The sequence below is a fragment of the Paraliobacillus sediminis genome (genome assembly GCF_003426055.1).
Genome location: NZ_QJSI01000003.1, coordinates 519,044 through 576,714, shown reverse-complemented (window position 1 = coordinate 576,714; position 57,671 = coordinate 519,044). Strand labels below are relative to the sequence as shown.

Sequence of the window (57,671 nt, the reverse complement as noted above, 5' to 3'; positions counted from 1 at the left end):
GTGCAATGAGGATATCTTTTATTTGAACTGCATTAACTTCTGTACTCATAATTAGTAGGATCCTTTCTGAAAAATAGTTAAGTTAATACGTCAAAGTAGAATGACATATAAACCAAATTCACTTTTTATTTGTTATGGATTAGAAAAGACAACTATTCCCTTTCTATAGCTGCCTTTTTCTAGTTATTATCCTAATGTTTCTGTTAATTGTGGCACTATTTGTTTCTTGCGAGATACGACACCTTTTAATAAGGCTTGGTTATTTTCTAATGTAACACCGAATGCCTTCTCGACGCTATTTACCATTTTACCTAATGATAGAATGACAGAATCATTATTAAGTATGTCCGTAATAACAAACACAAATAGGTCAAGATCTTTTTCACTTATTGTTTTATTAATAACCGCTTCCAGTTCTTGTTGTTTTACTAATACTTCTGTGATATCTACTGTATTAACTTGAGCTACTTCTACTTTATAAGAACCCATTTCAAATTCTTTTGCATCAAGTGTAATTAACTCTTTAATAGACTTTTGACTTAAATCTGCTCCAGCTTTAAGCATTTCTAATCCATATGTATCCAAATCTACATCTGCAATAGCAGCAAGTTCTTGTGCAGCTTCGATATCTTCACTTGTACATGTTGGTGATTTAAACAGTAAAGAGTCAGAAATAATTGCTGACACCATCAATCCGGCTATTTCTTTTGGAATTTCGACATGCTTTTCTTTATATATTTTATTTAAAATAGTAGCGGTACAGCCAACTGGCTCAGCACGATAATATACAGGATCGCTCGTTTGGAAATTTGCGATACGGTGATGATCAATTACTTCTTTTACTTGTACATCTTCAATATCATCTGCACTTTGTTGACGTTCATTGTGGTCAACTAGTATAACAGAATCAACTTCGTTAGCAACTGTAACGACCTGTCTTGGAGCTTCTACTTTAAAATGATCTAAAGCATATTGCGTTTCGTTATTAATTGTACCTAAACGTACAGCTTCTACATCTTCACCTAGTTGTTTTTTTAAATACGCATATGCAATTGCTGCTGTAATTGTGTCAGTATCTGGACTTTTATGTCCGAAAATTAAAGATTTGGTCATTTTATTACACTCCTTATCGTATTAAATCCTAATCGTTATATAAATTCATAATCTATTGTAACGCAAAATAAATAATCTTTCACGTATAATCATTAATCATTTAATTTGTCCATCACCGTATAAATTATATTTCGTTGATGTTAATGCTTTTAATCCCATTGGTCCGCGCGCATGTAGTTTTTGGGTGCTAATTCCTATCTCTGCACCAAAACCAAATTCAAAGCCATCGGTAAAACGTGTTGAAGCATTATGGTAAACACATGCTGCATCAATTTGATTCATAAATTTCACAACATGATTACTATTTTCTGTAATAATCGATTCTGAATGTTTCGTGCTGTAACGATTTATATGTTCGATCGCTTCATCTACACTTGTTACTGTCTTTATCGCAACAATTTTATCCGAAAATTCTGTTTCCCAATCTTCTTCAGTTGCTAACGGCAATTCAAGACGTGCTTCTATTATTTTAGCATCAACCCGCATCTCCACATCATGATCATAAAGTGCATTGATTAATAAATCGCCATGTTCTTTAAACCAATTCTCATGTACGAGTATCGTTTCAATAGCATTACAAACAGAAGGACGCTGTGTTTTTCCGTTAATTGCTATTTGCACACTCATTTTTGGATCAGCAGTCTCATCAATAAATAAATGACAATTACCGGCACCTGTTTCAAGTACAGGTACAGAAGATTTATTTATAACTGTATCAATTAATTTCTTACTACCCCTTGGAATTAAAACATCCAGATACTCATTTAAACGAAACATTTTTTCAGCTGTTTCACGACTTGTGTCTTCAATTAATTGTACTGCATGTATTGGTAAGTCTGATTTATTTAAAGCGGTTTGAATAACGGATACAAGTGCCTTATTAGAATGGATCGCAGAAGAACTACCCCTTAATAACACCGCATTACCTGTTTTGATACATAAACTTGCAGCATCAACAGTGACATTTGGTCTAGCTTCATAAATAATACCAATAACACCTATTGGAACTGAAACTTTTTTAATTTGGAGACCATTTGGACGTTCCCAATCCTCTAAAATAGTTCCGATTGGATCCTCTAATATAACTATTTGCTCTAGTGCGTGAGACATTTCCTCAATGCGGTCCTTGTCTAATCGCAAACGGTCTATAAGTGATTCTGTTACACCATTATTCACGGAAGCTTCAATATCTCGTTTGTTTTCAGTTATTATAAATTCCTGTTGTTCAATTAGTTCTTTCGCTATCAATTGTAATGCCGTGTTTTTTTCTTCTGTTGTTGCACTTGCTAATGTAAGACAAGTCTCTTTTGCTTGTTTTGCAACTTCAATTAAATCAAACATTTTTATACCCCCTGTAAAGTTAATACTAATTTATCGCGATGAATCACTTCTGGACGCTTTCTGTTCGTTATTTCCATTGCTTCTGTACTTCCCATTCCTTTTGCTTTAATAAGATCCTCTGAAGAATAACTGACTTGGCCCTTTGCAATCACGTTATTCTGATAAATTATTTCAACCACTTCTCCGGATTCGAAGCTATTGATCACTTTTTTTATTCCAACGGGTAATAGACTTTTCCCTTTTGATAAAATTGCTTGTTGTGCACCTTTATCGATTTCTATTTGTCCCGAAATATTGGAATGGAATGCAATCCATTGTTTTTGTTTGCGTATATGATGTGTTTGGTGATTTCCGATATATGTTCCATCACCATTTCCTGCTAAGATTTCCAAAAATTTTTCTTTTCCTTCTCCGAGACCAACAAATGCATCAACACCTAATGAAAGAGACGTTTGTGCTGCTAGTAGTTTTGATTTCATGCCTCCTGTACCTAGTTTAGAACTAGATGTTTGACTCGTCTGTTTGATCAAATCATCTGAAATGAAATCAAGGTAATGATATTTTTTGGCCGATAAATCTTGATTCGGGTTTGCATCATAAATGCCATTAATATCAGTAAGTAGAATTAAATAGTCTGCATTAACCAAACCGCTAACTAGCGCAGATAACATATCATTATCGCCAAAGGTCAATTCATCAATTGCAACGGAATCATTCTCATTAATTATTGGAATGACCGATCGTTTTAATAACTCTGTGATCGTTTGATATACATTGCTGAATTGTTCTTGATTTACAAATACATCTCTCGTTAATAATAACTGAGCACAAACCATGTCATACCTTTTAAAAGCGTCATTATACGCTTCAATTAACAATCCTTGACCCACTGCTGCCGCTGCTTGTTTCCCAGACACAGTAACCGGTTTACTTGAATAACCTAAATTCCCAAAACCAGCAGAAACTGCACCAGAAGAAATAAGTACAACTTCTATACCTGCTTGAATTAAGCGAGCAATAGCATCAGCATGACCATTTAGTTTCAAAAGGCTTAATCTACCGTCTTTTTCAGTTAACGAACTACTCCCTATTTTAACAACTACTCTTTTATTTGCCATTATTAGTCGCCTTCTCTGTATAAAATAAAAAACACTTTCCATCCATTACATTTTTATTGTAAAGGACGAAAAGAGTTTTCCGCGGTACCACCTTATATTGACAAGTTTTACACTTGCCCATCTCAGCCTATAACGCTAGGTGGCGGTTAAGTTATTTGCTTAACAACTCCAAGGTAGGTTCAATAGCATCAATTATGCAGGGATCTTTCAGCCGATGAATCCCATTCTCTTATCCTATGATAGCTATTTACTGATCCTCTTCTTCGTCTTCCGAATTATCTAATTACATCATATTATGCTTTAGTGAAATAAAAATGTCAACTAATTTTGTCAGAAAAATCAGTTGATTTTCAAAATGCCTGACTAATCAACTGAAATGACTTTAAACGTGTTGCATAACTAGTTGTATGTGTACTGATCATAATTTCATCAGCTTGATAATTTTTTCCAATCGTCTCTAATTGTATTTTTACTTGTTTTGGTGTACCGTAAATGACTTTTTCTTTTGCTTGGTGCACTAATTCTTGCTTTACTGAACTTAACTGTTGGAATCTTTCTTCAACGTTATCAAGTGACTTATTTTCGTTTTCTTTATATAATGTGCTCTCTATTTGTCTTACACAATGAGAAAATGCTTCTCGTGCTGCCTCTTCTTCACTTTCTAAACAAATAGCTTGGACAGTCACTAGCGTATAAGGATTTTTAGCTTGCTTCTTTTTAATGAAATTAGATTTATAGTTTTTTGTTATATCTGGACCCTTATTTTCACTCATAAATGCACCAAAAGCATACTTAACACCTAAATTAGCAGCTAATTTAGCACTCTTATCACTTGTACCCAACAACCAAATTTCAGGTGGGAGCTCTGGCAATGGCATTGGTATTATTGAATGAAACATGTGATCAACAGGAAAATCTTGTTGGAGAAAGTGGATTAATTCTTCTATATTATCAGGTGTCTGTTTCACATTTTCTAAATAATTCCCTGATAATGCTATAGATGCTTGAGCAGATCCACCTGGTGCCCGTCCAATTCCTAAATCAATTCGATCTGGAAATAAGGTTGCCAAAGTATTAAAAGTTTCTGCAACTTTTAATGGTTTGTAATGCGGGAGCAATATTGCTCCCGCACCTAAACGTATCTTCTCTGTTCTGCTACCAATATAACTTAATATAACCTCAGGGGTAGAACTAGCTAGGGTATCCATGCCATGATGTTCTGTTAGCCAAAAACGGTGGTAACCACACGATTCTGCAAGTTGAGCTAATTTTACTGATTCAATAATAGCTTGAGTAGATGTTACCTGTTCAAGAAGTGGTGATTGATCTAAAATACTTAATTTCATCTGATAGGCCTCCTTCTATCAAGAAAAAAACACCCGTGTGGGTGTTTTAATCGTTTAACGTGCTAATCCAATTAAACGGATCTTCTTCTCTTCCATATTGTATACCTGTTAATGTATCATATAAACGTTTAGAAACCTCGCCTGTTTTACCATTGTTTATCTTTAGACTCTCACCTTGCCAAGCTAATTCACCAACTGGTGAAATAACAGCTGCCGTACCGGCTCCAAAAGCTTCTTCTAATGTGCCAGCTTGATAAGCTTGATAGATTTGATCCATTGAAATTTTACGTTCAGATACGGGGATATTCCAATGTTTTAACAACTGCAGAACAGAATTTCTTGTTACACCTTCTAATATACTGCCATTTAATGCTGGTGTAACAACTTCACCGCCAATTTTAAAAAATACATTCATACTACCAACTTCTTCAATGTAATTTTTCTCTAGACCGTCTAACCAAAGCACTTGTGCATAGCCTTTACTCGCAACAATTTCTTGTGCTTTTAAGCTAGAAGCATAATTACCTGCTGTTTTCGCCTCACCTGTTCCACCTTTTACAGCACGAACAAACTCACTTTCTACTGCAATTTTAATTGGGTTAATACCTTCTTTATAATAAGCACCTACTGGTGATAAAATAATTATCAGTTTATATGTTTTTGATGGTGCAACTCCTAAATATGGTTCTGTTGAAATAACAAAAGGACGAATATACAACGATGTACCTGGTGCGTTTGGCACCCAATCTTTTTCAAAACTTACTAATTGTTTAATTGCATGTAGCATTAACTCTTTATCAATCGTTGGAATGCACATACGTTCATTCGATCTGTTTAATCGTTCCATGTTCTTCTCTGGTCTAAATAAGTTAACCTCACCTTGGTCTGTTAAATAGGCTTTAAGTCCTTCAAATACTGTTTGACCATAATGAAATACCATTGATGCTGGATCAAGTGAAATTGGTTGATAGGGTACAATTCTTGGATCGTACCACCCTTGTCCTTCTTTATAATCCACAATAAACATATGATCAGTAAATACATTGCCAAATTCTAATTGATCAGATACTGGTTTGTCTTTATGTGATGTAGTTTCAGTAATAGATATCGATTGTTGTGTCATATTTCTTGTCCCCCTGCAGTATATATTCTAGATCTAATAGTATAAACTCTATTTTATTACTAAATGATCAATTTAGACAACCTATTTGTATTAAAAATATTCAAACTATTTTCTAAACTAAAAAAATAAGCTCATTTGATAGGTAATATGATATGATCATATCACCATCCTTCTACCGATTAAATAAGTAAAGAGGTGAATATATGCGTGAAGTAATCACGTGGTTAGCCGAATTAGTGAATGCTGCCCACGATATTTTAATTGTTCTTTTTCAGGAACTAGGTTTTTCATTAACAGATAAGCAGTTACATTTTTGGATTATTGGCGTAATTGGAATTTTTGCTTACTTTTTTGTTTATTTCTTTTTTAAAATTTTAGCCGAATTCAAATGGAGTACATCCATTTTTGCCTTTGTTTATACATTTACGCTAATGATCGTGCTTGTTTTTGCAATAGAAATACAACAAGCTATCACAAATAGAGGGAATATGGAATTTGCTGATGCTGTTATAGGCCTATGGGGTTTCTTGGTATTCTTCTTTGTCTATGCATGCCTAGCTATCGTTGCGTATCTGATAACGAAATGGTATAAAAAAAGAAAAAGAGATTAATAGATAAACAGTGTTGCTTTTCAATAGTCAGACTTGAGAGAAATTCTGTCGTAAGTGGTTTACAACTCTAGACACGCTACGGTAGCAAATGGTCTCCTTTTCCGTGGGCACAACCTCAGCTATCTATAGAAGCGAAGAGCACTTCTATAGAGGATCTTCGGTTTGTGCTGTTCCCACTGGAGTGTCAACCATTTGCTACCTTCGCTGGATAGCGTATCTCTGTTTTAAACAGGTGACAATATCACTTTTTATTGAATCTAAAGCGTATTCTAGTTACGCTTTAATTACAAATAATAGTGCATTTTACACAATTTCTATTCACGGACTAAAACTAGCGGATCAAGCGAAATGGGCGACATCCTCGAAAATAATAATATTTTCTTCGTGCGATGTTTCGCTGTCGTAGCATTCCTTGTCCTGTAGGAACAGCACGTGCCTACGGAAAGGGAGACCATTTTGCTTGAGAAGCGAGTCGAAAGTTCTATTATATGCCCATTTATATAAAGATCGTTACGACAGAGTCTATGGTAATTTAACTTAATCAACAATCTTTTAATAAATCGCTATATGAAATGATTTACTGTTTGGTTTATTATTCTTTTAAGCATAACAGTCTCAAGAAATTAACAATAAAAAAGATCACTGTGGTACCTTTTATAAGGCATCACAGTGATCTTTTATTCTTATACTGCCAATACAGTTGGTAAGCTTGTCGCTCCCATTAAATAATTGTCTACTGCATAAGCAACTTCACGACCTTCATTGATTGCCCAAACAATTAAACTTGGTCCTCTTCTAGAATCTCCAGCAGCAAATATACCTGCTACATTTGTCTCAAATTCACCATAAGTAGCAGCGATTTTGTTTCTGCTAGTCTCAATGCCAAATTGCTTTAATAATGGCTGTTCTGGGCCTTCAAAACCAATTGCAATGACAACTAATTCCGCTGGCCAAACTTTTTCAGTACCTGGATTTTCTTGGTAAACAAACATCCCGTTTTCATCTCTTGTTTTAACCATTTCTACTGTATGCAATTCTTTTAATTGTCCATTTTCATCAGTAACAGCTTTCTTTGTTTGAATAGAGTATTCACGAATATCTTTACCAAATGCTTCTTTAGCCTCTTTGTGTGCATATTCTAAACTGAAAACCTGTGGATACTCTGGCCACATATTGTCTGATGTGCGTTTTAATGGTAAAGCTGGATTAATACCGAATTGTGCAATTGATTTCGCGCCTTGGCGCAATGCAGTTGCTACACAGTCAGCACCTGTATCACCGCCACCAATAACAATCACATCTTTACCATCTGCATTTAAAGTATCTGGAAGTATGGTTGTATCATCCAATACTTTTTTAGTAGCAGTAGTTAGATAATCCATTGCAACATGAATACCCTTGGATTCACGTCCTTCAACAACAAGATCACGAGGCTTTTGTGCACCCGTACAAACTATAACAGAATCAAATTGTTCTTTTAATTCATCGGCAGTTATATCTTTACCGACTTCTGTATTCAAAACAATTTCTACCCCTTCTTGTTCTAGTAATCTAATTCTTCTTGTTACAACGTCTTTTTCAAGCTTCATATTTGGAATACCGTACATTAGTAATCCACCAGCACGATCAGCGCGTTCATACATCGTAACAGAATGACCAGCTTGGTTTAATTGATCAGCTGCTGCCATTCCTGCCGGTCCTGAACCTATAATCGCAACTGTTTTACCTGTACGTTCTTCAGGAATACGTGGTTTAATCCAACCCTTTTCAAAACCTTTATCAATAATAGCCTGCTCGATATTTTTGATTGCAATTGCTGGTTCTGAAATAGCAACTGTACAAGAACCCTCACATGGGGCTGGGCAAACGCGCCCAGTAAATTCAGGGAAATTATTTGTTTTAAGTAAGCGGTCTAATGCATCTTTCCACTTTCCTTTATACACTAAATCATTCCACTCAGGTATTAAATTATAAACCGGACAACCGGATGTAGCATTACCAACTTCCATGCCGATATGACAGAAAGGTGTGCCACAATCCATACATCTTTCCCCTTGTCTTTCAGCGACCTCATCAGTGAAAGGAGCAGAATACTCTTTCCAATCCTTAACACGTTCTACAGGATCACGATCAACTGCTTCTTCCCGTTCTATTTCCATAAAACCTGTTGCTTTACCCATATTCATATCTCCTTTCTACTGTACGATCATTTTTTTGCGTTCGTCATTTAAAACAATACGATTTTCTTTTTTAGCCAGAAAAGCACTCATCTTAGCATCTTCAGCTGATTCGCCTGATTCTACATAAGATTGTATAGTTTGTAGCATTAACTTGTAATCTTTCGGAATTACTTTTATGAATTTCTTCACACTATTTTCCCAATCATCTAATACTTCTTTTGCTCGACTGCTGTTTGTGTAGACATATTGATCATTAATAATCGTTCTTAGGTTATTAATCTCTTCTTCTGATTTTAGTGTTTCAAATTCTATTAATTCCATATTACTTAATTGCTCGAATTTTTCTTTATCATCAGCTAGTACATAAGCAATACCACCAGACATACCTGCACCGAAGTTTTTACCTACTTCACCTAAGATAACAACTTTACCACCTGTCATATATTCACAACCGTGGTCACCAATACCTTCAACTACAATTGTTGCGCCACTGTTACGAACAGCAAAACGTTCACCAGCATAGCCATTTATATAAGCTTCACCACTTGTTGCACCATAAAAACAGACATTACCTGCAATTACATTTTGACTTGGTTCGATACTAGACTCTTTAGGTACACGCACCGTAATTTTCCCGCCGGATAATCCTTTACCAACATAGTCATTGGCATCACCAGTTAAGTGCAGTGTCATTCCTTTTGGTACAAATGCACCAAAGCTTTGACCAGCGGAACCTGTAAAGTTAAGCGTTATCGTGTCGTCAGGTAAACCTTCTTCCCCATACATTTTAGAAATCTCACTACCAACTATTGTTCCAGCTACTCGATTAATGTTTTTAATAGGGAACGAAACATTAACTTTCTCGCCTGTATCTATAGCTGATTGAACAGCTGGTAGAATATGCGTTATATCTAATGATTTATCAATCTTGTGGTCTTGTTGTGATTTATTATAACGAGCACTACCAGTATTTTTAGGTTGATAAAGCATTCTAGATAAGTCTAGGTATTTTGCTTTCCAATGCGTATTTGCTCGTTCACTTATCTCTAGGACGTCTGTACGACCAATCATTTCATTGATTGTTTTAAATCCAAGTGTTGCCATGATCTCGCGCACTTCTTCAGCGATGAATCGCATGAAATTTACCACATGATCAGGATCACCAGCAAATTTTTTCCGTAATTCTGGATTCTGTGTTGCAACACCAACTGGGCAAGTATCCATATGACAAACACGCATCATAACACAGCCTAATACGACTAAAGGTCCGGTAGCAAAGCCATATTCCTCTGCACCAAGTAACGCTGCCATTACGACATCTTTACCGGTTAATAATTTACCGTCGGTTTCTAGAATTATACGCTCGCGTAAACCATTTAACATCAACGTTTGATGCGCTTCTGCTAAACCAATCTCCCAAGGTAAACCAGCATGCTTGATACTCGTTTTCGGAGACGCACCAGTACCACCATCATAGCCAACTACTGATATAACATCGGCACTTCCTTTTGCTACACCAGCAGCGATTGTACCAACACCAGCACGAGATACAAGTTTCACACTAATACGCGCATCACGATTCCCATTTTTTAAATCATGAATTAATTGTGCTAAATCTTCAATAGAATAAATATCATGGTGTGGTGGAGGTGAGATTAAATCAACACCAGGTGTAGAACCACGTACATTCGCAACCCATGGGTAAACTTTCTTACCAGGTAATTGTCCACCTTCTCCAGGTTTTGCACCTTGTGCCATTTTAATTTGTAATTCATCTGCATTCACCATATAGTGACTTTTTGCGCCAAAACGACCTGAAGCGATTTGTTTTATTGCACTTCGACGGAAGTCTCCGTTTTCGTCAACAATATAACGATTAGCATCCTCGCCACCTTCTCCACTATTACTCTTACCGCCTAAGCGATTCATGGCAATAGCTAATGACTCATGTGCTTCTTGGCTAATAGAACCAAATGACATAGCACCCGTTTTAAAACGTTTTACAATCGTGTCCACGGACTCAACTTCATCTATCGATATAGAATTTTCAGTCTTAAAGGTAAGCAAATTACGTAAGAAACCTAAACGCTCTTCGTCTGCTGACTTAGAGAATTCCTTGAACAATTGATAATCTCCACGTCTTGTTGCCCATTGCAGTTTATGAATCGTTGTTGGATTATAAGCATGGTGTTCACCCGTTTGTCTCCACTGAAAATCACTTCCTGGCTCTAATGTATCATCTACTGACTTACTATAGCCGTCTTGATGACGCATCTTCGCTTCTTCAGCAATTATATCTAAACCGATTCCATCAATTTGCGATGCAGTTCCAGTGAAGTATCGATCAATTACCTTATTACTAATACCTAGTGCTTCAAAAATCTGTGCTCCCCGATAACTTTGAACAGTAGATATGCCCATTTTAGACATAACTTTAATAACGCCTTCAGTTACGTTATTAATATAACCACCGACTGCATCTTCGTACGTAACAGCTAGATTATCATTAGCAATTTCATTTCGGTATGTTTCATATGCTAAATAAGGCGTAATTGCGTCAACACCATATCCAATTAAGGCAGCAAAATGATGCACTTCTCTTGTTTCACCAGATTCAACTAGTAAACTCATTTTCGTTCTACTACCTTGTCTAACTAAATGTTGATGTAAGCCACTTGCCGCTAGTAAAATAGGAATCGCTATCTGTTTTTCATCCATATTTCGATCGGATAAAATCAATAGTTTTACGCCATTTTTAATAGCCAGATCTGCTTTAGCGAAAATAGCTTCTAATCCAGCTTGCAAATCATCCGTAAATAAGGAGTCAATAACCTGACTCTTAAAATCTGGATATACATTGTTTTTAAACTGTGTTAACTGGCTATTAGATAATATAGGTGTCTCCAATTGAATTCGATGACTATTTACTTCTGTTGGCTCTAGTATGTTTCCTTCAGGTCCTAATAAAGTCATCGTTGATGTTACAATTTGCTCACGATAAGCATCAATTGGTGGATTTGTAACCTGTGCAAATAACTGTTTAAAATAATTAAAAAGTGACTGTGCACGATTAGAAAGGACAGCAAGTGGTGTATCTGTACCCATTGCTCCAATTGGGTCTTTTCCTTCTGTGATAATTGGTAGTAAATACTTTTCAATATCTTCTGTTGTGTAACCAAAAGCTTTCTGTCGCGTAGTTAAAAGATCAATTGGTTTATCATCATTCTCAACCAATTCACCGCTTAATGTAACAAGATTATCATCTAACCATTTTTGATATGGCTGTTCTCTTACTATTTCATTTTTTATTTCTTCGTCTGCGATAATTCGTCCTTGTTCTAAATCAATTAGAAGCATTTTTCCAGGACTTAGTCTATCTTTATATAGAACGTTTTCTTCGGGGATATCAATTACGCCAACTTCTGATGAATAAACAATATAATCATCTTTCGTTACATAATAACGCGCCGGTCTTAAACCATTACGGTCTAAAATCGCACCAATTTGTTTCCCATTAGTAAATGTGACCGAAGTTGGGCCATCCCACTGTTCCATTAAACAACTATGATATTCATAGAAAGCACGCTTATCAGCAGGCATGTGCGGATTTTTCTTCCAAGGTTCTGGTATTAGCATCATTGCTGCATGTGCTGGTTTTCTTCCAGCGAGCGTGAAAAACTCTAATGCATTATCTAATACAGAAGAATCACTTCCTTCTGCATTTAATATCGGTAATAGTTTATCTAAATCATCACCGAATGCTTCAGAAACAAATTGTTGTTCACGTGCGCGCATCCAGTTCATATTGCCGCGCATTGTATTGATTTCACCATTGTGAATTAAATAGCGGTTTGGATGTGCGCGTTCCCAACTTGGAAATGTGTTTGTACTAAAACGGGAGTGTACAAGTGAAAATGCAGATACAAAATCTTCATCTTGTAACTCTAAATAAAATTGATCTACCTGACTAGGTGTAAGAAGACCTTTATAAACAATTGTTCTATTTGAAAGACTCGCAAAATAAAATTGGTATGCTTGTTCTGTTGCCCAATTTTCTGCTTGTTTACGAATAATAAATAATTTACGTTCAAAAGCTAAATCATCAGTAATTTCCTCATTTGCACCTATAAAAACTTGTCTTACAATAGGTGCTGTATCTTGTGCATTTATTCCAATTTTGCTAACATCTGTAGGGGCACTTCTCCACCCCAATAATCTTTGTCCTTCTTGTGCAATCAATTCATTGATTTTCATTTCAATTCGTTCTCTTTCTTGATCATCTTTAGAGAAGAATACCATCCCAACACCATAACGACCTTCTTCAGGTAATGTAAAGTCACAAACCTTTCGAAAATAATTATCTGGTATTTGAACCATTAATCCAGCGCCATCTCCTGTATCCGGATCACTACCTTGGCCACCTCGGTGGTCCAATTGGCATAACATTTGCAATCCTTTTTGGACAATCTCATGTGTACGCATTCCCTTAATATGCGCATACAACCCAATTCCACATGCGTCATGTTCAAACCCAGGACGATATAAACCTTGTGCTTCAGGTATTTTACTATAACTCATATCATTCGCCCCCATTTACGATTTCTTTTAAAGTGTCTATTTCTATTGTATGTTTATTTATTGATCTAAACAATATATAATATAGATGGGAACGATCTAATCTTGATATATATATATTAGGGGGATATCAATGGAACTACGTCAATTACGTTATTTTATGGAAGTTGCCGAAAGAGAGCACGTGTCTGATGCGGCACTCCACTTACACATTGCTCAATCTGCAATAAGTAGACAAATCGCTAATTTGGAAGCTGAATTGGGAGTGCAACTATTTGAAAGAACAGGTCGTAATGTCAAACTTACGCCTATTGGAAAAACATTTTTTTACCACACTAAAGTCGCGATGAAAGCAATTGATCACGCCAAGAAGCAGGTCGATGAATATATTGATCCTGAACGTGGATCCATTAAAATTGGATTTCCAACAAGTTTAGCCAGTAATTTATTACCAAATGTACTAGCGGTATTCAAGAAAAAATACCCGAATATATCTTTTCACCTTCGTCAAGGTTCTTATAGTTTTCTAATCGAATCAGTTAAAAGCAGAGAGATTGATGTAGCTTTCCTTGGACCAGTACCTATTGATGATCCTGATATTATAGGAGATATTTTATTTTCTGAGGATTTATATGCCTTAGTTCCGAATGATCATCCCATGGCTAATCGAAAAAGTATCTACTTAGCAGAATTAAAACAAGATCCATTTGTTTTATTTCCAAAAGGATATATCTTCGAGAAATTAGCAATGGACGGGTGTAAACAAGCTGGTTTTGAACCACATGTAACTTCAGAAGGAGAAGATCTTGATGCTATTAAAGGCCTTGTTGCTGCTGGTATGGGTATTACACTCCTACCGGAAAGTGCATTTAGTGAAGTGAACACAACATTTACATCTAAAATTGCAATAAGTAATCCGCAATTATGCAGAACAGTTGGAATTATAACACCAAAGCATCGTAATCTTGCTCCTTCTGAAACAGTATTTTATCAATTTGTTCTAAACCATTTTAGAAACTTAGATTAAAGATTGTATGGAGCCATTATCTTTTTGTATGAGAATGTTTCGCTTTTTGTTCCAATTGTGATTTTGGTTCTTGATCTGCTTTATCTTCTGAATAGCCTTGCGGATTTAAACCTGAATGCATCTCATTATTTCCTTTTTGCTTTGTTGGTCGTTTCAAATAATCACCTCCATACTATTATTTTGCTTATAAATGAAATTGTTATACTTTTTGATGGACATTCTCATTTAAATCAGCTAGATTTAAAGCACAGATGATTTTTTTGGGGGGGAATTAGAATGACAGATAGACGAGAAATTGCAACTTTTGCTGGAGGATGTTTCTGGTGTATGGTTAAGCCTTTTGATCAATGGGACGGTGTACATCAAGTCATTTCAGGCTATACTGGAGGATCACTAGTAAACCCTAGTTACGAGGATGTTAAAGGTGGAGAAACAGGTCACTATGAAGCGGTTCAAATAACCTATGATCCAACACTGGTTGATTACCAACAAATTGTTGATCTATATTGGCCACAAATTGATCCAACAGATCCAGACGGACAATTTCATGATCGCGGACCACAATATCGAACGGCAATATTTTATCATAATAGTGAACAAGAAAGAATTGCAGCAACTTCAAAACAAGCATTAGCTAATAGTGGTAAATTTAAAAAAGCAATTGCAACTGAAATTTTACCTGCTAAGCGCTTTTACGCTGCAGAAAATTATCATCAAGATTTTTATAAAGAGAATGAAAATGAATACCTTGAAGATCGTGCCAAATCTGGACGCGACAATTTTATCGAAGAAAACTGGAAATAATACAAATATTGAGGCTGCAACAAGTATTAGCTTGTTGCAGCCTCTTATTCATTTATATTCAAGAACATGTGTTAATCCTATATATTAATCTTCTCTTTTTGTATATCCTCTAGGATTTGTATGATCTTTTTGTTTTGTTTAGATTGTTCACTTTGGTTCCTAATAATTGTACCTAAACCTATGATGATAAATAATAATAGTATACTTATCATTAAATCACTCCTTATTAACTGTTGAAAAGTTGTTTAAATTGCTTGAATCATCTCTACTCGGTTACCAAATGGATCTCGAAATTCAAAACGGTCATAGCCAGGAAGTGGGATAGATTCAGAAATATTAATACTGTTTTCATTTAATACGTTTCTCCAATATGAAAGATCTTCTACTTGATATGCTAAATGGGCTTTTGTTGTTAATCGATCAAAACCATCTTCTGTTCCTACATGTACCTCAAGATTTCCAACTTGCAACCAAAATCCACCTCTACCTTTTAACGACTCTGGTTTTTTAATTTCTTTTAACCCTAATAAATCACAATAGAAATGCTTTCCTAACTCTTCAGCATTTTTTGGAATAGTAATTTGTACATGATTTAACCCAATAATCATTTCTTATTTCCCCCTTATTAGCATTAGGTTATTACTTATATTGTATTTAATGGTAGCGTATCATTTATATATTAAAAAAGCATCTATTGCTGTTTTAGAAAACTGTTACTGATGACATCAGCCCCACATATAAACTAAATATTGCAAGGCCACTCATTAACAAAGTGCTGATTACTTTCTCTTGGATCCAAAAGACGAAAAGCGTCGAAAAGAGAAAAACAACTGATAAAAAAATAAAGAAAATACTTATGAAATCAGGAGAAAATAGTACAGTATCCCCTATATTAACTGATGCAAATGTACGAAAAAGGATAGAACTATCACCACTGTTGACCATTTTCTCTATATCAAGTGGCGGCTCTTGTTCACTCATAAAACCAGTTACAGAGAATATAAGTAAAATGATCGCACTCTCAGCCCGCCACCAACGTTTAGGTGAGAAATTTGTTGATTTTTTTATCTTCTTATTTATCAGAACAGCATTAATAAAAACAAACAGCAATAAAGCTACATATAGTAAATGCTTGATTAGCAATGCTTGACCATAAGGAATACGCCATGATGATACCAACGTTCCTTCTGTTAATGAAAAGCTCATAAATAGCCCAGTAAACGTGACAAATACGAGACATATTAAAGCCATAATTGAAAACCAATTAACAAACGACTTCCAATGTGTATCGTCATTCGCAAACCAACTAACAACGAATAAGGTTCCTGCCCAAAAACAAACGGCGAGTAAATGAATGGTATGTGATAAAGCACCAGGATAGCTTGCCATACTAGCTGCATGACCAACAACACTTTGCGTTAAGACTATGCCTAACATTAGAAATAAACCAATAACTGGATAAATAACTATATGTTTTCTGATTGCCAAAATAAAAAGGTGGAAAATTGAAAGGAGCAACAAAATGAACCATGCTCTCCCTATCTCTATTTCTTTTATCACATAAATAAAACTAGTAAAGCCGTTATCTACTCTATATTTACTAATCGTGTTTACCAAATCAATAATAGGAATAACTGCAAGTATAGGTATTGCACTAGTTACACCTATCAATATACGTTTCTTAACTTTTATATACATTCTCATTTCTTCAGGTAATAAAGATAGGAGATGCGTGCCAATCAAAATGGAAAAGCAAACATATAAAAGTCCGTTTGTTATTGCATAAATCATTTTTTCTTCCTATTTACTAAGAATACGATTGCAGCAATCGCGATTAAAATGACAGCAATAACTGGCATAAGCCATCCGTTTTGCTCGTCCTGTTCACTAGCAGTTTCTGTTGCTTCTACTTTAGGAGCTTGCTCTGTTTCTTCTACTATTTCACTTTCTTCCGCTTCACCTTCTGTGTCTTCAGCGTTTTCTTTCTCAGAAGATTGTGTTTCATCCACTGAACTTGATTCCTTGTCTACTTGCTCATATGTAAATACGAGATTATTTTCTATTACATGCCCATCTTCTCCAATAATGCTGTAAAAAAATTCGATCTCTCCCTCTTCAAGATTTGCTGGTAATGTTACTTCTATTATATTTTCTGGAGAATGATTGATTTCTTCAATAGTTGTTACCACATCATTTTTATCTGTTACAGAAATTGTATTTATTTCTTGTATTGGTGAGTCAAATGTTAACGTAATTACTGGATTATCAGAAGAAACTACTTCTCCAGTTGCTGGTTCTGAACTGTCCAAATGCGTGTGAGCGCTTGCTTGGACAGGAAATAACAATAAAACAAGTATTAATAAACTTATGTAGTGTTTCATATTACACCCCTAATATATTTTATTCTATTTATTTACTTTATAAAAATTTAATGATACCTAAATATTATATCAGCCGCTATGATTCTTTTGTAGTGCTTCTTTCTCTTTGATAAATTAACGCTTTGCATAAAGAGTATTGAAAATGCTTCCCATAAAAACACCCAGCCGCCCACTGTTAGATTAAGTGAGACCAAATCTTGAAATAACTTATTTTCATCTGAGAACTGTAAATAACTCGAAACGATCGTAAACATAACAGAAACCATAATGTAAATCAATGATTTTTTCCTACTTTGTACTGTCTGCTTATTTATTAAAAAATACTTGTAATTAAAGTTATTTCGAATGCCTGAAATAATGTTTTTCTCCATTTCAACATCTTTTTTTTCATCTAACATATCAAACTTTAACTTAATATTTTTACGTGAGTCTATCTCAAACGAAAATTCTTCAAGAAAGGCTTTTAAACTTGCATCTAGATCTCTAATATTGTACACAGAGGAATCCCATGTATTAAAGACTTCATCATAGTCCTTTAGAGAAATTTCAATGATATAATCGCCCGAAATTGGGTCAACTGTATAAAACTGATCTAAGAAATTGTTTTTCATCAAACCCCTCGCTTTTAACTATTCTATTGACTATATTAGCCGACACATTTTAAGACCATTATCTCTATACTACCATTTCAGATTTATACATGATAGCAAAATGACTGATAACCAAAGCGCATTTTATAGTTTTCTCTAATTTTTAGTCATTTTTCATTTAATGCATTATTTGTGGTCTGATATTTTACACCTAAGTTATCTTCTACAATAACAAGCACCTCAATATCATTCACATCTTCTATAACTTCATCAAGTTCTACTATTTTATAATAATTAATATTCTCACTATTTTCATCAATATAGTTATTTTCCTCCTCTTCTAATAAGTTAATTTCTTTTTTAATCTCTCCATCTACATATATTAAAGCTTCAGCACTTTTAATTTTTAAGTCATCTTTATTCTGACCAAAGATAGAATCTTCATCTAAATGATTATATATAATGATATTAGGACTAATATTTTTATGATCGCTTTCTACATCTACAAACACATTAATAATAATACGGTTCTCTATCTCATCTTTAAAGTCCAAAATGAACAGTTCCTCACTTCGCTTTCCAGTAACTGAATCGCCAACTAATTGTACCTCATAATTTTCTCTTAAAGGGAAAGTATGCTCCACAGAATAGTTCAATCCATTTTCATTGTTAACTTCTAATTCATTCCATTCCGTAGTGTTTTCATTTCGATATAATAATGATAGAATTTCGTTTTGCAAGAGATCACGAGCATGCCATTCAAGCATTACATCAACCGTACTTTCCTCGGTATCTAGAGCGATAATTTGGTAATCTTTTTCTTGAATCCACAACTGTTCTTCTAGCATTTCATTCATAGTAGATTCCACTTGTGAATAATTGTTTTCAATTGAAAAGTTCGTATTTTGAAGCTTATTATCTAATTCAAATATATCTTCATCTAAACTGTTAAGTTTAAAAAAGGTACTAAGGTTAATAATGATTAGAATTACCACCGCTATACTAGCTATAATATATTTTTTTGACAAAAATCTTCACTCCTCTTTATTCATTTAAAAACTTTTGTTCAGTAATCGTTCCTTGATGAAAATATAGTTTCCGTATTTTGTAAATAAGCTTCCATATTGAGCTACGAAGTGTATTACGGCTTCTAGTTTTATCCTCGATAAAATAGGTAGCTAGGACAACATCTGGCGCTAAAATCTGAACTTCATAATTATGTAGTGACATGTCGAATAATTCGACACCACTGGTAAGACAATCTTCTTTATAAAACATAAAACCAGAACTTACGATTTCGATAAAATCAGTCTCTAATATTTCATCTAACTTCTTAACATCTTTACGAACATCTTGACTCAAATGACTTTTCTCTAATGCTTTCAACTGTGCTTTTAATTTATCAGTATTCCAGGTCCCTTCTATGTTTTCAAAACATTTACATATATATTTTAGCATAAATGAAGTTCTGCATTAACATAATTTAACAAAAGAATATGAATATTTTAAAGGAACTGACTTATACTAGAGATAGGATGTGATATTTATGCAAAATGAGATAGTTATTGAAGAATTAAACACAATATTAAGAGGTAGTTATATGGGTGTACGCTCTATTGAGCATTACATTCAGAAGATAAACGATGACAAATTAAAACAGGATTTTCAGTTTATACAACAAGAAGTTAAACAAGATGCCCAAAAATTAGCAGAGCGGATTCAAAATCTAGGTGGTGTCCCAGCTAATAGTGAAGGAATTACTGGATCCATGCATAGCTTTGTGCATAAAGCTATGTTAAGTGATGAACCCAACAAGATAATAGAAGATGCAATAAAAGGAATAGATAACTATGGCGTCGAGTACTCGGAAGAAATAGTTAAAGGTGATTTAGATCCGGAAAGCAAAAAAATTATTAATGAAGTAATTGATGGAAATAGAAAGCATGTGGAACATCTTAGGGGATTATTACATTAATCCCCTGTTGAATTGTTTAACGTTGTGTACTATTTAACAGTAGTCGTTTAATTGATCTTATTTGACCGCGGTGATTTATTTCGTCTTCCATAACGTGAAACCAAAGGTAGTAGTTATTATAAGCAACTCCATTCTCCCATTTATGTTCTTCAAATAACCAACTATCTTGCTTTAATTTCAATTGTGTTAACGAATTTTCTCTAACTTCTGCTAATTTATTAAGATAATAAGTAATAGGTTTATCTTTAATTTCAATTCTAGCTGTATCTCCAAGTTCTAAACCGTTCTTCCATCTTAAATACTCGCTTTCACTTAGATCTCTTTCTTCAAAGAATATTACTTGATGGGCAAATTCAATTGCTGCGATATGGTTTAAAAGAGCACCAATCGAATTCGAACTAGCATCTGGTAAATAGTCTAATTCTTTTTGAGTAAGATTCGAAATTTCATCAATTGTTACAGCACGCGTATGTTCAAGCATGGAAACTAGTGATCCGATTTTATCCGTATACATTTGTTTTTCAATTATTCTATAATCAATCATTTTTCTCCTCCAAGTTCTTAAGATGACCCTATTCCGACAGCAAGTAAGAGTAATATAGCGAACAGCAATACGCATCCATTTAAGAAAATTCCTGTAATTGTTACAATACGTTTCTTAGACATTAAAGCAAAAATAATACCTAGAACAGATACTGTAATAAATACACTTATAGCAAGAGTTATATTCGCATTCGGTCCTCTGGTGAAAATAAAGAAAATAAAATTGATAAGAACCATTAATAAAGATAACAGACCAAATTTATTAATATTAGCCATGTTACACCTCCTCATCTTTGATAAAGTATAGTAAGCTAATGCAAGGATTAACAAAATTCCACTAAATCAATTTAATTTTATCTATTACATTATTTTACAAAAAAATAATATCATTAATTAAATAATGTTTTTGCTAACAACTGATAAGAATTTACCTTTTCTTCAAATGAGTAAATATTTGTTATAATCATAAATTCATCGCAGTCATAGCTTACTTGTATCTCTTCTAATTGTTTCTTGACGCTTTCAGGAGTTCCAACAATGCATCTCTTTCTGTTTCTATCAATTATTACTTGTTCCTCTTTTGTATATGTTTTACTCTTTGCCTCTTCTACTGATGGTACACGCGTTCCAATCCCTTTTTCTACACGCAATAACCAAAGATCTTGTGATAAGGCAAGTTCTTCTGATTTTTCTTCTGTTTCGGCACAAATAACAAAGATGCAGACAGTCACTTGTGGCTCTTGAAAGTTTTTATTCGGTTTAAATTTATCTTTATATGCTGCAATCGATTCTTTCCCTTTAGTTGGATTAATAAAGTGACCATATGTAAATCCCGCACCAATGTTTGCTGCATTAGTTGCCCCGCGTTCTGATAAGCCTAGAACCCATATTGGGGGATTTGTCTTCGTTCTTGGGCTTGCCTTTACCGTGAAAAATGGGTGATCTTTAGGTAATTCATCATATAAAAAACCATATAACTCTTCTAATTGTCTCGGAAATAAACTCATACTTTTTTGTATATGATCGGTTAATGCTAAGCGTGTTTCATTTGATCCACCTGGTGAACGTCCTAAACCTAAGTCAATTCTATTTGGATACATAACTTCTAGCATTCGAAAATTTTCTGCCACTTTCAATGGTGCATACTGTGGTAGCAATACACCACCAGATCCAATTCGAATCGAAGCCGTCTCACTAGCAAGACGCGTCATTAATATTTCAGGTGAGGAACTTGCTAATCCGTTTGTATTATGATGTTCAGCTACCCAATATCTTGTAAAGCCTAAGTCTTCTGTTATTTTTGCTAACTTAATTGTATTATCTATTGCTTCTTCTGGTGAAGAATCTTGTGAAATTGGTACTTGATCTAACACACTTAATCGCATAGTTGTACTTCCTTTATGGTCAATTTCCTTTCAGTATACAGGAACATATTATAAAACCAAAATAGTTAACGCAATAAAAAATCCAGACTTAGAAAAGTATCTTAATTACTTTTCTAAGTCTGGACATTTCCATTCTTTTTATGACGGATTAAGTATTCGATTCAAAAATTGTTGTGTGCGTTTTTCTTTTGGTGCTTTTAACACTTCTTTTGGTGGACCTTGTTCAACAATATAGCCATCATCCATAAATATGACTTCATCGGATACTTGTTCAGCAAATTGTACTTCGTGCGTTACAATAGCCATAGTCCAATTATCATTTGCAAGATCCCTAATCACTGTTAACACTTCTCCAATTAATTCTGGATCTAGTGCAGATGTAGGTTCATCAAATAGCATTAATGCAGGTTCAATTGCTAATGCTCTAGCTATACCAACTCGTTGTTGTTGTCCACCAGAAAGTTGATGCGGGTATAGGTGCATCTTATCTTTAAGACCTACCTTCTCCAAAAGTCCTTCCGCCATTTGCTTAACTTCTTTCTTATTACGTTTTTGAACAGTGATCGGTCCCTCTGTCACATTTTCTAATGCTGTTTTATGTGGGAAAAGATTATACGATTGGAATACCATTCCGGACTTACGTCTTAATTTCAACGCGTCCTGTTTGCTGATCTTGTCCTTAAAATTAAGAGCGAGTCCATCATCAAAGGTGAAAATGCCGCTGTTTGGTTGTTCCAGTCCATTTAAACAGCGCAACATCGTTGTTTTACCAGATCCTGAAGGTCCCATTATCGATAACACTTTTCCTTTGTTAATCTCTAAATCAATATCCTTCAAAACTTCAAGATCATCAAAAGACTTAGCTAGACTTTTAATCGATAATAACATTACTACTCCCCCTTTTTATGTTGCTGTATATCGTTCTAGTCGTTTCTCAATTACTTGTTGAACAAGGGATAGTAGAAAACAGATGACCCAATAAAGAATAGCTGCTTCAATATAAATCAGCATAAAATCATACGTTACTGCGGCAATTTCTTGAGCTCTTCGAAACAGTTCTGTAACAAGTATCAACGAAGCAAGTGATGTATCTTTCACTAAACTAATAAATGTATTTGATAATGGCGGTACGGAAACCCTTGTTGCTTGCGGTAAAATAATCCGTTTTAATACCGTGTTTTGTGTCATACCTATTGTATAACCTGCTTCCCATTGCCCTTTAGAAATAGATAAAATAGAAGCACGTATAATCTCTGATGCATAAGCACCTACGTTCAAGCTAAATGCGATAACAGCACTTGGAAATGGATCAATTGTTACGTTAAGACTTGGTAGTCCATAAAAAATAATAAATAATTGCACAAGCAATGGGGTTCCTCGAATTGCAGAAACGTATACAGCTGCAGGTGCACGAACAATGAAAGATTTAGAAAGACGCATAATTGCTGTTAGTAATGCTAATATCAATCCTATTGAAAATGAGATAAGCGTAAGCGGTATGGTATATTTAATTGCACCTAAAATCATAGGGAGAAGGGAGTTTACAAATAACTCCCACCCTTCTAGATTCGATGTGATCGTAAACAATGTATTACTCAGAAGAAACATCTTCACCAAACCAGCTTTCCGAAATCTGCGCTAAAGTACCGTCTTCTCTCATCGCTTCTAATTGTTCGTTGATCGCTTCAACTAATTCTTCATTACCTTGATTTAATGCAAATGCTGTTTCAGATACATTACCTTCTTCTGCAACAATATGAACACTTTCATCGCCTTCTTGATTTAAATAATCTAGAACAGCAAGTTTATCATTTACTGTCACATCTGCACGTCCTTGCTTCAATAACTCAATTGATTGCGCGAGTCCTTCCACACTTACAATTTCAGCACCACTTTCTTCAGCTATAGCACCGAAATTACTAGTTAGAGACTGTGCTGAACTTTTTCCCTCTAAATCTGCAAAAGCATTTATATCATCCGAATCTGTAGGTGCAACGACAACTGCCGATGAATACGTATATGGATTTGAAAAATCATAACTCTCTAAGCGATCCTCATTAATACCAACTTGATTCGCAATTAAATCAAAACGTTCCGAATTCAAACCAGCAAACATGGAATCCCATTGTGTTTCCATAAATTCTGCTTCAACACCCATTCGTTCAGCTACTTCTCTAATAACTTCAACGTCGTATCCCGTTAATTCTCCATCATTATCATGAAAAGTGAATGGTGCGTACGTACCTTCAGTTCCTACTGTAAGAACACCTTTTTCTATTACTTCATCATATAGACTTGCAGACTTATCTGATGTAGAAGTATTATCTGTATCTGTGGTGTCTTCCTCATTTGTACCACATGCTGTTAATACTAGCATAAAACTAATTATAACTATTCCTGTTACTAATTTCCTCATGTTGTTAACCCCCAGTTATTTTGTCGTAATTATATTACTACGAAATAGTAAAAGATTTGCATCGATAATCTTTTATATCTTTACTTTAATTCAGTTTATTATGCACTTCCTATATTTTTCTTTTGTATACGAACCTCTATCCATCATGTTTTTTCTGAATAACTAGCTTAACAACCGCTGTGTCAGCAAATGGTTTAGCTGAATATAGTGACTATTTCTAAATGTTGAACAAAATTAAGAAGATAAATTATTAAAAGATACTAAAAAAAAGAAATTGAGAAGTGTTTACCACTTCTCAATTTCTGGACGATCGCCTTTACTATTCCCTTTTTTAGTAAAACGATTTTCTAACTCTGTTTTAACCTCATCTAATGAAACGTTTTGATTACTCATTAAGACAAAGGTGTGGAACAATAGATCACTAACTTCCAAAATAATTTCTTGTTTATCATTATTTTTTGCTGCAATTACCACTTCGCCGGCTTCTTCAATTACTTTTTTAGCTATTTTATCAATACCTTTATCAAATAAGTAGTTCGTATATGAATTAGCAACGCGTGTTTCTTTACGTTCTTCTACTTCGGCCATTACTTTATCAATAATAGATTCATTTACTAGCTTTTCATTTGTTTTTTCATTGTCTAAAATTGGATTAAAAAAACACGTTTGTTCTCCAGTATGACAAGCTGGACCTTTTGGAATAACGGTTATTAATAATGTGTCTTGATCACAATCAAGCTTAATAGAAACAACTGTTTGGATGTTTCCCGACGTAGCACCTTTATGCCATAACTCTTCTCTTGATCGAGAATAAAACCACGTTTCTTTCGTTTCCAATGTTTTTTTGTACGATTCTTCGTTCATATATGCAAGCATCAACACATCTTTTGTTTGATTATCTGTTATGATAGCTGGAACTAACCCTTTTGAAAAATCAGGCTTCACGTATACTCACTCCTTGTTCTTTACATCTTGCTTTCACTGCGTCTATTGAGAATGTATTTTCATGAAAAATGGATGCCGCTAAACCTGCCGATACATCTGTCTCTTTAAATACTTCTGGAAAGTGATCTGGGTTTCCGACACCGCCTGATGCAATAACTGGGATACGAACAACGTCAACAATTGCTTTTGTAAGCTTTAAATCAAATCCGTTCTTCACACCATCGGTATCAACACTTGTTAACAAAATTTCACCAGCACCACGTTTTTCTACTTCTTTTGCCCATTCAACTGCATCTAAACCACTATCTTTACTACCGCCGTGCGTCATTACATGCCAACCGTCATCAAATAACTTGGCATCAATTGCTACAACAATACACTGTGCGCCAAAACGGTCACCAGCAGTGGTTATCAAGTTTGGATCGTTAACAGCAGCTGAATTAATACCAACCTTATCAGCACCAGCTTTTAATAAACGGGTAACGTCGTCAATCGTCCTCACGCCACCGCCAACAGTAAATGGTACAAATACATTGCGCGCTGTTTCACGCACAATATCAACCATCGTATCGCGTCCTTCATTTGTTGCTGAGATATCAAGAAAAATAATTTCATCTGCGCCTGCTTTGGAATAACTAGCAGCCATTTCTACTGGATCACCCAATTCACGCAAAGATACAAAATTTGTGCCTTTAACAACTTTACCTTCTTTGACATCTAGACACGGTATAATGCGTTTAACAATCATACGGACGTTTCCCCTTTCAACGTAACCGCACCTTGATAAATCGCTTTACCAACAATTGCTTCTTCTATGCCTATTGCTGCTAAAGCTTCGATGTCTTGATTATTGCTAATGCCACCTGAAGCAACTATTTTACACGAAACATGTGCAAGTAATTTTTCATATGCTTCTACATTAGGCCCCATCATTGTGCCATCTTTTGAAATATCAGTAAAAACAATCGTTTGAACACCTAAATCCTCCATCTGTTTAGCAAAGGTCAGATAATCAAGCTCTGATACAGTTTCCCAACCATGGATTGCTACTTTATCGCCCTTCGCATCAATACCTACGACGATTTGTTCTGGATATTTAGCTAAGGCTGCTTTTAAAAAATCTTGATCTTCAATCGCTGCTGTACCAAGTACTAATCGATCTGCCCCTGCTGCAAGCAATTTTTCAATAGTTTCCATGCTTCTTATTCCGCCGCCTACTTGAATTGGTATAGATGATAATTTACATAGTTCACTTATTAATTGATATTGTCGCGCAGCTTCGCCTTCACGTGCACCATCTAAGTCAACAATGTGAACAATCTCTGCACCGTTAGCAATAAACGTTTTTAACTGCGTTATCGGATCAGATCCAACTTGTGTCGTTTGTTTAAAATCACCTTGATATAATCGAACACATTTGCCATCTATTAAATCAATCGCTGGTAGTATTTTCATGAGATACCTCCTGTAAAAATGCTTTTAAAATTGCCGCGCCTACTTCACCACTTTTTTCTGGATGAAATTGAATCCCATAAGTAAGACCGCTCTTAACAATTGCAGTTACATCTGATCCATATTCTGTTGTTGCAACGATATATTGTTTATCTGTTTTTGCCGCAAAAGAATGAACAAAGTAAACATGCTGATCTTGAAATAATTCAAAATTAGGTTGATTATCAGCTATATCTAATGCATTCCAGCCGATGTGCGGTAAAAGATAGTTCGTCTCTATTTTCTCTATTGTACCAGGAATTAGATCTAATCCCTTTGTATTTCCACCTTCAAGTCCTTCTGTAAATAGAAGTTGCATGCCTAAACAAATACCTAGAAATGGCTTGTTCTCAGCTAATGTTTGTAGTACTTCTTTGAGATTACGTTTCTCTATTTCTTCTACCGCAGCTTGAAAGGAACCGACGCCAGGTAGGATAATATGCGAGCTTTTAGCTAATTGTGCTGGATTATCTGTAACAATCACGTCATAGCCAAGATTATGAAGTGCTGTTTCAACACTTGCGATATTACCCATTCCATAATCTACTATTGCTATCATTCGATTAGTCCCTTTGTGGAATTAACGCCAACAATTTCTGGATTAATTCGAATTGCTTCTGCTAAAGCTCTACCAAGTGCTTTAAATAAGGCTTCAACCTTGTGATGCGTATTTATGCCATATAAAACACGTGCATGAAGCGTTATGCCTGCTTGAAATGCAAATGCTTGAAGAAATTCTCTCACTAATTCTGTATCAAAATTACCAAGTTTTTCATTTTCAAATGTTGCATCTAATACTAAAAATGGTCGGCCACTTATATCAAGTGAAACGAAACCGAGCGTTTCATCCATCGGAACATAGGCTGTACCATAGCGATTAATTTGTTTCTTATCGCCTAATGCTTCTTTAATCACTTGGCCTAGTACAATACCGACATCTTCAACAGTGTGATGACTATCAATATGTAAGTCACCGTTTGCTTTAACCGTTAGACCAATACGACCATGACGGGCAAATAATTCAAGCATATGATCAAAAAAACCAACACCAGTAGAAATTGTTACTTCTTGACTATTATCTAAATTACATGCTACCTCTATTACTGTTTCATTTGTTTTTCGCTGTTTACTAGCTGTGCGCATCTTGCACCCCCACTTTTAATTTTTCTTTAATCTTTTTTCAACTGCTCTCGCATGACCATCTAGATGCTCTTCTTTGGCGATTGTCATCACATCTTCTGATGCTTGTTTCAATGCATCTTCTGAATAATAAAGGAACGTTGTCTTCTTAATGAAATCATCGACAGATAAACCTGATGAAAATCTTGCAGTCCCTGAAGTTGGTAAGACATGATTGGGACCAGCATAATAATCTCCAAGTGATTCAGGTGTATAATGACCTAAAAACACAGAACCAGCATTTTTTATTTTCCCTAAATAATCAAGTGGATTATCCAATTGAATTTCTAAGTGTTCTGGTGCTAATTTGTTCGATAATAGAAATGCTTGGTCTAAATCATCTACTAACACTAATCCACTTTTTTCGCTTAAAGAAGCAGATGCAATATCTTTTCTAGGTAATACGGCACATTGTTTTTCCACTTCTATATTTGTCGCTTCTAATAACCTTTTAGACGTTGTAAATAAAAATGAACGCGCATTTGTGTCATGTTCCGATTGTGCGATAAGATCAGCTGCGATATAAACCGGATTTGCTGTATCATCAGCAATAATGGCAACTTCTGACGGACCAGCAATCATATCTATCCCAACATCACCATAAACGAGTGACTTAGCAGCGGCCACATAAGCATTACCTGGGCCGACAATTTTATCTACTGTTGGTACTGATTCCGTTCCGTATGTCAACGCAGCAATTGCTTGAATACCACCAATTTTGAAAATTCGATCGACACCTACAATATCAGCTGCAACAGATAAGATCGGTGCAATTTCCTCTCCATCACGTGCAGGAGTTACCATAATAACTTGTTCTACACCTGCTAATACAGCAGGAATAGCATTCATAAGCACAGATGATGGATAACAAGCTGTTCCACCAGGTACGTAAATACCCACACGTTCAATCGCTCGATATAATTGGCCAGACATTATATCACCATCTACTTGCATGAATTTTGAGGATTGTAGCTGTTTCGCATGAAACGCCTTAATGTTCTCGGCTGCTCTTGTCAGGGCATCAATTGTTTTTTGATCTACTTTAGCCCATGCATTTTTCCGTTCTTCTTTGGTAACTTCCCATTTTTTTGGTACATAACGATCAAATTTTTCAACATATTTTTCAAGGGCTTTATCACCGTTTGCACGAATATCTGCAATAACTTCTTTCGCTACTTGATAAACTTTTTCATCCGTTGCATCGGCCTCTTTCTTTGACAAAAAATCCATTTCAAACGCGCTCGGCTGATAAACAGGTATCATACCAACTCCTCCTTTTGTTTAAATGCTTGAATAATTGGAGCAAGCGCCTCTCTTTTTATTTTTAACGAAGAACGGTTTGCAATACAACGTGCGCTGAATGTAAAGAATTCTTCTTGAATAACTAATCCATTTTCCTTTAGTGTTGTACCAGTTTCTACGATATCAACAATTCCATCTGCCAGTCCTAAAATTGGAGCTAACTCAACAGAACCTTCTAGTTTAATGATTTCTACGGATTCACCTTTATTACGAAAATATTCTTTTGTTATGCCAGTATATTTACTTGCGATTTTTTTCTTTTGGTCTGGCCAAACTTTGCCTTTTTCCGTAGCAACTGCCATGCGACACTGCCCAAACGGTAACGGCAATAAATCAAAAACATCTGGTTGAAATTCTGCTAAAATATCACCACCAACAATTCCTAGGTCAGCAATACCATGCTCAACATATGTTGTTACATCTGGTCCTTTAGCAAATATAAATTGAAATTCATCCGTTTCCACACGTAATTTTCGTCCCTTATTTACAAGCGGTTCAATATCATAATCTAATGATTTGAAAAATGCGAGAAACTGTTCTTCTAATCGACCTTTCGTTAATGCAATACATGGTTTCATTCTTCTATCACCCTAAATTCTTTATTATTATCCGTTATAATTCTTACAATTTTATCATAATCATGTTCGTCCAGTATTGTATATTGAATATCGACAATACAATTTAAATAAGAAGCTCGTAAGCGCTCTGCAAAAACATGCGATTCTTCAGATGCTAGTATACAGATACTTTCTTTTTCCCCTTCATTGTTTAATTGATCCGCTAACACATCAACATCGAATGCTAAACCAACTGCAGATATTTTTTCATTAAATTGTTCATAAAGCTTATCATAACGACCACCTGAAAAACATGTAGCACCGTTTTCTTTTAAATAGCCTCGAAACATCGTACCACTGTAATACGGTAGGTTTTTAACACGTCCTAAATCTACTAATACTTCATCAATACCTAGTCCTTTTAGAACTGTAGCAAGTTGTTTCAAATGGTTTAATATTTTTACTAGACGTGGGTTACTAGCCCATATGGTTTGATATTTCTCTAATTCATCAATCGTACCGTATGCTTCAATCACTTGTGTCAGTTGATTGGCTATTACAGGGTGACCTTTATCTGCCGCAATTTGATAAACGACATCTCTACGCTTATCGTGCATTGCCTGACGTAATAGATCTTCTTCTGCTTTATTTAATTCCAATGGGCTTGTTAATTCGTCAAAGATACCTGTGTGGCCAAGTTCAATTAGATACTCCTTAATTTCTAATGCATTTAAATAAGTAACAGCAGTAAATAGACTTTCACTCTCACCTAAAAATGGTGTCGTGCGGATAATTTCAATTCCCGCTTGTCTACTTTCTATTCCATCCTTATCATTACGAAATACGGATCCTTGATAGGACCATTTTAATTGTTTTGGGTGTTGATTGATTAATGCACGCGCAATTGCTGTTGTCCAATCAGCTCGTAATACTTCTATTTCACCTTCACGATTAAACCATTTCAACATCGCGTGCAACTTCATCCCAACGTGTTCATTGGTAAACGTATTCGCATATTCCACAACTGGTGTAGAGATTGCTTTATAATTACGTGACGTTACAACATCTCGAAATATCTCATATGCTTTTGATCGATTATCTAACTTTTTCCCGATTTCATCTTGGCTTCCAGCAGGTAAAAACATTTTAGAACACATCCTATTTTCTTTATTGCGTTACCACTTTACTTTAGTAAAGCGTTTGTCTATTTATAGACTATCACGCTGTTCCTATTCTCGTCAATAAAAAACTTTTCTTTTTTAACTATACTATTTAAGATAGAATTAGGAAAGGGAGGAATGATCAATGCAAGTTACAGGAGATTTTCATGTACATACCAACTTTTGTCCCCATGGGTCATCAGATCTAATGGAGGAATACGTTTTAGAAGCAATAGAGAAGGATCTTGCTTACATATCTTTTACAGAACACGCACCTCTTCCTGTCACTTTTGTTGATCCAACACCAGAAAAGGATAGTGCAATGAGGCTTGAAGACGTTAGAAGTTATATCAAGGAAGGTAATCGCTTAAAAGAAAAATATCAAGATAAGATAACGATTTTTATTGGTTTTGAAGTTGACTTTATCGAAGGATATCAGGGAGAAACAGAACAATTCTTGAATCAATATGGTTTAGAACTAGATGACGCTATTCTATCGGTCCATATGCTAAAAGCCCCAAATGGCAGCTATGTCTGTCTTGATTATAGCGCTGAAGAATTTAAACGTATAATTGGATTATTTGGTTCTATTGATGCAGTATACAAAGCGTATTATCAAACCGTAAAACGAGCAGTTACACAAGATCTAGGAAAATATAAACCGACACGAATTGGTCATCTAACACTAATTGAAAAATTTGTGACGTTATTTCCATCAACACATCCATTTGATCATGAATTGGACGAGCTATTAAAATTAATCAAGGAAAAAGAATATCAGCTTGACTTGAATACAGCAGGTCTTTATAAAGAACATTGCAAGCGTATCTATCCAAATCAATCGGTTATTGCAAAAGCAAACCAACTTTCAATTCCATTTGTAACAGGATCAGATAGTCATGTTGCAAGAACAATTAGCCGAGGTTTCGAATTATTACCAGAAGATATATTATCCTCCCTTCCAAAAAGATTAGGAAAACGCTAGGTGAGCAGTTCACAGCTTAGCGTTTTATTTTTAATCTAAAGCCAGTTAATCTTATAGAAAATATCAGCCCATCTATATTAGCAATTGACCTTTAAATTAGAAAAAAAAAGACCAAATCTTCTTCAATTTAGTCTTTGTCAACAAATTTTATTTTTCATTTATTTGATCAATGGTACCAGCCATGAATTGATCTCTTAATTGTTCTACTGTTTCATTTAAACCTTCTTGTTCTTCATTAGCTGCATTTGACTCATTCAGTTGTTGCATATCTTTTTTCATAAAAGTAACACCTCCGTATCTTATATAAAGTATACGAAGGTGTTAGGATACTATACAGTATAACACAAATTATATACCATCAATATATGGCATTTTTTCATCTGTATCGATTACGCCTAATACTTTCTTTATTGAAGTGTCTTCACCATCTAACCAGTTTTGAAACGAAAATGGTGTGGGCTTTCGGTTGTTACCTAAAGCAAGATAAACAGCCAACTTTTTCTGGTCATAAAGTGATGTGTGCAATGTACCAGCTGATTGCAGATACTTTTTAGAATAAATTTCTTCCTCGACATTATTAAATAATTGAAATGCTTGTTCTATCGTAAGTGAAGATGTAAGTTGTTTCTCAAGTATAGCGTATCTTCGTTTTGAATCTGCCAAATGATAGCGGTTAGCTTCAGGTAACAAATCGAAATGATTCGTACTAATTTTACTTTCCTTAACACGAATAGCGTTAGCCGTTGCTTCTACAACATGTGAGTTCCCAAATTTATCAGCTAATACATAGTTAAAAGAATGACGATGTGGCACCTTTTTGATTAACGCAATGGCTTCTTCGTTTGTGGCACACTGTTCCAATAACATCCGAGTAATAATTGTCGGAATAAATCCATTCCCGCCATTTCTACGGTTTACGAAATTATAACCAACCGTAAGACCTTCTTCATTCATTCCATCTGCTCGACCTACTATCCGTTGAGACGCGCCTATCGTTGCATATCCTTTTGAAGCAAGAGGTTGATACATTACAAAGCGCCCTTCATATGTTTTAGGATGGAAATCGTAATTCCGAATTAAAAAGTTATCACCTGTTAAAATAGAGCATCCTGACCGTTTCCATTCTTGCTGATAACCACTAAAAAATGCAATTGTTTGTTCCAATGTAAAGCCAATAGCTATCGATATCCCTTTCAATTCTTCCAATAATGCAGGAAATAATTCGGTTAACCACGCTGTTGCTTCTTCTGTATTAACGACGAATCGTGGTCTTTTTGTTTGCGTATTCTGTTGTTGGTATATTTTAAAAAGGGGTGACGATAGAAGCCATTTGCCTTGTTCATAACCAAACGCTTGGTGGTCACCCCTAAACTGAATAATATCTGCATAATATTTTCTCATAAGCTTTATATCCTTTATCTTACTCACCTAATTGTTGATAGCTTCCGCTAAAATACAATAAAGGATTCCCGTCATTTATTTTCAGATCATTTACTTTTGCAATGTAAATCATGTGGTCGCCGGCTTCGACAGCAGACTCTTTTTCACAAGATAGTTGAACTAATGCATTATCTAAAACAGGAGTTCCAGCTAAATCAATAAAATTAACTGGTGTTTCTACTTCTTTTTGATTTGCATAAATCATTGATTCTTCTTTTTGGTCTTCACTTAAAATACTAATACCAAATGTATCTACCTCTAGTAAAACATCATAAATCGAAGCAGTTTTATCTATAGAAATTGCAATTAATGTTGGATCCAATGATAGTGACATAAAAGAATTAACCGTTATTCCCTTTACGTCATTTTGATAATCTGTTGATACTACTGTAATACCTGTCGCGAATTTTCCCATCGCATCACGAAATAATCGTTTCTCCATTTTAAAAACCCCTTTATCTCTATACTAACTGTTAAAATCATACCATTTATTATCTTGAATACATACTAAATTGCTTAATAAGTATAAAAAAGCAAAGCAACAGTTGTTTCTAGTTGCTTTGCTTTTTATACTTATAAGATTGTTGTAGTATTACCTTTTTTAACTGAAACAAAATTTCAAGAAAGATTCTTACTTATATCCCGTCCAATTAGTCATTTGAATCGTCAGCTTCAAACACTTTTACATAGTTTGCTTGTTTCCAAGCAGCAACAATTTCACCTTCGATATCTGTATCAATTACGAAAGATCCATTACTGTATCGATCACTTGTACTTAATTCCATTGGATATAATGGGTGATGCGTACCAGAATTCGTCATAAATTGTACGGAATCTTCTTTGTTGGTACTAACAAAACCTACGATACGGTGAGGTTTTTGCTTCAATTCGCGTAACATACTTTGACCACGTTTAGCACGCGATGACAATTCAAAATCATGTAAGGTCATTCGTTTTGCAGCACCTCTTTGTGTCATCACAACAAGATTAATGCCTGTCTTGGATTGAGTCAGTACAACACCATTTACTACTTTTTCATCGGGTTTAAGCTGAATTGCTTTCACTCCTGCTGCCCGTTGTCCGACAGGTGTTACTTCTGATTCGTGGTACCACAATCCAAGTCCTCGATCAGAAGCAATAAAGACTTCATCATTTCCTGTCGTTATTGCAACATTAACAACCTCATCATCACCTTTTAAATTGATTGCTACCAAGGCTTTTGAATAACGTTGTGCTTCATATAAATTCAATTCACTACGTTTAATCATTCCGTTTTTGGTGAAGAAAACTAGATAATTATCTTCAGAGAATTGTCTAATTGGTATTACGCGTACTATGTTTTCTCCCTTGTCAATTGCTGCGACATTTGATATATGCTGACCAAGATCTTTCCACCTTATATCCGGAAGTTTATGAACAGGTGCATAGATATATCTTCCTTTATTCGTGAAAACTAAGACTGTATCAGTCGTATTTACCTCTAGTAGACCAACCAAGTGGTCTTCCTCTTTGATTGCTAAGTCTTTCCCATTTGAAGCTGCATACGAACGTAAACTTGTTCGTTTCAAATAGCCATCTCTTGTTACAGAAACTAGCACATCTTCACTTGCAACCATTACTTCTAAATTAATCTTCAATTCTTCAATCTTATTCTCTATCTTCGTTTTACGGGGTGTTGAATACTTCTTTTTAATCTGTTTTAAATCATTTTTAATAACGGAAAATAGCTTATTTTCATCTCCTAAAATTGCTTCTAGTTCTGCAATTTTAGCACGCAATTCAGCTGCTTCTTCTTCTAAAGACGTAATATCAGTGTTTGTTAATCGATATAATTGTAAATTTACAATTGCCTCTGCTTGTTCATTAGAGAAACCATATGCTTCCTGAATACGTCTTTTTGCATCTTGTTTATCATTAGAAGCACGAATCGTCGCAATGAGTTCATCTAGAATAGAGATGGCTTTAATTAAACCTACCACAATATGTGCACGTTCTTTTGCTTTTCTCAAATCAAAGGAAGATTGTCTTGTTACAACCTCTTTTTGGTGTGCGATATATGCGTCAAGTAAGTCCGTTAAACTTAGTAACATTGGTGTCTTATCTTTTATCGCCACCATGTTAAGATGATACGTAATTTGTAAATCTGTGCTCTTATACAGAAAATGTAAGATTCCTTCGCTGTCAGCATCTTTTTTCAGTTCAATTACAATTCGAAGTCCAGTTCGATCCGTTTCATCACGAACTTCAGCTATACCTTCTACTTTTCGGTCAAGTCGTAATTCATCCATTCGTTTTACGAGAACTGCTTTGTTTATCTCATAAGGTATCTCATCTATGACGATTTGCTCTCTATTTCCACGTAATGGTTCAACTTTGGCTCTGCCTCGAACCATGATCTTTCCTTTTCCAGTTTCATATGCCGATTTTAGACCTTCGACCCCTTGGATAGTACCACCTGTAGGAAAATCAGGTCCTTTCATTATTTTCATAATTTGTTCGATTGTAATGTTTGGATTTTCAATCTTTTTAATTACCGCATCAATTACTTCATCTAAGTTATGTGGCGGCATATCTGTTGCATATCCAGCGGATATTCCAGTAGAACCGTTAACTAACAAGTTAGGAAAACGTGCTGGTAATACGACAGGTTCATTAATTGTATCATCAAAGTTCGGAATATAATCTACAGTCTCTTTATCAATATCACGTAATAATTCAGAACTAATACTAGATAGTCGTGCTTCGGTATAACGCATTGCTGCTGGTGGATCACCATCGACACTACCGTTGTTACCATGCATTTCTACTAATACATTACGAACCTTCCAAGTCTGACTTAGCCGAACCATTGCTTCATAGACGGAACTATCTCCATGTGGATGATAATTACCGATTACGTTACCTACTGTTTTAGCTGCTTTACGAAAAGCTTTATCAGCGGTATTTTTTTCTTCATGCATCGCAAACAAAATGCGTCGTTGAACTGGTTTTAACCCATCGCGTGCATCTGGCAATGCACGATCTTGAATAATATATTTACTATATCGACCAAAGCGGTCTCCAATAACATCTTCTAATGGTAAATCAAGAAATTTTTCTGTTGAAGCCAAAAATCTTACCCCCTACTAGGAATGAATGTTTTCATTATCCATTATATTTGAATCTTCTTCTAAACCAAATGCAACATTGGATTCAATCCATTTCCGTCTAGGCGCAACTTTATCACCCATCAAGGTTGTTACACGACGTTCTGCACGTGCTAAATCATCAATTGTTACACGAATTAGCGTTCTTGTTTCTGGGCGCATTGTCGTTTCCCATAGCTGATCTGCGTTCATTTCACCTAAACCTTTGTAACGTTGCAGTAAATAACCTGTTTTTAATTCTTTAGTTACTTTTTTCATTTCATCTTCATTCCAAGCATAATGAACGATTTCTTTCTTTCCCTTACCTTTAGAAACTTTATATAACGGTGGTAACGCAATAAATACTTTCCCTGATTCTATTAAAGGTCGCATATAGCGGTAAAAGAATGTCAGTAGTAAAACTTGAATGTGTGCACCATCTGTGTCTGCATCCGTCATGATAACAATTTTATTGTATTGTACATCATCCAAATTAAAATCGCCGCCGACACCAGCACCTATTGTATGAATGATGGTTGAAATCTCTTCATTTTTCATAACATCCGCAAGTTTTGCCTTTTCGGTATTAATTACTTTTCCCCGAAGTGGTAGGACAGCTTGGAATCTACGGTCTCTTCCTTGTTTAGCAGATCCACCAGCTGAGTCACCCTCGACAAGATATAATTCATTTCTTTCTGCATTTCTAGATTGTGCAGGTGTTAACTTACCGCTTAATAATAAGTCTCTTCGTTTCTTTTTCTTACCGCTACGGGCATCTTCCCTAGCTTTACGCGCTGCTTCACGAGCCTCTTTTGCTCTGACTGCTTTTTTAAGTAACATTAGCGCAATATCAGGATTTTCTTCCATGAAATAAGATATCTTCTCTGATACAACTGCATCTACTGCAGATCTTGCTTCTGATGTTCCCAGTTTTCCTTTTGTTTGTCCTTCAAATTGTAATTTTGCTTCTTGGATTCGAACCGATATGATTGCTGTAAATCCTTCTCTTATATCGTTCCCTTCCAAATTTTTATCTTTTTCTTTTAACAAGTTTGTCTTTCGTGCATATTCATTAAACACACGCGTAACACCTGATCTAGCACCCGATTCATGTGTTCCACCATCTTTTGTTCTTACATTATTAACAAAAGAAAGGATGCTTTCAGCGTAACCATCATTGAATTGAAAAGCGAAATCTACTTCCATGTCTTGGTTCTCGCCTTCAAATGAGACAACTGGGTGCAAAATATCCTTTTCTTCATTTAAATACTCGACAAACGATTTTAAGCCATCTGGATAACAGTAAGATTCAGTCTTTTCACTGCGTTCATCATGAAGAACAATTTCCAAACCTTTTAACAAAAAGGCGGATTCTCTTAATCGCTCTTCCAACATTTCTGCTTGATATGTTGTCGTTGAAAAAATTGATTTGTCAGGTTTAAAGTGAATTAATGTACCCATTTTCTTCGTTTTCCCTTGGTTTAACAATGGTTTTGTCGGGACACCACCATTATTAAATTCTTGTTTATATGTTTGTCCATCACGATAAATGGTGACCATTAAACGTTCTGATAAAGCATTAACTACAGATGCACCTACACCGTGTAGTCCTCCAGATGTCTTATAACCGCCCTGACCAAACTTACCACCTGCATGCAACACTGTTAATATAACTTCTGGTGTAGGTCTTCCGCTTCGATGTGTTCCAGTCGGCATTCCACGACCTTCATCCAATACGGAAACACTATTATCCTTATGTATTGTAACGACTATTTTGTTACCAAAACCAGCTAATGCCTCATCTACAGCATTATCAACTATTTCAAATACAAGGTGGTGTAAACCTCTTGCATCTGTACTTCCAATATACATCCCTGGGCGTTTTCGTACAGCTTCTAGTCCCTCTAGTACCTGAATTGAGTCATCTGAATAAGAGGTTGTTTGTTTACTCACTTTAATTAAGCCCCTTTCTCTTACAATTAAATCTAATATATTTATAACATATACACTAACATAAATGAATCATACATCTATTATCTTAGAACAGACGTTTGTTTATGTAAAGCTTATTTCTCCTAGTATAGCATTGATTATATAATGTAAATCTAGTTTTTTTGAAAATCATTTCATTTTTTTATCTAAAAGCAGAAAAAAATCTCTGTCGGAACAGAGATTTTTATAATACTATTTACCAATTGTAATGGCATGCGCGACTTTAATACACATATCCATAATAACTGAAAAACCTTTATTTGTTAGATCATCGTAGACATCTTTATCAAAGACACCTTGTTGTGCCCAGAAAACTTTTGCATCGGTTTTTAATGCTTGTTTCGCTATATCTTTTAAAAATATCGATCTTCTAAATACGTTAATAACATCAATTGATTCTGGTACATCTGCTAAAGATGGATAGGCTTTTTCCCCTAGTGAGGATTCAATAGACGGATTAACTGGTATTATACGATAGCCATTTGCTTGCATTGCTTTAGAGACTTGATAAGATGTTCTCTCTGGTTTATCTGATAGTCCTACTACTGCAATTGTTTTCGTGTCCTCTAAAATGTCTTTCATTGTTTCTTTGTCTGCTTGTTTGTAGTCCATTTTTTTCACTCTCTTTCTTCGTAGTCTTTTTTACTTTTCTAATAAGCCTGCTTCAACTAAAAACTCTCTAGCAACTGTAACCGGGGCTTTATCTTCAAAGTCGACTTGATAGTTCATTTCTCTCATTTCCTCATCTGTTATCTTACCCGCTAATTGATTCAATATTTCTTCTAGTTCAGGATACTGATCTAACGTCTCTTGACGCATTAAAGGTGCTCCTTGATACGGTGGGAATAAATTCTCCGTATCTTCTAGGGATCCGAGATTTAATTCTACCATATAGGAAGATGTGGAATAAGCGTCGATAATATCCACTTCATCATTTTCAATTGCTTCTTGTCTAACACCTGGTTCCATCGTTTTCACTTCGCCAAATTCGATATCATAGACATCTTGAATACCAACATAACCGTCTTCACGGTCATTGAATTCTAACGTAAAACCTGCAGTAATTTCATCATCCATTGTACGAAGATCAGCAATGGATGACAAGTTGTTTTCATCTAAGAAAGATTGCTTAGCCGACACTGTATATGTGTTATTGAATGCCATAGGTTCTAAATAAGCCATATTATATGTTGCAAACATACCTTCTTTAGCTTGTTGATATACTTCCTCGGCATCGTTACTTACTGCTTGTTCTTCTAAATGTGTTACGATCGACGTGCCTGTGAATTCAGGATAAATATCGATACTACCTTCTTGTAATGCACTAAAAACAAATGTCGTTTTGCCTAGTCCTGTTTCCAATTCAACATCTAAATCTGTTTGATCTTCAATTAGTAACTCGTACATATTGATTAGGATGGATGGTTCAGAACCTAACTTACCACCTAATACTAAATCAGGTTCTTGGTCTCGATTGATAATCCATGGTACAAAAACTAATGTCAATGCAAGGACCAACATTATGATGATGGATGTGAAAGCAGATTTTTTAGATATTTTTTCAAATAAACGTAATACTAAATCTAAAATAATCGCAAGTAATGCAGCTGGGATAGCACCTAATATAATTAGATTTATATCACCACCACGATCAATTCCAAGTAAAATTAGTTCACCTAAACCGCCCGCTCCAATTAAGGCCGCGATCGTCGTTGTCCCCACAATTAACACCATAGATGTGCGGATACCTGCCATAATAACTGGCATCGCAATTGGTAATTCGACTTTCATTAAACGTCGATACGAGCTCATCCCCATACCTGTAGCTGCTTCAATTAAAGCTGGATCCACTTCTTTTATTCCCGTATATGTGTTACGTAGAATTGGAAGTAATCCATAAACAATTAGCGCTACAATAGCTGGGGTTTGTCCAATTCCTAAGAAAGGAATTAAGAATGCCAGGATTGCTAAACTTGGAATTGTTTGCAAAACTGCTGTCACGCCTATAATTGGTTCAGCAATTTTTTGCTTTCGTGTTAATAATAATCCTAAGGGGACAGCAAGTAAAATTGCAATTAATAAAGATACAATCGATAGCTGTAAATGTTCTAGAACTAATTCGAGCACCATTCCCTGTCTGTCTTGTAATACGTCTATAAACTCAGACATTATTTAATCACCCCTTTTTCCATTTTTACTTGTTCACGTAAAAATCGAAAAATGTCTTGATAGGTTATTGTTCCGATAACTACATCTTCTTTTATAACTTGAATGGCTGTTTTTTCAGATTCCTCGAACAGTTTAACTGCATCTATCACTTGTTGGTCATACTTAATGGAAACGAGTCCCATTGTTTGTACACTAGGCTGATCAGATAACAATGCATTCGTTTGGATAACAGTATCGATCGTTTCTTGCCACGGGGAACGTTTATCCCCAATAAATTCTTTAGCAAAGTCATTCGCTGGATGTAAAATCAGCTGTTCCGGCGTACCAATCTGAATAATCTTACCGTCTTTCATTAAACAAATACGATCAGAAATTGTTAATGCTTCATCCATATCATGTGTTACAAATACAATTGTTTTTTTGATTTTTCTTTGTAAAGATTGAATATCTAATTGTAACTGTTCCCGGCTAATCGGGTCTAATGCGCTAAATGGTTCATCCATTAAAATAACATCGGGATCAGCTGCTAGTGCACGAACAACGCCTATTCGTTGTTGTTGTCCGCCTGATAGTTCATGAGGCATTCGGTTCATGAACTGATTCGGATCTAAACCAACCATGTTCAGAAGTTCTTCAGTACGTGATAGAATACTATCCTTTTTCCACTTTTTCATTTCTGGAACAATTGCAATATTTTCAGCTATTGTTAAGTGAGGAAATAAAGCAATCTGTTGTATTACATAACCAGTATTCCATCTTAACTGATGTAAATCATATGTAGAAATATCTTTACCCGCTATTTTTATCGTCCCTGCTGTTTCTTTTACTAAACGGTTAATCATCTTCAATGTAGTCGTTTTCCCACAACCACTTGGCCCGATTAAAGTTAATAACTCTCCCTCTTTAATAGTAAGTGAAAAGTCTTTGACAGCTTTAGTACCATCGGGAAATTCTTTTGTCACCTGATCAAATTCAATCATTCGTGCACCTCCATATTGTTATATAACTAATCCCCATTTTTTAGATAAAACAAACATTTTTTTAAAAATGACTTCAAAAAGCGGTTAAATAGTTGTACATGGTTATATGAATTCGTGTTAAAATAACGATACTGTATGCAGAATGAATGAAAAAGGAGTAACATTATGACTTATATATTAATTGTACTATTAGCTTATCTAATTGGTTCTGTTCCTTTTGGACTCTTAGTTGGAAAAATCGGTTACAAAACAGATATACGAGAACATGGTAGTGGAAACTTAGGTGGAACAAATACCTTTCGTGTATTAGGTAAAAAGGCTGGTATTATCGTAACGCTTGGAGATATTTTCAAGGGAACATTAGCTACTCTATTGCCGTTCATTTTTAGTTTAACAGAGATCAATCCGTTGATAATTGGTGTTTTCGCTGTTATTGGTCACATGTACCCTGTTTTTGCTAGGTTTAAAGGGGGAAAAGCAGTTGCAACTTCTGGTGGCATGTTGCTCGGACTTAGTCCAATATTATTTGGTATTATACTACTATCTTTTATAATTACACTTTACCTAAGTAAGTATGTATCTTTATCATCAATGATAACAGGCATAATTGCTATTATAGCCTCTGTTTTTATACAAGATTACGGGCTGGTAATCGTCACAGGTATATTAACACTATTTATATTTTATCGACATCGCTCCAATATTAAACGTATTCTTAATAAAACTGAACCTAAAATCAGTTGGATGTAAACAAAATGATCTGTATTTCGAGCGGAATATAGATCATTTTGTCAAATTATGCATGCTTAAGTCAAATAAATTGAAGTTTAATATGTTGTTCAGTATACTTTGAATTATCTATATGAAAGTTTGAAAGGGGGCATCATTATGGACGCACATACACACCATAAAAAAGTTTTACCAAATAAGTCAGAAAGACATACTTTATTTGGATCTGTTAATCCTGGACCAAAAACGAAACCAATTGAAAAAGATCAAATGCCTGATCTTCAAAATACGCAAAATGATTTTTTGTTTGATTTAGATGCTGTTGGGATCGCTAACGTAAAACATCCTATCCAAATCACGAGTAAAATGGAACCCGCTTTACAAACAACAATTGGTACATTCACTTTTACTTCTAGCATTACAAAAGACAGTAAAGGGACTAACATGAGTCGTTTCACACAACAATTACAAGAATACCATGCAGATGGTTCATTTACCTTAACGCTTACTAATTTGAAAAAGTTTGCTGAAGAATTAGCAACTCGTTTAAAACAAAGGGATGCATTTGTAGAAGTAACTTTCCCTTGGTTTTTTGAAAGGAAAGGTCCCTCTGCTAATTTTTCCGGACTAAATCATGCTGATGCTACGATCCGTCTACAGTATGACACTGAATTAGGCTATGAAATAACTGTTGGATTGACTGGTACAGTTACAACTTTATGCCCTTGTTCAAAAGAAATCAGTGAATACAGTGCACACAATCAACGTGGTAAAATCACAATTGAAATTGAATTGACTGAAGATTTTGATGAAGACCAAATAGATTGGAAATATGCTTTATTGGAAGCTGCTGAAAGTAATGCAAGTGCACGCATTCATCCTGTTTTAAAACGGCCTGATGAAAAGATGGTGACCGAACAAGCTTATGAAAATCCACGCTTTGTAGAGGATATGGTTCGTTTAGTTGCTGCTGATTTGTATGAATATTCATTTGTTCAAGCATTTTATGTTGGTTGTCGCAATGAAGAATCGATTCATTTACACGATGCAATTGCTTCCGTAACTTATGATAAACATGCCGAACAGTAAAGAAGGGCTACGATGAAATATCTTTTTCTTGGAATCATTCGAGTTTATCAAAAAATTATAAGCCCAATTAAACCACCAAGTTGTCGTTTCTACCCCACTTGTTCGCAATACGGTATGGAAGCAATTGGACGATTTGGTGCAATCAAAGGTGGCTATCTAACGATAAAGCGGATCATTAAATGTCAGCCATTTCATTCAGGTGGTTTTGATCCTGTACCAGAAAAACACAAAAAACGCGAATCTAGATGAGATTCGCGTTTTTTGTTTAGGTTTTTACTGAAATATCATAAGAAATCTGTATCATATCTATCCAATTTAAATTTTTAATACTGTTTCAAATAAGAGCTATAAGTTAAAATGTTCTATTTGTTTCCATTGTTGTTCTTTTATTAGTATTTCCTTTTGTTTTGCACCAAATAAATCGAAATGTGGGTGTATGGGATCATTATGAATCCAACTTGCTTCTAGTCCGTACTTATTCCCCCACTCAATTAATTTTTCTATATTATTACATCCTACTTTTGTTACGGTATTACAACCATGAAATCTATCATCCAACCAATAGTGCGTCAAAAACGCAATATTACCCTGTTCTACATTGCTCTTCCAATCCACTAATTCTTTTCGTTTAAGTCCAAAAGCCATCTTTATTTATCACCCATCGCTTTTTGATAAGCAAGATGCCATTCTGGAAATGTTTTTCGTAAAGAAACAGGACGGAAATTATCTTTTTTGACAATAACGTGCTTTGTCGAACCGGTTACGGCAATGTTGCCTTCTTCATCTACAACGTTATAACCATATGTTGTCCGTAGACCATCATATGCTTCTAACCATGTCTCTACATTTGCAGGTTGACCATAGCGAATTGGTTGTTTGAAATACATATGCGCATCAACAACTGGTGAAACAATTCCTTTCTCTTCCATATCAAAATAACGAAAACCTAATTCTTCTATAAATGCTGTTCGACCTATTTCAAACCAAACAAGGTAATTCGCATGATAAACGACCCCCATTTGATCTGTTTCCTGATAGCGTACTTGGATTGGTGTTCTAACCTTCATATACAATTATTCCCCCTTGACCGTTTGCCATGCTTTTTCAAAATCTTCTTTTTTTAGTAGTAACAGTGTATCCGTTGCGTACTGATCCTCTGATATGCGTAATGATTGAAATTGAATTGCTTCATCAACCAAATTAACGACAAAGCGTGCATTCCCTTTGATCATATGCGCTTGATATTGCTTCTGGAGAAACATTTTTGCTTCTGTATCAAGTTGATATTGATAGCGGGCAACATGGTAGTTTGTAATTTCAACCAATTCTTCTCCATTGTAATCAAGAAACCTAAAGTATTTCTTAAATCGCGATGACAAACCGGGATTACTATTTATAAAACGTTCCATTTCATTCTGGTACCCAGCTAAAATAACAACCAAATTTTCATTATGTTTGGTCATTTCATCTACTAATGTATCGATTGCTTCTTTACCAAAATCATTTTCTCCACGAAATAATGCATAAGCTTCATCAATAAACAATACACCACCCAGCGCTTCTCTGATCTTTTGTTTTGTCTTGATTGCAGTTTGTCCAACATATCCAGCTACAAGATCACTTCGAGAAGCTACTATAAAATGTCCCCTCTTTAGTAATCCACAATCTTTCAGTAATTGCGAATAAATATTTGCAACGGTTGTCTTCCCTGTACCTGGATTACCAGAAAAGACTGCATGCAATTGAATTGGCACAGCTGGATATCCCAGTTTCTTTCGCTTTTGTTGTGCTGTAACGAATGAAGATAGTTTTTTCACTTCTTCTTTAATATTTGTTAATCCAATTAAACTATTTAATTGTTTCATTGGGTTAACATCTTGATTTTCATTATCATCCATAATTTCTAAATCACTTACATCAATACGCATGTGGTCTAACCAATTATCAGTGGAACGTATTATTTTGGTAGAACCCTTTTTAAATATTGCTTTCAAAACAAGATCCCTTACTGTTCGTGCATTACCAAAAGTATCATCTACTTTAGCTTGTTCAATTACATTCTCAAAACGATTTAATGCCTCTTCTGTAAAATAATAATCATTGCTTAAAGCAGTGTTTTGAGCAATTTGCACTAATTCATCCATTTTAAAATCAGGGAGTGAAATAACATTTTGATCTGGAAAACGACTACGCAATCCAGTATTTGACCATAAAAACTGACGCATTTCTTCTGGATAGCCAGCCAAAATAACAGCAAACTTATTCGCATATTCTTTATCAGTCATAGCTGAAACAAGTGTATCAATTACTGCTTGGCCATAATCACTACCACTTTGTTCTGGACGTTTTAAACTATAAGCTTCATCAATAAAAAGAATCCCATCCTGTGACTGTTTAATGTATGCCATGGTATTCTCTTCGGTCTGTCCGACATAAGAGCCAACTAAATGTGAACGATTCACTTCCGTTACTTCCTTTGTATCTAATAAGCCTAACTCATAATAGATCTCCGCTAAGAGACGAGCAATTGTCGTTTTGCCTGTCCCTGGATTACCTGACATAACCATATGTAAACCAGGTTCATCAATCATATGAAAGCCCATTAGTTTTCGTTCCTTTTGATATTTAAGGTAATGATAATATTGTGATATGTATTTTTTTACTTCATGTAAACCAACCATTTCATCTAATTTATCTAAAGGATTTTTTTCATTAGCTCCACGCAGCACATCAGGAAATGCCTGATAAAATTCCTTTTTCAAACTAGCTAATTCTCTGATATAATCATTTAATTGCTGCACGTAGATACCAGATCGCTTATTCTCTAATAAAGCGATGTTATCTTCTACCATTTCTATAAAGTCTTTTAGTGTCTTCTCTATACTTTTATAAATCGTAACAATTTTAGGTTGTGTTTTATTCGATTCTTTTTTTATGATCGCTCTTTTTTGCAATGTTTGTAATTGCTTTAGCCATTCATTTAGTTTTTTGAATTTAACTGGATCGAAATCTGTTTCTCGAATCGACCAAGAATCAACTTCAAGGTTTTCTAATTCGTTATAGAAACGTAAATAAGTTTTTATGTCACGTAATGATTGATATACAGGTACTGTATCATCAAATGATGCTGCCTTATCTAATAATAAATCAATTAAATAGTCCGAATTTTCAAGACGTTTCAATCGATGAAAAGTCAACATACTATATAGAACAGCAATTGCCTGTTCTGAATAATTCATTTCATTTGATTCTACACAATCTAATATACGTAAAGTGGCAACTTCAGTAAGTGGAACTTCTGTTTCTAACGTATCCCATTTCATAATTTCTTCTTCAGTAATTATGTTTCTCAAAAAATAATCGCTCCCTTCACTTACACCTACATTTTATCATATCTGTCTATATATGTTGACTTGAAAGATTCAAAAGAGATATGAAGGATTAGTTTTCCATTGATTGGATAATTAAATGCTTCTATCTTGAACTTTGTTTTTACGTATGTAATTAAAACCTGTATTTAACAGAGTTTTCTGGATTTTTATGATAAAATAAGAGTACGTATATTTTGATTATGTACAAATCAATGTAGGAGTTGTTTCTTTGAATAATATGTATGTTTTTAAAGATACCCTCAAGACAGCTGAAGACCTTCGCACGCTTATTGGTCGTCCTAGCGAATTAGTCGAAAATAAAGTAATCAATTATTTAGATCAAAATTGTATAGATTTTATTTTGAAATCCACATTTTTAACACTCGCTACTTCCACTAAATCTGGTTATTGTGATGTATCCCCCAGAGGTGATCACAGTGGTTTAGTAAAAGTATTAAATGAAAAACAATTAATCATACCCGAAAGATCAGGAAATAAGCGTAGTGATTCTTTACGCAATATCTTGTCCAATCCTAGAGTCGGTATTCTATTCTTTATACCTGGTCTTGAAGAAACGTTAAGAATAAACGGAAAAGCTTGCTTAATTAAAGATGATCAATTACTCGATGAAATGATAATCCAAGAAAAAAAACCCCTTTTAGGAATTGGTGTAGAGGTGGAAGAATGTTTCATTCACTGTGCGAAGGCTTTTAAACGGTCTGGTATATGGGAACCAGACTCTTGGACCAATAAAGATCTCTTACCTAACGCAGCAAAAATTGTATCTGAACACGTTAAACTATCTAATCTCAAAACATGAAATATTTTAAATGAATCGTTACTCAAAATTCTTGATGAAAATTTCGTAATTGATCGATGAGAAGTAAGTAAACCAATGGAGAACAACTTCTAAAATATAGGATTATCTATGAGGTGAGAATAATGGAACTAACGATTGTTAAACCAGATGAAAATCACGCAAGTGCGGTTGCTACTATTTGTGCAAACGGCTGGAGACAAACGGTGGAAGGTAAATTTAGTGAAGCATATCAAATTAAGACTGTTGACTTTTGGTATCAATATGAGCGAGTAAGTAAGGATATAAGTAAAGGAATTTATACATATGTAGCTATAATAAATGATGAAGTTGTAGGAGTAATTGGTGGAGGACAAACAAAGGCAAACTCTGGAGAAGTTTTTGTCCTTTATGTGGATGAAGAAAATTTACACAACACCAACTTAAAACAAATGTAAACGAACAATGGGTATCTGTACAAGATGGGAATCAAAGAGGTATTCCCTTTTATAAAGCGCGTGGATTTGATTTTCAGAAAAAAAGAATAGAACAAACGGAAACTGGAGAAAAACAGGTTTCGCTTCGTTATAAAAGATATATATCTAACTGAACACTTATCCTAATAGTTTAGAAAAAGAAGCCAATAATATCCTGCACCCCAAAAGTTAGAGTTGAAAAACTAAATTTTGGGGTGTTTATTTATGGCTAAATATAGTGAGAAGTTTAAGATGAAGGTAGTTAGTGAACTTGAATTGAACAGTAAAAGTTTCCTTATTTTTTTGTCATTAATCCTTCTATCCCAAACTTCTCATATAACTTTACCCATCGTACAATTTGTCCGTCTGACCCTATATTATATTTTTGAGCTAAAGATCTATAGCTCAACTTCCCATGTTGATACTCTAGATGTATTAAGCTTTATGAAAAAGACAGGTTCTTCAGAAATTGAAACTGCCCTTCACTTTGGGCTAAAAAACCCTCCTCTAATAGCTGCGTGGAAAAAGGTTTTTGCGGAAGGTGGTATTGAAGCCCTGAATAGACTGAAAGGAAGGCCACCTATGTCTGATAAAGCTAAGAACAGTAAAAATAAACCCATAGATGAAAAAGAATTAACCTATGAACAACAATTACAAAAAGAAAATGAGCTTCTTCGTTTAGAGGTAGAATATCTAAAAAAGCTGCGAGCTTTTCAGATGGATCCGGAAAACTATCTAGAAAAGCACAAGCAGCGTTATCATACGAACTCAAGGAAACGTTCCGATTTAAAGATGTTTTACAAGTCGTCGGTATTCCTGAGTCTTCTTATCATTATCATATTAAAATGATAAAAAAAGAGAATCCAGATCAGGAACTAGAAGCGCGTATTCTATCTATATTTGAGGAGAACAATGGGAACTATGGATATCGCCGTGTCTACTTAGAATTGAAAAACCGAGGAATTAAAGTGAATCATAAGAAAGTTTTGCGTATCATGAAAAAGCTCGGAATCAAAGGTGATAAATTCATACGAAAATCACGCAAGTATAGTTCTTACAAAGGAAAAGTGGGTAAAGTGGCGAAGAACCGTATTAACCGTCGCTTTCAAACTTCCGTATATTATCAAAAGTTAACAACAGATATTACAGAATTTAAGTGTCTAAACGGTGTGAAGTTATATATGAATCCAGTCATGGATATGTTTAACGGTGAAATTCTATCAAATGGGATTAGTATGCGCCCAACACTTGAACTAGCGCTTAAACCACTCGAGGAAGCCCTCGACATCGTAAAAAATTCTAAGTACAGAACAACTGTTCATTCAGATCAAGGCTGGCATTATCAACATAATAAAGGGGTGAAAACACTTAAGGACAATAATGTATTTCAGAGCATGTCGAGAAAAGGAAATTGTATTGATAACTCACCAATGGAGAACTTTTTTGGGTTATTAAAACAAGAAATGTATTACGGTGAAGAACTATGCTCATTTGAAGAATTAAAAAAGAAAATTGAAGAATATATCGATTATTATAATAACAAGCGCATAAAGCAAAAATTAGCGGGCATGAGTCCAGTTCAATACAGGATTCATACCAGCCAATTAGCTGCTTAATTTAAAACTCTAACTTTTTGGGGTCGCAACATAACTGCGCTTCTTTTTCTTTATAGCATGAAATTTATTTTTGTTGATTTTTATACTCGTCTTTGATCTCTACGCGTATTGCTTCTAAGGACTCTTCTCTTCTTGCATTCTTAGCTTCAATATTTTCTTTCTCTTGATCCGTTGCATATTGCATTGCGTCATGTGATTGCTCAATATTTTCAATCGTATTATGAACCATCTCTTGTAATTTTTCTACGTTATCTGCACGATTATCAGGATTTGGTTTATTATCGTTTCTACTCATTGTTCATACCTCCTATTGGCCTTTTCCTTTTTGTATGAGGTCGGGTTGTTTGTTACTTTTCATACCCATTTGTTTGCCTTTGTTAGCTTCTGCTTTTCTCGGCTGTGTGCCGTAGTGATCTGGCTGAAACTGTTCACTATCTCGTTTAGGATTACTCATCAAAAAGCCCCTTTCTTTGTTCACGATTAGTTTGGCTTACGTTATTTAATTTATACGAGTCATTCTTCAGGAATATATGTTTCCTTTTACCGTTGCATGAATCTTATCCTCTATGCGATCTATAATATTATCCATCAATTTTTCATCTTGCAACATTTCTTTTTTATTTTCTTCAATTAGTGTTTGAAAGGATAACTTTTTAGCTCGAGCCATTTCTACCACTCCTTTTCAACTGACTTAATATAATGTTTTCCATTATTCTGATAATTTATACACCCTGAATAATCAGATAATAATCATTTGAATAAAAAAAGGTTCCGCATATGCGGAACCTTTTTTACCTGTGCTATTATTCTTTCAGTTTATTACGTAATACCATTTGCAGAATACCACCGTGACGGTAGTAATCAATTTCAACTTCACTATCAAAGCGAGCTAAAACTTGGAAATTCACTTCACTTCCATCTTCTCGTGTTGCTTTTGCATCTACAAGTTGATTTGGTTGAACTGTTTCATCAATATTTACTTCAAATGTTTCTGTTCCAGTTAAGCCAAGCGAGTCAGCAGATTCTCCTTCGTTAAATTGCAATGGTAAGACGCCCATCATCACTAAATTACTACGATGAATTCGCTCATAGCTTTCTGCAATGACTGTTTTAATACCTAGAAGCTTGGTACCTTTTGCTGCCCAGTCACGCGAACTTCCCATGCCATAATCTTTTCCTGCAATAATTAGTAAACCTGTTTTGTCTTCTTGGTATTTCATTGCTGCATCATAAATTGGCATCACTTCATCTGTTGGCCAATATGTCGTATATCCGCCCTCTGTGCCAGGTGCAAGTTTGTTTTTTATACGAATGTTAGCAAATGTTCCGCGCATCATCACCTGATGATTTCCACGTCGTGAACCATACGAGTTAAAGTTTCTTGGTGTTACGCCATTTTCTTGCAAGTATTTACCTGCTGGCATGTCTTTTGCAATTGCACCTGCTGGTGAAATATGGTCAGTTGTAACAGAATCAGCAAATTTACCAATTACACGTAAACCAGATAATACTTTCACTTGACCGGCTTCTTTAGCTAAACCTTCAAAAAATGGTGGATTTTGAATATAAGTAGAATCATCATCCCACTCAAATATAGGCTCATCAGTTGTTTCAATTGCATTCCATTGTTCATTTGAATCGAAGACATTCTCATATTCTTTCTTGAAAATTTCTGGTGTAACAACTTTAGCAACTTCTGAACGAATTTCTTCCATAGTTGGCCATAAGTCAACAAAGTAAACAGGTTCGCCGTCTTTATCCATACCAAGTGGTTCATCTTTGATATCTATATCAACCGTTCCAGCTAAAGCATAGGCTACAACAAGTGGTGGTGAAGCTAGATAATTTGCTTTCACAAGTGGATGAATACGTCCCTCAAAGTTCCTGTTCCCAGACAGAACAGAAGATACGGTCAAGTCTGTATTTGCAATAGCTTGTTCAATTTCTGGCAATAAAGGACCAGAATTACCAATACAAGTCGTACAACCATAGCCAACCAAGTTAAAACCTAGTTTATTTAAATACGTCATTAGACCTGCATCTTCAAGATATCTTGTCACGACTTTTGAACCAGGTGCCAAAGATGTTTTCACATAACTTGGTACGCCTAATCCCTTTTCAACTGCTTTCTTTGCAAGTAAACCAGCCCCCAACATTACGTAAGGATTTGATGTATTGGTACACGATGTAATCGCGGCAATTGCTAATGAACCAGTCTTCATCTTAGAAGTAGAACCATCCGGATGTTCTATCAATGCTTCTTTATCAAATTCTGATTTGTCTAAACCAAAACCTTGATTTCCGGCAGGATTAGAAATAGTTTCATGAAAAAGCTTTTTCATATCGGATAGAGCAATTAAGTCTTGTGGACGCTTCGGACCAGATAAATTTGGTTCTAAATCAGATAAGTTAATTTCAACCAAATCTGTAAATTCTGGATCTGCTTGATCTGGAGAATACCAAAGACTATTTTCTTTGCAATATTTCTCGACTAACGCAATATGATCCTCGTTACGACCAGTTAAACGCAAATAATTCAACGATTCTTTATCAACTGGGAAGAATCCACAAGTTGCACCATATTCAGGTGCCATATTTGAAATTGTCGCTCGATCAGCTAATGGCATATCTTGTAAGCCAGGTCCGAAAAATTCTACAAATTTGCCTACCACTTTTTTCTCGCGTAATACTTGTGTTACTTTTAACGCTAAGTCTGTTGCTGTTGTTCCATCTGGATAACTTCCAGTAAATTTCACACCAATTACTTCTGGTGCTGGTAAATAAGATGGTTGACCTAACATACCTGCTTCAGCTTCAATACCGCCAACACCCCAACCTAATACGCCTAAACCATTAATCATTGTTGTATGTGAATCAGTTCCGACTAATGTATCAGGGTAAGCATCAAATTCACCATCTTTATTTTCGATTGCATGTACAACATTTGCAATATACTCTAAGTTAACTTGGTGAACAATACCAGTTGCTGGTGGTACCACACGATAATTTTTGAATGCCTTTTGAGCCCAATTTAAAAATTCATAACGCTCTGCATTACGCTCAAATTCAAAGCTCATATTTGCTAACAGAGCTTTATTTGTACCGTATTCATCAACCTGAACCGAGTGATCGATAACCAAATCTACCGGTACTTCAGGATTAATTTTATCAGGTGAACCACCAAGATCAACCATCGCCTTTCGAAGGGATGCAAGATCAACTACAGCAGGAACACCAGTGAAGTCTTGTAGGATAACACGTGACGGTTTAAAAGGTACGTCTGTTTTAGCTACCTTACCCCATTTTGCTAAACCTACAATGTGTTCATCTTTAATAACTCTTCCATCATATTGTCTAAGTAATGATTCCAATAGTACTCGAATTGAAAAAGGCAACCTAGATATATCACCTATTCCTGCGTTTTCTAGCGATTTTAGTTGATAATAATTATACGTTTTCCCATTCAAATCGAACTTTTTTTGCGCGTCAATAGTATGATTTTTTTCTGTCATACATAATACCCCCCAAATTAAATAAAACTCATTTTAGTCACCGTATCCTATCCAAAATAGGATTCCAACACATACGTATCTTTCATTTTAATTGAAATAGGCAGATAAGTAAAATAATTCGTCTACATTTGTCAGTTATATTGTTAATCAAATTGTTTTAATTAAGAATAAAAACCAAGCAGCAACGCACATTACATAGTAAGGTGGTGATAACAAGTGGCAGACAAAAAGCAAACGGAAAAGCCGAATAAACCTTTAAGTGGATCAAAAAAAGTTAAAAATAGAAATCATAGCAAGCAAAAGAAAAATGCAAGTCATGATTTATAATATGCATACACATGAAAACAGCCAAGAATAACATGGCTGTTTTCATGTGTATCATATTTTCTTGTTAATACGTGGTAAAAGCACACTAAAAGTACTACCCTTATTTTGATTCTGTGAAATATTTAATTTGCCGTTATGATTTTCTACTATTTTATTTGAGATCATTAGACCTAATCCAGTACCTTCTTTTTTTGTTGTAAAGAAAGGTTCTTTTAATTTATGTAGTAAACTCTCTGGTATACCTGGACCTTCGTCAATAACAGAAATAATACAATAGGTGTGATCATCTGTGACTTGAATTTTTATTGCACCACCATCAGGCATTTCTTCAATTGCATTTTTAATTAAATTTATAAGGACTTGTTTTATTTGTGTACGGTCACAATAAACAGTATGGTCTATTTCTATTTGTGAATCAAGATTAATATTATAAACTTTGGCTTGTGTATTCAATAATGTCATAACGTCTTGTATCATATCAGATACATTTTCATTTTTACGTTCATCTGTCATAGGTTTAGCTATAAATAAAAGTTCTGATGATATAGCATCTATTTTTTCGATTTCATCAATCATAATCTTATAATATTCGTCTTTACGATCTATACCAGCCTGTAGTAGTTGAACAAACCCTTTCAATGATGTAAGTGGGTTTCTAATTTCATGTGCAACACCGGCTGCTAACTGACCTGCTATGGACATCTTTTCAGATCGGATTAACATTTGTTCTGCTTCTTTTTTGTCTGTGATGTCTTTGGATAAAGAAATATATAATTTTTCATGAGTGTCTCTTGAAATTAAGGACGCAATTACTGAATCAATCGCCTTGTATCTCCCTAATGCATCGCGAATGCTAGCAGTAAATTTTTGAACTTCTATTGTGTTTTTTATGAATTTTTCCGAAATCCTTACTTGATCACTAGGTGAAAAATAGCTAATAGCATTGCTTTCAATTAAATCGTCTCTATCAAAGCCTAAAACCTTTTCAATAGAATAAGATATGTAAATGACAGCGCCTATATCATTACATATTGTAATAAAATCAAACCCTTGTTTTTCAATCCAATTTAACACTTCTTTCGGTAAACTGGCTAGGCTAAATTGTGCAGGTTTATTTGCAATTGAGAATGTTGCTAGAACAGCATTGTCTGTATTTTCATCAATTTCATACCCTGACATATTATACCCCCTTTCAAGCAACCAAACCAATCCAAATATTACGTAATAATGATACCACAGTTATTTCATATATATTAGCAATTTATAGTAAATATTAGCGAAAATAGTGATGAAATCATCTTTTTTATAAACATTATTAGATCTAATGTACATAATAACACAATGAGACTTATGACCTATTATTTTATTGGAAATTCTCTTTTTTTAATTTCAAATACTTAATAAACATTACCATTCTCCATGTCGCAATCATTCCAAAAGCTAATAAGAAAAACATACCACTCGTCTCACCTACGGATATAGTAGAACTTAAAGCTAACTTCATTATAATTCGAATAATTAATAGTCCTATCAAAATAACAACAAAATATTTTGAAGGCTTTAAATAAATATTTCCTTTTTCATAGGTAAAAGAAGTTGATTTAATAAGAAAAACCGAAAAAATCATTCCCACAATTAACGCTTCGGTAACTTGTGATAGTGAGACACGAAATAAAGGCACAACAAACATAAAAGCACCTGTACTCATAAAAAGTGGTGGGAGTAAAATTCTCACAGCATTTGTCGGTCTTTTAGATGCACGTGCACGAACAATAATCATCATTGACGCCATCATTAACCCTACAACTGTACTAGCAATAGCCCAAAACATCATTTATACTTCCTTTACATTTTATTTCAACTAATAATTAGCATTAAAACTTATAAATCCCTTGCACCAATTGGTGGCAAGGGATTTATAAGTTGCAATGCCTATACGTATAGAATCATTGAATCATTGAATATATTATTTCGTTTGATTTTGATTATTCATTGCACGCATCATTTGATTAATCTTTTTCTGTGATGGTTTTTGCCCCATCTGCATCATTAGTGTACGTAACATTTGTTCATTAATTGGTGGGTTCTTTTTCAAATAATTCATCATATATCTTCTAGCGATGAAAAACCCAAGCGCAACACCAGCAATTAAAGCTACTATAGCAATAACTACAATCCAAATCGTGCCCATGTCTAGCCTTCCTCCTTCAAATTCTCTCTTATACAGTATAGTAGACAATAACAAAGATTACAATAGTTGAACTAGGAAAGCAAGACTTGTTTTTTAATAGGAGAGAGCCAGCCGTAATTAAACCCACTTGCCTCCATAATAAAACAACAGTGATCATACTTTTCCAGACATTCAAATAACATGGTATTGGCTACCTCTAGTGATTCACAATCTACTTCAAGCCATCTATCATAAACAGTAAACGTATTCGTAGCATTCTGATTAAAATAGTACACAATACGTTCATTTTGAACATAACGATTCTTTTTAGCGTTCTCACTTACATAATGCAGTAATTGATCAGCGGATATCACTCTGGTTATGTAATGGAATTGCGCTGCTAAATCCATTCTATTTTGCTGATTAAAAAAAGATTGGAAAAAACGGTTAAGTAACTCTGGTTTATAGAAATAAGAATAACAAACTTCACTATTTAGAAAAAACACATAATATTTTTGCATCAGCTTGTCCCCCTCTTTTGACAAACAGTATACAAAAGAAATGATGCGTAACGTGTCATAATGAGGAGAAAAAATAATAAGCTTTTGTCAAATACAAAAAATTCCTCACCTTATTATGAAATAAAGTGAGGAATTAGTTAAATTACGCTTTAATCATCGCTTCAAATCTCTTAACTACATTGTCAACAGTGAAACCATACTCTTTCATGATCTTGTCACCATTAGCAGATGCACCAAATGTATCAATTGCTAATATGTCACCTTCATCACCTGTATAACGATCCCAGCCGAATGGTGAAGCCATTTCAATTGCTAGACGCTTCTTAACAGTAGATGGTAAGACTTGTTCTTTATATGCTTTATCTTGTTTATTAAAACGATCCCAAGATGGCATACTTACAACACTTACATCATAACCTTTTTCTTTTAATTCAGCTTGTGCTTTCACTGCTAATTGAACTTCAGAACCAGTAGCAAGCAATAGTGCGTCAGGTGTTGCTTTCGTTGCAGCACTTACTACATAAGCACCTTTTTTCACACCTTCATACGCATTATCTTTTGTATCTGGTAATGTTGGAAGGTTCTGTCTTGTTAGAACAAGCATTGTTGGCACCTTTTTAGACTCTAAAGCTAGACGCCACGCTGCTTGTACTTCGTTAGCATCACCAGGACGAATAACAGAAAGGTTTGGCATTGCTCTAAATGCAGCAAGTTGTTCAACAGGTTCGTGTGTTGGACCATCTTCCCCAACTGCAATTGAATCGTGTGTTAATACATATGTGACAGGTAATTCTTGAATAGCAGATAAACGTACAGCAGGACGTAAATAGTCACTGAATACAAAGAATGTGCCACCAAATACTTTTAACCCACCATGTAATGCCATACCATTTAAAGCTGCAGCCATCGCAAATTCACGTACACCAAACCAAATGTTACGACCTGAATAATTATTTTTCGAGAAATCTTCTTCACCATTAATTTTTGTTTTATTTGAACCTGCTAAGTCAGCACTTCCACCGAAGAAATATGGTACTGCTTCCGCTACTGCATTTAAAACTTCACCTGATGAAGCTCTAGTTGCAAGTGTATGTTCGCCTGCTTCATATACTGGAAGATCTTTTGCCCAATCAGATGGTAGGTCACCTTTGATTGCTTCTTCAAGTTCCTTAGCAACCTCTGGATATGCTTTTTTATAATCTGAAAATACC

61 protein-coding genes, 1 pseudogene and 1 other annotated feature (2 of these 63 running past the window's edge) are annotated in these 57,671 nt (G+C 34.9%); of the genes and pseudogenes, 13 read left to right on the top strand and 49 right to left on the bottom strand.

Annotated elements, in window-relative coordinates:
- The 6 genes from ilvA to D2K60_RS15535 all read right to left on the bottom strand — a co-directional run.
- Positions 1–49, bottom strand: the start of a protein-coding gene (ilvA, locus tag D2K60_RS15560) for a threonine ammonia-lyase IlvA (protein WP_117169518.1). Its footprint begins 1,211 nt before the window's first position; only the first 49 of its 1,260 coding nucleotides appear in the window; the start codon lies at positions 47–49; the stop codon falls past the left edge of the window.
- 137 nt (positions 50–186) lie between these two features.
- Positions 187–1,113, bottom strand: coding sequence for a manganese-dependent inorganic pyrophosphatase (locus D2K60_RS15555; RefSeq protein ID WP_117169519.1), 927 nt, complete (start codon positions 1,111–1,113; stop codon positions 187–189).
- 96 nt (positions 1,114–1,209) lie between these two features.
- Positions 1,210–2,454 (bottom strand): glutamate-5-semialdehyde dehydrogenase, encoded by a 1,245-nt coding sequence (locus tag D2K60_RS15550; RefSeq protein WP_117169520.1) that lies wholly within the window; start codon positions 2,452–2,454, stop codon positions 1,210–1,212.
- A gap of 2 nt (positions 2,455–2,456) precedes the next feature.
- Positions 2,457–3,572, bottom strand: coding sequence for a glutamate 5-kinase (proB, locus tag D2K60_RS15545; protein ID WP_117169521.1), 1,116 nt, complete (start codon positions 3,570–3,572; stop codon positions 2,457–2,459).
- Between the two features lie 58 nt (positions 3,573–3,630).
- Positions 3,631–3,845, bottom strand: a binding site (T-box leader).
- A gap of 77 nt (positions 3,846–3,922) precedes the next feature.
- On the bottom strand, positions 3,923–4,918 hold the full coding sequence (locus tag D2K60_RS15540) for an MsnO8 family LLM class oxidoreductase (RefSeq protein ID WP_117169522.1): 996 nt from the start codon (positions 4,916–4,918) through the stop codon (positions 3,923–3,925).
- A gap of 46 nt (positions 4,919–4,964) precedes the next feature.
- Entirely contained in the window at positions 4,965–6,041 is a 1,077-nt protein-coding gene (locus tag D2K60_RS15535) for a branched-chain amino acid aminotransferase (RefSeq protein ID WP_117169523.1), read from the bottom strand.
- A 203-nt stretch (positions 6,042–6,244) separates the two neighbouring features.
- Here D2K60_RS15535 and D2K60_RS15530 point away from each other — a divergent pair, with 203 nt between their 5' ends.
- Positions 6,245–6,652 (top strand): hypothetical protein, encoded by a 408-nt coding sequence (locus D2K60_RS15530; protein ID WP_117169524.1) that lies wholly within the window; start codon positions 6,245–6,247, stop codon positions 6,650–6,652.
- A gap of 683 nt (positions 6,653–7,335) precedes the next feature.
- Here D2K60_RS15530 and D2K60_RS15525 read toward each other — a convergent pair.
- Positions 7,336–8,832: a glutamate synthase subunit beta gene (locus D2K60_RS15525; protein ID WP_117169525.1), complete on the bottom strand. Its 1,497-nt coding sequence runs from the start codon at positions 8,830–8,832 to the stop codon at positions 7,336–7,338.
- A 15-nt stretch (positions 8,833–8,847) separates the two neighbouring features.
- On the bottom strand, positions 8,848–13,410 hold the full coding sequence (gene gltB, locus D2K60_RS15520; protein WP_117169526.1) for a glutamate synthase large subunit: 4,563 nt from the start codon (positions 13,408–13,410) through the stop codon (positions 8,848–8,850).
- Positions 13,411–13,540: 130 nt separating this feature from the next.
- Here gltB and gltC point away from each other — a divergent pair, with 130 nt between their 5' ends.
- Complete coding sequence (gene gltC, locus D2K60_RS15515) at positions 13,541–14,434, top strand: glutamate biosynthesis transcriptional regulator GltC (RefSeq protein WP_117169527.1); 894 nt, start codon at positions 13,541–13,543, stop codon at positions 14,432–14,434.
- A gap of 16 nt (positions 14,435–14,450) precedes the next feature.
- Here gltC and D2K60_RS15510 read toward each other — a convergent pair whose 3' ends face one another.
- Positions 14,451–14,591 (bottom strand): small, acid-soluble spore protein L, encoded by a 141-nt coding sequence (locus D2K60_RS15510; protein WP_420818813.1) that lies wholly within the window; start codon positions 14,589–14,591, stop codon positions 14,451–14,453.
- 119 nt (positions 14,592–14,710) lie between these two features.
- Here D2K60_RS15510 and msrA point away from each other — a divergent pair, with 119 nt between their 5' ends.
- Positions 14,711–15,238 (top strand): peptide-methionine (S)-S-oxide reductase MsrA, encoded by a 528-nt coding sequence (gene msrA / locus D2K60_RS15505; RefSeq protein ID WP_117169528.1) that lies wholly within the window; start codon positions 14,711–14,713, stop codon positions 15,236–15,238.
- Between the two features lie 245 nt (positions 15,239–15,483).
- Here the strand turns inward: msrA and D2K60_RS15500 are convergent, their stop codons facing one another.
- The 6 genes from D2K60_RS15500 to D2K60_RS15475 form a co-directional block, all read right to left on the bottom strand.
- Positions 15,484–15,846 carry a VOC family protein gene (locus D2K60_RS15500; protein ID WP_117169529.1) on the bottom strand — a complete coding sequence of 121 codons (363 nt, stop codon included), beginning with the start codon at positions 15,844–15,846 and terminating at the stop codon, positions 15,484–15,486.
- A gap of 94 nt (positions 15,847–15,940) precedes the next feature.
- Positions 15,941–17,029: a copper resistance D family protein gene (locus tag D2K60_RS15495; RefSeq protein WP_117169530.1), complete on the bottom strand. Its 1,089-nt coding sequence runs from the start codon at positions 17,027–17,029 to the stop codon at positions 15,941–15,943.
- The gene (locus tag D2K60_RS15490) at positions 17,026–17,619 is read right to left on the bottom strand and encodes a copper resistance CopC family protein (protein WP_117169531.1); all 594 of its coding nucleotides are present in this window, start codon (positions 17,617–17,619) and stop codon (positions 17,026–17,028) included. Before D2K60_RS15490 ends, D2K60_RS15495 begins: the two co-directional genes overlap by 4 nt.
- A gap of 47 nt (positions 17,620–17,666) precedes the next feature.
- Positions 17,667–18,230, bottom strand: coding sequence for a hypothetical protein (locus D2K60_RS15485; RefSeq protein ID WP_117169532.1), 564 nt, complete (start codon positions 18,228–18,230; stop codon positions 17,667–17,669).
- A gap of 146 nt (positions 18,231–18,376) precedes the next feature.
- The gene (locus D2K60_RS15480; RefSeq protein ID WP_117169533.1) at positions 18,377–19,237 is read right to left on the bottom strand and encodes a hypothetical protein; all 861 of its coding nucleotides are present in this window, start codon (positions 19,235–19,237) and stop codon (positions 18,377–18,379) included.
- 16 nt (positions 19,238–19,253) lie between these two features.
- Positions 19,254–19,667 carry a nuclear transport factor 2 family protein gene (locus D2K60_RS15475; protein WP_117169534.1) on the bottom strand — a complete coding sequence of 138 codons (414 nt, stop codon included), beginning with the start codon at positions 19,665–19,667 and terminating at the stop codon, positions 19,254–19,256.
- A gap of 88 nt (positions 19,668–19,755) precedes the next feature.
- Between D2K60_RS15475 and D2K60_RS15470 the strand changes: the two genes are divergently transcribed.
- Positions 19,756–20,184, top strand: a complete 429-nt coding sequence (locus D2K60_RS15470; protein ID WP_117169535.1) for a DUF2383 domain-containing protein — start codon at positions 19,756–19,758, stop codon at positions 20,182–20,184.
- A 16-nt stretch (positions 20,185–20,200) separates the two neighbouring features.
- Here D2K60_RS15470 and D2K60_RS15465 read toward each other — a convergent pair whose 3' ends face one another.
- From D2K60_RS15465 to D2K60_RS15400, 14 genes are all read right to left on the bottom strand, one after another.
- Positions 20,201–20,728, bottom strand: coding sequence for a DinB family protein (locus tag D2K60_RS15465; protein WP_117169536.1), 528 nt, complete (start codon positions 20,726–20,728; stop codon positions 20,201–20,203).
- A gap of 17 nt (positions 20,729–20,745) precedes the next feature.
- Complete coding sequence (locus tag D2K60_RS15460; RefSeq protein WP_240335280.1) at positions 20,746–21,003, bottom strand: hypothetical protein; 258 nt, start codon at positions 21,001–21,003, stop codon at positions 20,746–20,748.
- 113 nt (positions 21,004–21,116) lie between these two features.
- Positions 21,117–22,112 (bottom strand): LLM class flavin-dependent oxidoreductase, encoded by a 996-nt coding sequence (locus D2K60_RS15455; protein WP_117169537.1) that lies wholly within the window; start codon positions 22,110–22,112, stop codon positions 21,117–21,119.
- Positions 22,113–22,250: 138 nt separating this feature from the next.
- Entirely contained in the window at positions 22,251–23,000 is a 750-nt protein-coding gene (locus tag D2K60_RS15450; protein WP_117169538.1) for an amino acid ABC transporter ATP-binding protein, read from the bottom strand.
- 15 nt (positions 23,001–23,015) lie between these two features.
- Positions 23,016–23,720, bottom strand: a complete 705-nt coding sequence (locus tag D2K60_RS15445) for an amino acid ABC transporter permease (RefSeq protein WP_117169539.1) — start codon at positions 23,718–23,720, stop codon at positions 23,016–23,018.
- Positions 23,704–24,528 (bottom strand): amino acid ABC transporter substrate-binding protein, encoded by an 825-nt coding sequence (locus tag D2K60_RS15440; protein ID WP_117169540.1) that lies wholly within the window; start codon positions 24,526–24,528, stop codon positions 23,704–23,706. The genes D2K60_RS15445 and D2K60_RS15440 overlap by 17 nt, the downstream gene beginning before the upstream one ends.
- A 285-nt stretch (positions 24,529–24,813) precedes the next feature.
- Positions 24,814–25,473 carry a bifunctional phosphoribosyl-AMP cyclohydrolase/phosphoribosyl-ATP diphosphatase HisIE gene (gene hisIE / locus D2K60_RS15435; protein WP_117169541.1) on the bottom strand — a complete coding sequence of 220 codons (660 nt, stop codon included), beginning with the start codon at positions 25,471–25,473 and terminating at the stop codon, positions 24,814–24,816.
- Positions 25,463–26,221 (bottom strand): imidazole glycerol phosphate synthase subunit HisF, encoded by a 759-nt coding sequence (gene hisF / locus D2K60_RS15430; protein WP_117169542.1) that lies wholly within the window; start codon positions 26,219–26,221, stop codon positions 25,463–25,465. The genes hisIE and hisF overlap by 11 nt, the downstream gene beginning before the upstream one ends.
- Positions 26,218–26,928 (bottom strand): 1-(5-phosphoribosyl)-5-[(5-phosphoribosylamino)methylideneamino]imidazole-4-carboxamide isomerase, encoded by a 711-nt coding sequence (gene hisA, locus D2K60_RS15425; protein WP_117169543.1) that lies wholly within the window; start codon positions 26,926–26,928, stop codon positions 26,218–26,220. Before hisA ends, hisF begins: the two co-directional genes overlap by 4 nt.
- On the bottom strand, positions 26,906–27,523 hold the full coding sequence (hisH, locus tag D2K60_RS15420) for an imidazole glycerol phosphate synthase subunit HisH (RefSeq protein WP_117169544.1): 618 nt from the start codon (positions 27,521–27,523) through the stop codon (positions 26,906–26,908). Before hisH ends, hisA begins: the two co-directional genes overlap by 23 nt.
- Positions 27,520–28,107, bottom strand: a complete 588-nt coding sequence (hisB, locus tag D2K60_RS15415) for an imidazoleglycerol-phosphate dehydratase HisB (RefSeq protein ID WP_117169545.1) — start codon at positions 28,105–28,107, stop codon at positions 27,520–27,522. Before hisB ends, hisH begins: the two co-directional genes overlap by 4 nt.
- A gap of 15 nt (positions 28,108–28,122) precedes the next feature.
- Complete coding sequence (gene hisD / locus D2K60_RS15410; RefSeq protein ID WP_117169546.1) at positions 28,123–29,406, bottom strand: histidinol dehydrogenase; 1,284 nt, start codon at positions 29,404–29,406, stop codon at positions 28,123–28,125.
- Positions 29,403–30,023: an ATP phosphoribosyltransferase gene (gene hisG / locus D2K60_RS15405; protein WP_117169547.1), complete on the bottom strand. Its 621-nt coding sequence runs from the start codon at positions 30,021–30,023 to the stop codon at positions 29,403–29,405. The genes hisD and hisG overlap by 4 nt, the downstream gene beginning before the upstream one ends.
- Positions 30,020–31,147: an ATP phosphoribosyltransferase regulatory subunit gene (locus D2K60_RS15400; RefSeq protein WP_117169548.1), complete on the bottom strand. Its 1,128-nt coding sequence runs from the start codon at positions 31,145–31,147 to the stop codon at positions 30,020–30,022. The genes hisG and D2K60_RS15400 overlap by 4 nt, the downstream gene beginning before the upstream one ends.
- 160 nt (positions 31,148–31,307) lie before the next feature.
- On the opposite strand from D2K60_RS15400, the gene hisJ reads away from it, so the two are divergent.
- Entirely contained in the window at positions 31,308–32,147 is an 840-nt protein-coding gene (hisJ, locus tag D2K60_RS15395; RefSeq protein ID WP_117169549.1) for a histidinol-phosphatase HisJ, read from the top strand.
- 147 nt (positions 32,148–32,294) lie between these two features.
- Here the strand turns inward: hisJ and D2K60_RS21170 are convergent, their stop codons facing one another.
- From D2K60_RS21170 to D2K60_RS15360, 8 genes are all read right to left on the bottom strand, one after another.
- Entirely contained in the window at positions 32,295–32,426 is a 132-nt protein-coding gene (locus D2K60_RS21170; RefSeq protein WP_275896246.1) for a DUF4025 domain-containing protein, read from the bottom strand.
- A 69-nt stretch (positions 32,427–32,495) separates the two neighbouring features.
- Positions 32,496–33,548: a C45 family autoproteolytic acyltransferase/hydrolase gene (locus D2K60_RS15390; protein WP_117169550.1), complete on the bottom strand. Its 1,053-nt coding sequence runs from the start codon at positions 33,546–33,548 to the stop codon at positions 32,496–32,498.
- Positions 33,549–33,567: 19 nt separating this feature from the next.
- Positions 33,568–34,029, bottom strand: a complete 462-nt coding sequence (locus D2K60_RS15385) for a flavin reductase family protein (protein ID WP_117169551.1) — start codon at positions 34,027–34,029, stop codon at positions 33,568–33,570.
- A gap of 208 nt (positions 34,030–34,237) precedes the next feature.
- Positions 34,238–36,697 (bottom strand): DNA topoisomerase IV subunit A, encoded by a 2,460-nt coding sequence (gene parC, locus D2K60_RS15380; protein ID WP_117169552.1) that lies wholly within the window; start codon positions 36,695–36,697, stop codon positions 34,238–34,240.
- A gap of 15 nt (positions 36,698–36,712) precedes the next feature.
- Entirely contained in the window at positions 36,713–38,665 is a 1,953-nt protein-coding gene (parE, locus tag D2K60_RS15375) for a DNA topoisomerase IV subunit B (RefSeq protein WP_117169553.1), read from the bottom strand.
- Positions 38,666–38,896: 231 nt separating this feature from the next.
- Positions 38,897–39,316, bottom strand: coding sequence for a CoA-binding protein (locus D2K60_RS15370; protein WP_117169554.1), 420 nt, complete (start codon positions 39,314–39,316; stop codon positions 38,897–38,899).
- A 30-nt stretch (positions 39,317–39,346) separates the two neighbouring features.
- Positions 39,347–40,873: an ABC transporter permease/substrate-binding protein gene (locus D2K60_RS15365; RefSeq protein ID WP_117169555.1), complete on the bottom strand. Its 1,527-nt coding sequence runs from the start codon at positions 40,871–40,873 to the stop codon at positions 39,347–39,349.
- Positions 40,873–41,853: an ABC transporter ATP-binding protein gene (locus tag D2K60_RS15360; RefSeq protein WP_117169556.1), complete on the bottom strand. Its 981-nt coding sequence runs from the start codon at positions 41,851–41,853 to the stop codon at positions 40,873–40,875. The genes D2K60_RS15365 and D2K60_RS15360 overlap by 1 nt, the downstream gene beginning before the upstream one ends.
- A gap of 165 nt (positions 41,854–42,018) precedes the next feature.
- On the opposite strand from D2K60_RS15360, the gene plsY reads away from it, so the two are divergent.
- The 3 genes from plsY (at position 42,019) to yidD (ending at position 43,920) form a co-directional block, all read left to right on the top strand.
- Positions 42,019–42,603 (top strand): glycerol-3-phosphate 1-O-acyltransferase PlsY, encoded by a 585-nt coding sequence (gene plsY / locus D2K60_RS15355; RefSeq protein ID WP_117169557.1) that lies wholly within the window; start codon positions 42,019–42,021, stop codon positions 42,601–42,603.
- A gap of 138 nt (positions 42,604–42,741) precedes the next feature.
- Positions 42,742–43,671 carry a GTP cyclohydrolase FolE2 gene (folE2, locus tag D2K60_RS15350; protein WP_117169558.1) on the top strand — a complete coding sequence of 310 codons (930 nt, stop codon included), beginning with the start codon at positions 42,742–42,744 and terminating at the stop codon, positions 43,669–43,671.
- Between the two features lie 12 nt (positions 43,672–43,683).
- Positions 43,684–43,920, top strand: coding sequence for a membrane protein insertion efficiency factor YidD (gene yidD, locus D2K60_RS15345; protein ID WP_117169559.1), 237 nt, complete (start codon positions 43,684–43,686; stop codon positions 43,918–43,920).
- A 96-nt stretch (positions 43,921–44,016) separates the two neighbouring features.
- On the opposite strand, the gene D2K60_RS15340 is transcribed toward yidD, so the two are convergent.
- Genes D2K60_RS15340 through D2K60_RS15330 form a run of 3 tightly spaced genes read right to left on the bottom strand, consistent with a single transcriptional unit; the run spans position 44,017 to position 47,024 of the window.
- On the bottom strand, positions 44,017–44,316 hold the full coding sequence (locus D2K60_RS15340) for a hypothetical protein (RefSeq protein ID WP_117169560.1): 300 nt from the start codon (positions 44,314–44,316) through the stop codon (positions 44,017–44,019).
- Between the two features lie 2 nt (positions 44,317–44,318).
- Positions 44,319–44,738: an acyl-CoA thioesterase gene (locus D2K60_RS15335; RefSeq protein WP_117169561.1), complete on the bottom strand. Its 420-nt coding sequence runs from the start codon at positions 44,736–44,738 to the stop codon at positions 44,319–44,321.
- 6 nt (positions 44,739–44,744) lie between these two features.
- A complete protein-coding gene (locus tag D2K60_RS15330) occupies positions 44,745–47,024 on the bottom strand; it encodes an AAA family ATPase (protein WP_338048361.1) in 2,280 nt (759 codons plus the stop codon).
- Between the two features lie 256 nt (positions 47,025–47,280).
- Here D2K60_RS15330 and D2K60_RS15325 point away from each other — a divergent pair, with 256 nt between their 5' ends.
- The 4 genes and pseudogenes from D2K60_RS15325 to D2K60_RS15310 form a co-directional block, all read left to right on the top strand.
- Positions 47,281–47,862 (top strand): MSMEG_1061 family FMN-dependent PPOX-type flavoprotein, encoded by a 582-nt coding sequence (locus D2K60_RS15325; RefSeq protein WP_205418612.1) that lies wholly within the window; start codon positions 47,281–47,283, stop codon positions 47,860–47,862.
- Between the two features lie 122 nt (positions 47,863–47,984).
- Positions 47,985–48,296, top strand: coding sequence for a hypothetical protein (locus D2K60_RS15320; protein WP_240335281.1), 312 nt, complete (start codon positions 47,985–47,987; stop codon positions 48,294–48,296).
- Positions 48,297–48,539: 243 nt separating this feature from the next.
- Positions 48,540–49,163, top strand: coding sequence for a helix-turn-helix domain-containing protein (locus D2K60_RS21390; RefSeq protein WP_240335282.1), 624 nt, complete (start codon positions 48,540–48,542; stop codon positions 49,161–49,163).
- Positions 49,064–49,930, top strand: a pseudogene (locus D2K60_RS15310) (IS3 family transposase); the annotation flags it as partial. The gene D2K60_RS21390 and the pseudogene D2K60_RS15310, both read left to right, overlap by 100 nt.
- Positions 49,931–49,994: 64 nt before the next feature.
- On the opposite strand, the gene tlp reads toward D2K60_RS15310, so the two are convergent.
- The 4 genes from tlp to acnA form a co-directional block, all read right to left on the bottom strand.
- Complete coding sequence (gene tlp, locus D2K60_RS15305) at positions 49,995–50,225, bottom strand: small acid-soluble spore protein Tlp (protein ID WP_117169565.1); 231 nt, start codon at positions 50,223–50,225, stop codon at positions 49,995–49,997.
- A gap of 12 nt (positions 50,226–50,237) precedes the next feature.
- Positions 50,238–50,384 (bottom strand): acid-soluble spore protein N, encoded by a 147-nt coding sequence (locus tag D2K60_RS15300; protein WP_117169566.1) that lies wholly within the window; start codon positions 50,382–50,384, stop codon positions 50,238–50,240.
- A 66-nt stretch (positions 50,385–50,450) separates the two neighbouring features.
- Positions 50,451–50,597, bottom strand: a complete 147-nt coding sequence (locus D2K60_RS15295) for an FbpB family small basic protein (RefSeq protein ID WP_117169567.1) — start codon at positions 50,595–50,597, stop codon at positions 50,451–50,453.
- A 136-nt stretch (positions 50,598–50,733) separates the two neighbouring features.
- Positions 50,734–53,442 carry an aconitate hydratase AcnA gene (gene acnA, locus D2K60_RS15290; RefSeq protein WP_117169568.1) on the bottom strand — a complete coding sequence of 903 codons (2,709 nt, stop codon included), beginning with the start codon at positions 53,440–53,442 and terminating at the stop codon, positions 50,734–50,736.
- A gap of 216 nt (positions 53,443–53,658) precedes the next feature.
- Between acnA and D2K60_RS15285 the strand changes: the two genes are divergently transcribed.
- Entirely contained in the window at positions 53,659–53,769 is a 111-nt protein-coding gene (locus tag D2K60_RS15285) for a small acid-soluble spore protein P (RefSeq protein WP_117169569.1), read from the top strand.
- 51 nt (positions 53,770–53,820) lie between these two features.
- Here the strand turns inward: D2K60_RS15285 and D2K60_RS15280 are convergent, their stop codons facing one another.
- The 5 genes from D2K60_RS15280 to tkt all read right to left on the bottom strand — a co-directional run.
- Positions 53,821–54,948, bottom strand: a complete 1,128-nt coding sequence (locus D2K60_RS15280; RefSeq protein ID WP_117169570.1) for an ATP-binding protein — start codon at positions 54,946–54,948, stop codon at positions 53,821–53,823.
- Between the two features lie 184 nt (positions 54,949–55,132).
- Positions 55,133–55,600, bottom strand: a complete 468-nt coding sequence (locus D2K60_RS15275) for a CcdC family protein (protein ID WP_117169571.1) — start codon at positions 55,598–55,600, stop codon at positions 55,133–55,135.
- 135 nt (positions 55,601–55,735) lie between these two features.
- Positions 55,736–55,960: a YneF family protein gene (locus D2K60_RS15270; protein WP_112180983.1), complete on the bottom strand. Its 225-nt coding sequence runs from the start codon at positions 55,958–55,960 to the stop codon at positions 55,736–55,738.
- A gap of 71 nt (positions 55,961–56,031) precedes the next feature.
- On the bottom strand, positions 56,032–56,460 hold the full coding sequence (gene sirA / locus D2K60_RS15265) for a sporulation inhibitor of replication protein SirA (protein ID WP_117169572.1): 429 nt from the start codon (positions 56,458–56,460) through the stop codon (positions 56,032–56,034).
- A 142-nt stretch (positions 56,461–56,602) separates the two neighbouring features.
- On the bottom strand, positions 56,603–57,671 hold the 3' portion of the coding sequence (tkt, locus tag D2K60_RS15260) for a transketolase (RefSeq protein WP_117169573.1). 938 nt of this gene lie beyond the right edge of the window; 1,069 of the gene's 2,007 nt are visible here — the last part of the coding sequence; its start codon lies beyond the right edge, outside the window; its stop codon occupies positions 56,603–56,605.

What these genes read in the sequence shown, in the direction of transcription:
- D2K60_RS15555 (WP_117169519.1), bottom strand. Translation starts at nt 1,113, where the DNA reads ATGACCAAATCTTTAATTTTCGGACATAAAAGTCCAGATACTGACACA.
- D2K60_RS15550 (WP_117169520.1), bottom strand. Translation starts at nt 2,454, where the DNA reads ATGTTTGATTTAATTGAAGTTGCAAAACAAGCAAAAGAGACTTGTCTT.
- proB (WP_117169521.1), bottom strand. Translation starts at nt 3,572, where the DNA reads ATGGCAAATAAAAGAGTAGTTGTTAAAATAGGGAGTAGTTCGTTAACT.
- D2K60_RS15540 (WP_117169522.1), bottom strand. Translation starts at nt 4,918, where the DNA reads ATGAAATTAAGTATTTTAGATCAATCACCACTTCTTGAACAGGTAACA.
- D2K60_RS15535 (WP_117169523.1), bottom strand. Translation starts at nt 6,041, where the DNA reads ATGACACAACAATCGATATCTATTACTGAAACTACATCACATAAAGAC.
- D2K60_RS15530 (WP_117169524.1), top strand. Translation starts at nt 6,245, where the DNA reads ATGCGTGAAGTAATCACGTGGTTAGCCGAATTAGTGAATGCTGCCCAC.
- D2K60_RS15525 (WP_117169525.1), bottom strand. Translation starts at nt 8,832, where the DNA reads ATGGGTAAAGCAACAGGTTTTATGGAAATAGAACGGGAAGAAGCAGTT.
- gltB (WP_117169526.1), bottom strand. Translation starts at nt 13,410, where the DNA reads ATGAGTTATAGTAAAATACCTGAAGCACAAGGTTTATATCGTCCTGGG.
- gltC (WP_117169527.1), top strand. Translation starts at nt 13,541, where the DNA reads ATGGAACTACGTCAATTACGTTATTTTATGGAAGTTGCCGAAAGAGAG.
- msrA (WP_117169528.1), top strand. Translation starts at nt 14,711, where the DNA reads ATGACAGATAGACGAGAAATTGCAACTTTTGCTGGAGGATGTTTCTGG.
- D2K60_RS15500 (WP_117169529.1), bottom strand. Translation starts at nt 15,846, where the DNA reads ATGATTATTGGGTTAAATCATGTACAAATTACTATTCCAAAAAATGCT.
- D2K60_RS15495 (WP_117169530.1), bottom strand. Translation starts at nt 17,029, where the DNA reads ATGATTTATGCAATAACAAACGGACTTTTATATGTTTGCTTTTCCATT.
- D2K60_RS15490 (WP_117169531.1), bottom strand. Translation starts at nt 17,619, where the DNA reads ATGAAACACTACATAAGTTTATTAATACTTGTTTTATTGTTATTTCCT.
- D2K60_RS15485 (WP_117169532.1), bottom strand. Translation starts at nt 18,230, where the DNA reads ATGAAAAACAATTTCTTAGATCAGTTTTATACAGTTGACCCAATTTCG.
- D2K60_RS15475 (WP_117169534.1), bottom strand. Translation starts at nt 19,667, where the DNA reads ATGCTAAAATATATATGTAAATGTTTTGAAAACATAGAAGGGACCTGG.
- D2K60_RS15470 (WP_117169535.1), top strand. Translation starts at nt 19,756, where the DNA reads ATGCAAAATGAGATAGTTATTGAAGAATTAAACACAATATTAAGAGGT.
- D2K60_RS15465 (WP_117169536.1), bottom strand. Translation starts at nt 20,728, where the DNA reads ATGATTGATTATAGAATAATTGAAAAACAAATGTATACGGATAAAATC.
- D2K60_RS15460 (WP_240335280.1), bottom strand. Translation starts at nt 21,003, where the DNA reads ATGGCTAATATTAATAAATTTGGTCTGTTATCTTTATTAATGGTTCTT.
- D2K60_RS15455 (WP_117169537.1), bottom strand. Translation starts at nt 22,112, where the DNA reads ATGCGATTAAGTGTGTTAGATCAAGTACCAATTTCACAAGATTCTTCA.
- D2K60_RS15450 (WP_117169538.1), bottom strand. Translation starts at nt 23,000, where the DNA reads ATGTTATTATCGATTAAAAGTCTAGCTAAGTCTTTTGATGATCTTGAA.
- D2K60_RS15445 (WP_117169539.1), bottom strand. Translation starts at nt 23,720, where the DNA reads ATGTTTCTTCTGAGTAATACATTGTTTACGATCACATCGAATCTAGAA.
- D2K60_RS15440 (WP_117169540.1), bottom strand. Translation starts at nt 24,528, where the DNA reads ATGAGGAAATTAGTAACAGGAATAGTTATAATTAGTTTTATGCTAGTA.
- hisF (WP_117169542.1), bottom strand. Translation starts at nt 26,221, where the DNA reads ATGATTGTTAAACGCATTATACCGTGTCTAGATGTCAAAGAAGGTAAA.
- hisA (WP_117169543.1), bottom strand. Translation starts at nt 26,928, where the DNA reads ATGAAAATACTACCAGCGATTGATTTAATAGATGGCAAATGTGTTCGA.
- hisH (WP_117169544.1), bottom strand. Translation starts at nt 27,523, where the DNA reads ATGATAGCAATAGTAGATTATGGAATGGGTAATATCGCAAGTGTTGAA.
- hisB (WP_117169545.1), bottom strand. Translation starts at nt 28,107, where the DNA reads ATGCGCACAGCTAGTAAACAGCGAAAAACAAATGAAACAGTAATAGAG.
- hisD (WP_117169546.1), bottom strand. Translation starts at nt 29,406, where the DNA reads ATGATACCTGTTTATCAGCCGAGCGCGTTTGAAATGGATTTTTTGTCA.
- hisG (WP_117169547.1), bottom strand. Translation starts at nt 30,023, where the DNA reads ATGAAACCATGTATTGCATTAACGAAAGGTCGATTAGAAGAACAGTTT.
- D2K60_RS15400 (WP_117169548.1), bottom strand. Translation starts at nt 31,147, where the DNA reads ATGTTTTTACCTGCTGGAAGCCAAGATGAAATCGGGAAAAAGTTAGAT.
- hisJ (WP_117169549.1), top strand. Translation starts at nt 31,308, where the DNA reads ATGCAAGTTACAGGAGATTTTCATGTACATACCAACTTTTGTCCCCAT.
- D2K60_RS21170 (WP_275896246.1), bottom strand. Translation starts at nt 32,426, where the DNA reads ATGAAAAAAGATATGCAACAACTGAATGAGTCAAATGCAGCTAATGAA.
- D2K60_RS15390 (WP_117169550.1), bottom strand. Translation starts at nt 33,548, where the DNA reads ATGAGAAAATATTATGCAGATATTATTCAGTTTAGGGGTGACCACCAA.
- D2K60_RS15385 (WP_117169551.1), bottom strand. Translation starts at nt 34,029, where the DNA reads ATGGAGAAACGATTATTTCGTGATGCGATGGGAAAATTCGCGACAGGT.
- D2K60_RS15370 (WP_117169554.1), bottom strand. Translation starts at nt 39,316, where the DNA reads ATGGACTACAAACAAGCAGACAAAGAAACAATGAAAGACATTTTAGAG.
- D2K60_RS15365 (WP_117169555.1), bottom strand. Translation starts at nt 40,873, where the DNA reads ATGTCTGAGTTTATAGACGTATTACAAGACAGACAGGGAATGGTGCTC.
- D2K60_RS15360 (WP_117169556.1), bottom strand. Translation starts at nt 41,853, where the DNA reads ATGATTGAATTTGATCAGGTGACAAAAGAATTTCCCGATGGTACTAAA.
- plsY (WP_117169557.1), top strand. Translation starts at nt 42,019, where the DNA reads ATGACTTATATATTAATTGTACTATTAGCTTATCTAATTGGTTCTGTT.
- folE2 (WP_117169558.1), top strand. Translation starts at nt 42,742, where the DNA reads ATGGACGCACATACACACCATAAAAAAGTTTTACCAAATAAGTCAGAA.
- yidD (WP_117169559.1), top strand. Translation starts at nt 43,684, where the DNA reads ATGAAATATCTTTTTCTTGGAATCATTCGAGTTTATCAAAAAATTATA.
- D2K60_RS15340 (WP_117169560.1), bottom strand. Translation starts at nt 44,316, where the DNA reads ATGGCTTTTGGACTTAAACGAAAAGAATTAGTGGATTGGAAGAGCAAT.
- D2K60_RS15335 (WP_117169561.1), bottom strand. Translation starts at nt 44,738, where the DNA reads ATGAAGGTTAGAACACCAATCCAAGTACGCTATCAGGAAACAGATCAA.
- D2K60_RS15325 (WP_205418612.1), top strand. Translation starts at nt 47,281, where the DNA reads ATGTATGTTTTTAAAGATACCCTCAAGACAGCTGAAGACCTTCGCACG.
- D2K60_RS15320 (WP_240335281.1), top strand. Translation starts at nt 47,985, where the DNA reads ATGGAACTAACGATTGTTAAACCAGATGAAAATCACGCAAGTGCGGTT.
- D2K60_RS21390 (WP_240335282.1), top strand. Translation starts at nt 48,540, where the DNA reads ATGGCTAAATATAGTGAGAAGTTTAAGATGAAGGTAGTTAGTGAACTT.
- tlp (WP_117169565.1), bottom strand. Translation starts at nt 50,225, where the DNA reads ATGAGTAGAAACGATAATAAACCAAATCCTGATAATCGTGCAGATAAC.
- D2K60_RS15300 (WP_117169566.1), bottom strand. Translation starts at nt 50,384, where the DNA reads ATGAGTAATCCTAAACGAGATAGTGAACAGTTTCAGCCAGATCACTAC.
- D2K60_RS15295 (WP_117169567.1), bottom strand. Translation starts at nt 50,597, where the DNA reads ATGGCTCGAGCTAAAAAGTTATCCTTTCAAACACTAATTGAAGAAAAT.
- acnA (WP_117169568.1), bottom strand. Translation starts at nt 53,442, where the DNA reads ATGACAGAAAAAAATCATACTATTGACGCGCAAAAAAAGTTCGATTTG.
- D2K60_RS15280 (WP_117169570.1), bottom strand. Translation starts at nt 54,948, where the DNA reads ATGTCAGGGTATGAAATTGATGAAAATACAGACAATGCTGTTCTAGCA.
- D2K60_RS15275 (WP_117169571.1), bottom strand. Translation starts at nt 55,600, where the DNA reads ATGTTTTGGGCTATTGCTAGTACAGTTGTAGGGTTAATGATGGCGTCA.
- D2K60_RS15270 (WP_112180983.1), bottom strand. Translation starts at nt 55,960, where the DNA reads ATGGGCACGATTTGGATTGTAGTTATTGCTATAGTAGCTTTAATTGCT.
- sirA (WP_117169572.1), bottom strand. Translation starts at nt 56,460, where the DNA reads ATGCAAAAATATTATGTGTTTTTTCTAAATAGTGAAGTTTGTTATTCT.